The 57,671-nt window shown below is 43.6% G+C and carries 50 protein-coding genes and 3 pseudogenes (1 of these 53 running past the window's edge); 35 read left to right on the top strand and 18 right to left on the bottom strand.

Annotated elements, in window-relative coordinates; all coding sequences use genetic code 11:
* From AC0YN6_RS26355 to AC0YN6_RS26320, 8 genes are all read left to right on the top strand, one after another.
* A protein-coding gene (locus AC0YN6_RS26355) for a response regulator transcription factor (protein ID WP_475750694.1) crosses the window boundary here: on the top strand, window positions 1-132 show its end. It extends 1,464 nt beyond the left edge of the window; the window shows 132 of its 1,596 coding nt (coding positions 1,465-1,596); its start codon lies beyond the left edge, outside the window; the stop codon is at window positions 130-132.
* A gap of 186 nt (window positions 133-318) precedes the next feature.
* Window positions 319-1,251 carry a carbohydrate ABC transporter permease gene (locus AC0YN6_RS26350; protein ID WP_475750692.1) on the top strand — a complete coding sequence of 311 codons (933 nt, stop codon included), beginning with the start codon at window positions 319-321 and terminating at the stop codon, window positions 1,249-1,251.
* A gap of 69 nt (window positions 1,252-1,320) precedes the next feature.
* A complete protein-coding gene (locus AC0YN6_RS26345; RefSeq protein WP_475750718.1) occupies window positions 1,321-2,109 on the top strand; it encodes a carbohydrate ABC transporter permease in 789 nt (262 codons plus the stop codon).
* Between the two features lie 123 nt (window positions 2,110-2,232).
* Window positions 2,233-3,618, top strand: coding sequence for an ABC transporter substrate-binding protein (locus tag AC0YN6_RS26340; protein ID WP_475750691.1), 1,386 nt, complete (start codon window positions 2,233-2,235; stop codon window positions 3,616-3,618).
* A 136-nt stretch (window positions 3,619-3,754) separates the two neighbouring features.
* Window positions 3,755-4,996 carry an alpha-L-fucosidase gene (locus tag AC0YN6_RS26335; RefSeq protein ID WP_475750690.1) on the top strand — a complete coding sequence of 414 codons (1,242 nt, stop codon included), beginning with the start codon at window positions 3,755-3,757 and terminating at the stop codon, window positions 4,994-4,996.
* Between the two features lie 45 nt (window positions 4,997-5,041).
* Entirely contained in the window at window positions 5,042-6,859 is a 1,818-nt protein-coding gene (locus AC0YN6_RS26330) for a glycoside hydrolase family 35 protein (RefSeq protein ID WP_475750688.1), read from the top strand.
* Window positions 6,860-7,892: 1,033 nt separating this feature from the next.
* Complete coding sequence (locus tag AC0YN6_RS26325; protein WP_475750687.1) at window positions 7,893-9,065, top strand: sensor histidine kinase; 1,173 nt, start codon at window positions 7,893-7,895, stop codon at window positions 9,063-9,065.
* Complete coding sequence (locus AC0YN6_RS26320; protein WP_475750686.1) at window positions 9,058-9,756, top strand: response regulator transcription factor; 699 nt, start codon at window positions 9,058-9,060, stop codon at window positions 9,754-9,756. Before AC0YN6_RS26325 ends, AC0YN6_RS26320 begins: the two co-directional genes overlap by 8 nt.
* 84 nt (window positions 9,757-9,840) lie before the next feature.
* On the opposite strand, the gene AC0YN6_RS26315 is transcribed toward AC0YN6_RS26320, so the two are convergent.
* Complete coding sequence (locus tag AC0YN6_RS26315; RefSeq protein WP_475750685.1) at window positions 9,841-10,458, bottom strand: methyltransferase domain-containing protein; 618 nt, start codon at window positions 10,456-10,458, stop codon at window positions 9,841-9,843.
* Between the two features lie 293 nt (window positions 10,459-10,751).
* On the opposite strand from AC0YN6_RS26315, the gene AC0YN6_RS26310 reads away from it, so the two are divergent.
* Entirely contained in the window at window positions 10,752-11,543 is a 792-nt protein-coding gene (locus AC0YN6_RS26310; protein WP_475750684.1) for an EamA family transporter, read from the top strand.
* Window positions 11,544-11,566: 23 nt separating this feature from the next.
* Window positions 11,567-12,388, top strand: coding sequence for an alkaline phosphatase family protein (locus tag AC0YN6_RS26305; RefSeq protein WP_475750682.1), 822 nt, complete (start codon window positions 11,567-11,569; stop codon window positions 12,386-12,388).
* Window positions 12,389-12,447: 59 nt separating this feature from the next.
* On the opposite strand, the gene AC0YN6_RS26300 is transcribed toward AC0YN6_RS26305, so the two are convergent.
* Complete coding sequence (locus AC0YN6_RS26300) at window positions 12,448-13,374, bottom strand: helix-turn-helix domain-containing protein (RefSeq protein ID WP_475750680.1); 927 nt, start codon at window positions 13,372-13,374, stop codon at window positions 12,448-12,450.
* Between the two features lie 196 nt (window positions 13,375-13,570).
* Here AC0YN6_RS26300 and AC0YN6_RS26295 point away from each other — a divergent pair, with 196 nt between their 5' ends.
* The gene (locus tag AC0YN6_RS26295; RefSeq protein ID WP_475750679.1) at window positions 13,571-14,293 is read left to right on the top strand and encodes a ThuA domain-containing protein; all 723 of its coding nucleotides are present in this window, start codon (window positions 13,571-13,573) and stop codon (window positions 14,291-14,293) included.
* A 266-nt stretch (window positions 14,294-14,559) separates the two neighbouring features.
* On the opposite strand, the gene AC0YN6_RS26290 is transcribed toward AC0YN6_RS26295, so the two are convergent.
* Entirely contained in the window at window positions 14,560-15,426 is an 867-nt protein-coding gene (locus AC0YN6_RS26290) for a phytanoyl-CoA dioxygenase family protein (protein WP_475750678.1), read from the bottom strand.
* Between the two features lie 166 nt (window positions 15,427-15,592).
* Here AC0YN6_RS26290 and AC0YN6_RS26285 point away from each other — a divergent pair, with 166 nt between their 5' ends.
* The 9 genes from AC0YN6_RS26285 (at window position 15,593) to AC0YN6_RS26245 (ending at window position 25,927) form a co-directional block, all read left to right on the top strand.
* Window positions 15,593-16,450: a helix-turn-helix transcriptional regulator gene (locus AC0YN6_RS26285; RefSeq protein WP_475750677.1), complete on the top strand. Its 858-nt coding sequence runs from the start codon at window positions 15,593-15,595 to the stop codon at window positions 16,448-16,450.
* Between the two features lie 173 nt (window positions 16,451-16,623).
* Complete coding sequence (locus AC0YN6_RS26280) at window positions 16,624-16,806, top strand: hypothetical protein (RefSeq protein ID WP_475750676.1); 183 nt, start codon at window positions 16,624-16,626, stop codon at window positions 16,804-16,806.
* Window positions 16,806-19,046 carry a helix-turn-helix domain-containing protein gene (locus AC0YN6_RS26275; RefSeq protein ID WP_475750675.1) on the top strand — a complete coding sequence of 747 codons (2,241 nt, stop codon included), beginning with the start codon at window positions 16,806-16,808 and terminating at the stop codon, window positions 19,044-19,046. Before AC0YN6_RS26280 ends, AC0YN6_RS26275 begins: the two co-directional genes overlap by 1 nt.
* Window positions 19,039-19,185, top strand: coding sequence for a hypothetical protein (locus AC0YN6_RS26270; RefSeq protein ID WP_475750674.1), 147 nt, complete (start codon window positions 19,039-19,041; stop codon window positions 19,183-19,185). Before AC0YN6_RS26275 ends, AC0YN6_RS26270 begins: the two co-directional genes overlap by 8 nt.
* A gap of 180 nt (window positions 19,186-19,365) precedes the next feature.
* On the top strand, window positions 19,366-20,250 hold the full coding sequence (locus AC0YN6_RS26265) for an ABC transporter permease (protein ID WP_475750716.1): 885 nt from the start codon (window positions 19,366-19,368) through the stop codon (window positions 20,248-20,250).
* A gap of 22 nt (window positions 20,251-20,272) precedes the next feature.
* A complete protein-coding gene (locus AC0YN6_RS26260; RefSeq protein ID WP_475750673.1) occupies window positions 20,273-21,172 on the top strand; it encodes a carbohydrate ABC transporter permease in 900 nt (299 codons plus the stop codon).
* A gap of 128 nt (window positions 21,173-21,300) precedes the next feature.
* Complete coding sequence (locus tag AC0YN6_RS26255) at window positions 21,301-23,010, top strand: ABC transporter substrate-binding protein (RefSeq protein ID WP_475750671.1); 1,710 nt, start codon at window positions 21,301-21,303, stop codon at window positions 23,008-23,010.
* A 41-nt stretch (window positions 23,011-23,051) separates the two neighbouring features.
* Window positions 23,052-24,470, top strand: a complete 1,419-nt coding sequence (locus AC0YN6_RS26250; RefSeq protein WP_475750670.1) for an alpha-L-fucosidase — start codon at window positions 23,052-23,054, stop codon at window positions 24,468-24,470.
* 152 nt (window positions 24,471-24,622) lie between these two features.
* On the top strand, window positions 24,623-25,927 hold the full coding sequence (locus AC0YN6_RS26245) for a multi antimicrobial extrusion protein MatE (RefSeq protein ID WP_475750668.1): 1,305 nt from the start codon (window positions 24,623-24,625) through the stop codon (window positions 25,925-25,927).
* A gap of 99 nt (window positions 25,928-26,026) precedes the next feature.
* Here the strand turns inward: AC0YN6_RS26245 and AC0YN6_RS26240 are convergent, their stop codons facing one another.
* The gene (locus AC0YN6_RS26240) at window positions 26,027-26,995 is read right to left on the bottom strand and encodes a hypothetical protein (protein ID WP_475750667.1); all 969 of its coding nucleotides are present in this window, start codon (window positions 26,993-26,995) and stop codon (window positions 26,027-26,029) included.
* A gap of 304 nt (window positions 26,996-27,299) precedes the next feature.
* Here AC0YN6_RS26240 and AC0YN6_RS26235 point away from each other — a divergent pair, with 304 nt between their 5' ends.
* The 7 genes from AC0YN6_RS26235 to AC0YN6_RS26205 are packed head-to-tail and all read left to right on the top strand — an operon-like array spanning window position 27,300 to window position 41,138.
* Window positions 27,300-29,078, top strand: coding sequence for a vWA domain-containing protein (locus tag AC0YN6_RS26235; RefSeq protein ID WP_475750666.1), 1,779 nt, complete (start codon window positions 27,300-27,302; stop codon window positions 29,076-29,078).
* Between the two features lie 23 nt (window positions 29,079-29,101).
* Window positions 29,102-32,491, top strand: a complete 3,390-nt coding sequence (locus tag AC0YN6_RS26230) for a tubulin-like doman-containing protein (RefSeq protein ID WP_475750664.1) — start codon at window positions 29,102-29,104, stop codon at window positions 32,489-32,491.
* A gap of 2 nt (window positions 32,492-32,493) precedes the next feature.
* The gene (locus AC0YN6_RS26225; protein ID WP_475750662.1) at window positions 32,494-34,923 is read left to right on the top strand and encodes a transcription initiation factor TFIID; all 2,430 of its coding nucleotides are present in this window, start codon (window positions 32,494-32,496) and stop codon (window positions 34,921-34,923) included.
* A 54-nt stretch (window positions 34,924-34,977) separates the two neighbouring features.
* Window positions 34,978-36,267 carry a vWA domain-containing protein gene (locus AC0YN6_RS26220; protein WP_475750660.1) on the top strand — a complete coding sequence of 430 codons (1,290 nt, stop codon included), beginning with the start codon at window positions 34,978-34,980 and terminating at the stop codon, window positions 36,265-36,267.
* 22 nt (window positions 36,268-36,289) lie between these two features.
* Window positions 36,290-36,925 carry a beta-mannanase gene (locus AC0YN6_RS26215; RefSeq protein WP_475750658.1) on the top strand — a complete coding sequence of 212 codons (636 nt, stop codon included), beginning with the start codon at window positions 36,290-36,292 and terminating at the stop codon, window positions 36,923-36,925.
* Window positions 36,926-36,939: 14 nt separating this feature from the next.
* Complete coding sequence (locus tag AC0YN6_RS26210; protein ID WP_475750656.1) at window positions 36,940-38,199, top strand: TRAFAC clade GTPase domain-containing protein; 1,260 nt, start codon at window positions 36,940-36,942, stop codon at window positions 38,197-38,199.
* Complete coding sequence (locus AC0YN6_RS26205) at window positions 38,199-41,138, top strand: GAP1-N2 domain-containing protein (protein WP_475750654.1); 2,940 nt, start codon at window positions 38,199-38,201, stop codon at window positions 41,136-41,138. Before AC0YN6_RS26210 ends, AC0YN6_RS26205 begins: the two co-directional genes overlap by 1 nt.
* Before the next feature lie 147 nt (window positions 41,139-41,285).
* Here AC0YN6_RS26205 and AC0YN6_RS26200 read toward each other — a convergent pair whose 3' ends face one another.
* Together AC0YN6_RS26200 and AC0YN6_RS26195 are read right to left on the bottom strand one after the other, a co-directional pair.
* The gene (locus tag AC0YN6_RS26200; protein WP_475750652.1) at window positions 41,286-42,113 is read right to left on the bottom strand and encodes a sugar phosphate isomerase/epimerase family protein; all 828 of its coding nucleotides are present in this window, start codon (window positions 42,111-42,113) and stop codon (window positions 41,286-41,288) included.
* Window positions 42,114-42,126: 13 nt separating this feature from the next.
* Window positions 42,127-43,326, bottom strand: coding sequence for a Gfo/Idh/MocA family protein (locus AC0YN6_RS26195; RefSeq protein WP_475750650.1), 1,200 nt, complete (start codon window positions 43,324-43,326; stop codon window positions 42,127-42,129).
* A 137-nt stretch (window positions 43,327-43,463) separates the two neighbouring features.
* Here AC0YN6_RS26195 and AC0YN6_RS26190 point away from each other — a divergent pair, with 137 nt between their 5' ends.
* Together AC0YN6_RS26190 and AC0YN6_RS26185 are read left to right on the top strand one after the other, a co-directional pair.
* A complete protein-coding gene (locus tag AC0YN6_RS26190) occupies window positions 43,464-44,315 on the top strand; it encodes an AraC family transcriptional regulator (RefSeq protein WP_475750649.1) in 852 nt (283 codons plus the stop codon).
* 127 nt (window positions 44,316-44,442) lie between these two features.
* Window positions 44,443-44,721 carry a DUF2277 domain-containing protein gene (locus tag AC0YN6_RS26185; protein ID WP_475750714.1) on the top strand — a complete coding sequence of 93 codons (279 nt, stop codon included), beginning with the start codon at window positions 44,443-44,445 and terminating at the stop codon, window positions 44,719-44,721.
* Window positions 44,722-44,755: 34 nt separating this feature from the next.
* Here AC0YN6_RS26185 and AC0YN6_RS26180 read toward each other — a convergent pair whose 3' ends face one another.
* On the bottom strand, window positions 44,756-45,034 hold the full coding sequence (locus tag AC0YN6_RS26180; RefSeq protein WP_475750647.1) for a hypothetical protein: 279 nt from the start codon (window positions 45,032-45,034) through the stop codon (window positions 44,756-44,758).
* 184 nt (window positions 45,035-45,218) lie between these two features.
* Between AC0YN6_RS26180 and AC0YN6_RS26175 the strand changes: the two genes are divergently transcribed.
* The 3 genes and pseudogenes from AC0YN6_RS26175 to AC0YN6_RS26165 form a co-directional block, all read left to right on the top strand.
* Complete coding sequence (locus AC0YN6_RS26175; protein WP_475750645.1) at window positions 45,219-45,485, top strand: spore coat associated protein CotJA; 267 nt, start codon at window positions 45,219-45,221, stop codon at window positions 45,483-45,485.
* Window positions 45,463-45,729 (top strand): spore coat protein CotJB, encoded by a 267-nt coding sequence (locus AC0YN6_RS26170; protein WP_475750643.1) that lies wholly within the window; start codon window positions 45,463-45,465, stop codon window positions 45,727-45,729. Before AC0YN6_RS26175 ends, AC0YN6_RS26170 begins: the two co-directional genes overlap by 23 nt.
* Before the next feature lie 44 nt (window positions 45,730-45,773).
* A pseudogene (locus tag AC0YN6_RS26165) lies at window positions 45,774-46,004 on the top strand (manganese catalase family protein); the annotation flags it as partial.
* A 72-nt stretch (window positions 46,005-46,076) separates the two neighbouring features.
* Here the strand turns inward: AC0YN6_RS26165 and AC0YN6_RS26160 are convergent.
* The 3 genes from AC0YN6_RS26160 to AC0YN6_RS26150 form a co-directional block, all read right to left on the bottom strand.
* On the bottom strand, window positions 46,077-46,229 hold the full coding sequence (locus AC0YN6_RS26160; protein ID WP_475750641.1) for a hypothetical protein: 153 nt from the start codon (window positions 46,227-46,229) through the stop codon (window positions 46,077-46,079).
* Window positions 46,230-46,444: 215 nt separating this feature from the next.
* Window positions 46,445-46,906, bottom strand: coding sequence for a hypothetical protein (locus tag AC0YN6_RS26155; protein ID WP_475750640.1), 462 nt, complete (start codon window positions 46,904-46,906; stop codon window positions 46,445-46,447).
* Between the two features lie 2 nt (window positions 46,907-46,908).
* Window positions 46,909-47,682, bottom strand: a complete 774-nt coding sequence (locus AC0YN6_RS26150; RefSeq protein WP_475750638.1) for a sigma-70 RNA polymerase sigma factor region 4 domain-containing protein — start codon at window positions 47,680-47,682, stop codon at window positions 46,909-46,911.
* Between the two features lie 738 nt (window positions 47,683-48,420).
* Between AC0YN6_RS26150 and AC0YN6_RS26145 the strand changes: the two genes are divergently transcribed.
* Window positions 48,421-48,954 (top strand): stalk domain-containing protein, encoded by a 534-nt coding sequence (locus AC0YN6_RS26145; RefSeq protein ID WP_475750637.1) that lies wholly within the window; start codon window positions 48,421-48,423, stop codon window positions 48,952-48,954.
* 290 nt (window positions 48,955-49,244) lie between these two features.
* Here AC0YN6_RS26145 and AC0YN6_RS26140 read toward each other — a convergent pair whose 3' ends face one another.
* The 8 genes from AC0YN6_RS26140 to AC0YN6_RS26105 all read right to left on the bottom strand — a co-directional run bounded on the left by AC0YN6_RS26140 (window position 49,245) and on the right by AC0YN6_RS26105 (window position 55,747).
* Window positions 49,245-49,562 (bottom strand): hypothetical protein, encoded by a 318-nt coding sequence (locus tag AC0YN6_RS26140; protein ID WP_475750635.1) that lies wholly within the window; start codon window positions 49,560-49,562, stop codon window positions 49,245-49,247.
* Window positions 49,563-49,564: 2 nt separating this feature from the next.
* A complete protein-coding gene (locus tag AC0YN6_RS26135; protein WP_475750633.1) occupies window positions 49,565-49,999 on the bottom strand; it encodes a hypothetical protein in 435 nt (144 codons plus the stop codon).
* 467 nt (window positions 50,000-50,466) lie between these two features.
* Window positions 50,467-50,655 (bottom strand): hypothetical protein, encoded by a 189-nt coding sequence (locus AC0YN6_RS26130; RefSeq protein WP_475750631.1) that lies wholly within the window; start codon window positions 50,653-50,655, stop codon window positions 50,467-50,469.
* Window positions 50,656-50,731: 76 nt separating this feature from the next.
* Window positions 50,732-50,929 carry a YqaE/Pmp3 family membrane protein gene (locus AC0YN6_RS26125; RefSeq protein ID WP_475750630.1) on the bottom strand — a complete coding sequence of 66 codons (198 nt, stop codon included), beginning with the start codon at window positions 50,927-50,929 and terminating at the stop codon, window positions 50,732-50,734.
* A gap of 2 nt (window positions 50,930-50,931) precedes the next feature.
* Window positions 50,932-51,114: a hypothetical protein gene (locus AC0YN6_RS26120; protein WP_475750628.1), complete on the bottom strand. Its 183-nt coding sequence runs from the start codon at window positions 51,112-51,114 to the stop codon at window positions 50,932-50,934.
* A 218-nt stretch (window positions 51,115-51,332) separates the two neighbouring features.
* Complete coding sequence (locus tag AC0YN6_RS26115; protein WP_475750626.1) at window positions 51,333-52,478, bottom strand: phage major capsid protein; 1,146 nt, start codon at window positions 52,476-52,478, stop codon at window positions 51,333-51,335.
* 790 nt (window positions 52,479-53,268) lie between these two features.
* A complete protein-coding gene (locus AC0YN6_RS26110; protein WP_475750625.1) occupies window positions 53,269-53,484 on the bottom strand; it encodes a hypothetical protein in 216 nt (71 codons plus the stop codon).
* Between the two features lie 754 nt (window positions 53,485-54,238).
* Window positions 54,239-55,747 (bottom strand): recombinase family protein, encoded by a 1,509-nt coding sequence (locus AC0YN6_RS26105; RefSeq protein WP_475750623.1) that lies wholly within the window; start codon window positions 55,745-55,747, stop codon window positions 54,239-54,241.
* A gap of 53 nt (window positions 55,748-55,800) precedes the next feature.
* On the opposite strand from AC0YN6_RS26105, the pseudogene AC0YN6_RS26100 reads away from it, so the two are divergent.
* Window positions 55,801-56,151: pseudogene (locus AC0YN6_RS26100) on the top strand (manganese catalase family protein); the annotation flags it as partial.
* Between the two features lie 569 nt (window positions 56,152-56,720).
* Window positions 56,721-56,972: pseudogene (locus AC0YN6_RS26095) on the top strand (GNAT family N-acetyltransferase); the annotation flags it as partial.
* Window positions 56,973-57,671: the final 699 nt, after the last annotated feature.

Here is a 57,671-nt window from a genome sequence, read left to right as displayed (position 1 = left end):
AGCATTGAATCTTTAGCGATGGGACTTGGCTATTCGGACAGAACCTATTTTTCAAAAGTGTTCAAGAAGTATATTGGTATGACTCCTAGTGAATATAAAGCAAATTATACGATTAACACCTATGTAAGATGAATCGTTTATAGACAACATGTTAGTAACCTGTCCTCCGAAATTACGGGGGAACAGGTTATTTTTCGTTCCTGCGGTTATTATTCTAAAGTCAAAATATTGCTCCTACGAAGTCATAATCCATCGTTTATAGGCTGAGGATTTCTATTATCATTAGTATCAACTTAATCAATGTTGAGGTGAGACGAAATGGAAGCTGCTAAACCAATCACAAACCCTGAAATTTTACAGAAGCCAAGAAAGTTTTGGACTCCTAAGCGGAAAGAAGCTCTAATCGGCTGGTTGTTTCTTGCCCCAGAAATTATAGGTATGTTATTGCTGAATGTATTTGCACTTGGGTTTTCTCTTTATTTGAGCTTTACTTCGTGGGATCTGTTATCAGGTCTAGGAGGCATTAAATTTAACGGTATCGACAATTATATTAAAATGTTCAATGATCCAACCATTATTAAAGCGCTGAAAAACAATCTGCTTTATACCGTGCTGACGGTTCCAGTTCCTATTGCTATATCACTGGTACTAGCTGTTCTCATTCACAATAAGGTGTTTTGGAAGGACTACTTTAAGGTTGTGTTCTTCATTCCCTACATTTCGTCCATTATTGCGGTAGCAGCAGTATGGAGCGCTTTATTCCACCCTTCATTAGGGCCGATTAATCAGTTCTTGATGGATCTAGGAATTTCCAATCCGCCTAAGTGGTTGGTAGATCCGAAATCGTCACTTATAGCTATTGCAATCATTACTTCTTGGGCAGGGCTTGGTTATACGATTATTATTTATTTGGCTGGTCTTACAAGTATATCGAATGAACTATACGAAGCTGCGGAAATCGATGGAGCGACTTCAATGACCAAGTTTTTCAAAATTACGGTTCCTTTGCTTCGTCCGACAACGTTCTTCTTGTTTATTACGATGTTGATTGGTTCATTTAAAGTATTTGATATTATCTCTTACTTAACAGCAGGTGGACCAGATAATTCTTCTACTGTGATCGTGTTCCGGATCTATGAGGAAGGATTCGTGAATTACAATATGGGCTACGCGGCTTCGATCTCATGGTTGCTATTTGCGATTATTGCTGTCATTACTGCGGTTACCTGGAAATTCAGAAACGAAGAATGAGTATAAGGGGGAGGGATCAGCTTGCTTATCATTAGAAAAAATATTTCAAAAATAATTACGACTATCATCATGGGTGCAATATCTATTTTCTTCTTAGTTCCATTTATATGGATGCTTTCATCAGCTTTTAAATTTGAGAAAGATGTTATGCGGTTTCCCATTGAATGGATTCCTAAAAATATTAATGTGGTGTACAATTTTAAAGCGGTTTGGATGGGGAATGTAAACTTTCTTCATATTTATTTCAACTCTATCAAAATAGCTGTCATTGTAACTTGTCTCACATTACTCTTTTCCACTATGGCAGCTTTTGCTTTCACAAAGCTTCGTTTTAGCGGGAGAGGTCTTGTATTTACGGCTTTGATTTCGTTCATGATTATACCGGATCAGGCCACATTAATTCCTCGGTTTATGCTGATCCGCTGGATGGGTCTTTATGATAATCACTTAGCACTGATTTTTATGGGGATGTTTTCAATTTATTTCACATTCCTGCTTCGTCAGTTCATGGCGGGCATTAGCGATGAGTATATGGAAGCAGCGAAAATTGATGGAGCAGGTCATTTAAGAATATTCAGCTCTATTATTATTCCGCTGTGCCAACCGGTGCTCGCTACCGTTGCGATAATAAAGTTCATATGGTCATGGAATGATTATCAGAACCCGCTTATTTTCTTGCAATCAAAGGATTTATATACGATCCCGCTCGGTATGAGCCTATTCAGGGATGATTATACGACGAATGATGCCATTATGATGATGGCCTCGTTGTCAGCTATTATTCCTTTACTAATTATATTTATTATTTTGCAGAAACAAGTTATTAACGGCATTGCACTTGGCGGGGTTAAAGGCTGATATTTGCAAAAAAGTCAAAAAAGTAATCTTTTTACCTCAAAATTGTACTCTTGTGTGAATCATCCAGTCTTTATACTGATGATGAAAGAAAAATAGTCATCTATTCAATAGGGGGGCAACAAAATGAATCAAAAGGTAAAACGCAAGTTTTTAGTTTCTATCTGTCTTTTGCTAGCTGCTTTTGCAGTGCTAAGCGCATGTGGAAGCAATTCTAATTCGCCTAAAAACTCAAACGCTGCGGGGTCTGAGGGTAATGCAGACAAGCAAGTGACCATTAAGTATTACAATTTTGACAGCGCGGCTCAAGAGGTTGGTACGAAAGCGATGCTGCAACAATTTGAGAAAGAAAATCCAGATATTAAAGTTGAGCATGTCATTCTAGTTCCTGGTAATTCCTTGGAAATGTTGAAAAAGCTTGATTTTCTAATTTCATCGGGAGAAGCGGTTGACGTAGTTAACGTTCCGAGTGCGTCAGCAGTTATCGAAAGAGCAACTAGAGGTGCGCTTGCTCCGTTGGATGAATTTTATACTGCTAATAATCTCGTTGCTGAGGATGAATATTTCGTTAATCCAAAAATCGGTGACAAAACTTATGGCATGCAAATGTCAACAGGCTACCAGTTCATTCTATTAAATAGGGATGCCCTGGATGCAGCGGGCTTGCCAGTACCGACATATGGTTGGACATGGGATGACTTCCGCGATTATTCCAAGAAGTTGACCAAAGGCGAAGGCGTGGATAAACAGTACGGTTCGTACTTCCATACATGGGAATTGTATATGAATGCTCCAGCGCAAACGGTGATGAAAGATCCTTTCCGTTATGATGATGGAACAACAATCTTGGCTGATCCAACTTATAAATACTTCTTCCAGCTGCGTAAAGACATGGAAGCGGTAGATAAATCGGCTAAACCTTATGCGGATGTCCTTGCATCGAAGCTTAACTATCGTACTGAATTTTTCAGTGAAAGTGCTGCTATGATTCTTTCCGGTAGCTTCATGATTCCTGACCCAGGAAATACGGAACAATATCCGCATGATTTCAAGACGGCATTTGCTCCAGTTCCGCTTCCTCCTGCGAATGCACAGCCAAAAGATTATGGTGACGGTAAGTATTTTGTAGGTGGAGGACATCTAGTAATGGGTGCGACTTCCAAGCATAAAGAAGCTTCGTTCAAATTAATGCGATTCATGACAACGACTGACTCGGAATCAAGAAACGAGTTCTCAGGCTGGAAAAAATCAGACCAGAATGTCGTTCTTGATCGTTTGATCGGTGCAAACGCTGATAAATATGATGTTGAATCTCTTAAAAACACATTGTTTGGTCCTGAAATTAAATACTTGGATGCATCACAAGTTGTAACTACAAGTACTGCTGATTTAACGAAAGTTATAGGTGATGGCTTTAGTAAATTCATGCTTAGTAACGATTCAATTGATGATGTACAAGCGTGGATGGTAAAAGAAGCGACGAGAATCATTGATGAGAAAGAAACGAAATAAAAACAAGTGAAATGTAACAGGAATTGAGGAGCTTTGATCAGTCTAGACATGGCTGCTGCAAAGCTCCTTTTTCTCTTGACGGATTAATGGTAAATTATGTAATACGATACAAAGTGTATGGAGGGGAAGATGTAGCATGGCTAACTTATCACCATCATTATCAGTGCCAACCGAGCAGCAGCGTCGTTGGCAGGATCTTGAGCTAGGAATGTTTTGTCACTTTGGAATGAATACATTTTGTGATCAGGAATGGGGCGATGGGAATGACTCGCCTTCTTTGTTTAATCCGACTGAGCTTGATGCTCGACAATGGGTGCGTACGGCGAAGGATGCAGGATTCCGATACTTCGTGCTTACGGCAAAGCATCATGACGGCTTCTGTCTTTGGCCGACCGCTACAACAGATTATTCGGTTGCCTCTAGTCCTTGGAGAGATGGCAAAGGGGATATCGTAAGGGATTGTGCAGAAGCGTGCCTTGAAGAAGGAATTGGCTTTGGCTTATATTTGTCCCCTTGGGATAGACATGAACCGTGTTATTCTGATCCAGAGGCGTATGATCATTTCTACGCAAGTCAGCTGGAGGAATTGCTGACAGGTTATGGTCCACTCGTTGAAATCTGGTTCGATGGAGCGGGTTCAGAAGGAAGAGAGTATGATTGGAAACGAATTATGAATCTGATCAAGCAGCATCAGCCGGATGCCATGGTATTTAATATGGGTGCACCGACGATACGCTGGGTAGGTAATGAGGATGGTCTAGCCCCTTATCCTTGCTGGAATACAGCTGAATCTGCTCGGGTGAGTATGTTTAGCGAGGGGTCTCTGAAATGGCTGCCTGAAACACCTCGCTGGGTACCGGCAGAATGCGATGTGCCTATTCGTAAGGACCGATGGTTCTGGCACCCGGATGAGGAGCATTTGCTGCTTTCCTTGGAGCAATTAATGGACATCTATTATCGTTCGGTTGGTCATGGTGCAACACTGCTTCTGAACGTAACACCAGATAACCGTGGACTTATGCCAGAGGCTGATGTGAATCGCGTTATCGCTTTCGGGAACGAGGTTCGTCGCAGGTTTGATCATTCACTTGCCGAGATGTCTGGCGAGGGAGAGGTTATCGAGCTTGAGCTGCCTGAGAATCTTATCATCGACCATATTATCACAATGGAAGACATTGCTTATGGGGAACGGGTACAAGACTATAGGATTGAGGTTAAATCAGGTAATGATTGGATAGAGATTATCCGCGGCAGCGCAATTGGGCACAAAAAAATAGATCACTTCAAACCAATTTCTACGGACAGGATACGATTAAGTGTGCTTGGGTCGGTAGAACGTCCAATTATAAGACGATTTGCCGTGTTTAATAGTAAGTAAGTTTGATGTTCACAATGGAAACTGCTAAGGATGGGAGAGGGAACCATGAGTCAATTGGAGATTAGAGATGGGCAGTATTACTTGCATGGTGAGCCTTACCGTATTGTGTCGGGTGCCATACACTATTTCCGTGTCGTGCCAGAGTATTGGATGGATCGTTTACAGAAATTGAAGGCTTGCGGATTTAATACTGTGGAGACTTACGTTGCTTGGAATATGCATGAACCACAGGAAGGTCAATTTCATTTTGAAGGAATGGCTGACATCGTTCAGTTTATAGAGCTTGCGGGACAATTGGACTTACATGTTATTGTTCGTCCTAGTCCTTTCATTTGTGCAGAATGGGAATTCGGGGGATTGCCAGCATGGCTCTTGAAAGAAAACGATATCCAGCTTCGCTGCTCGGATAAGGCCTATTTAGCGAAGGTGGATCGGTATTACGATGTATTAATACCTAAGCTTGTTCCACTGCTTTCTACGAATGGTGGGCCGGTTCTGGCAGTTCAAGTAGAAAATGAATATGGAAGCTACGGCAATGATACATCCTATTTGAAATATATTCGTGACGGGCTTGTACAAAGAGGGATAGACGTGCTGCTCTTCACTTCTGACGGGCCAACTGACGAGATGCTGCTTGGCGGTACGATAGAGGATGTTCATGCAACGGTGAATTTTGGTTCGCGTGTTGCGGAATCATTCGGAAAGTACCTTGAGTATAGAGAGACAGAACCGCTAATGGTTATGGAATTTTGGAATGGTTGGTTCGATCATTGGATGGAACCTCATCATGTTCGCGATGCTGCCGATGTGGCTGATGAACTGGATAAAATATTTGATAGCGGTTCGTCAGTTAATCTTTATATGTTCCATGGCGGAACGAATTTTGGATTTTACAATGGCGCCAATCATATTAAAACGTATGAGCCCACGGTGACTAGCTATGATTACGATGCACCGCTGAGTGAGTGGGGAGATGTAACGAGCAAGTATGAGGCGGTTCGCAGCGTGTTTGCTAAGCATGGCATCGAGCCTGGCTGTGAGATGCCGCAGCCGATTCCTAAATATTCATATGGAAAGGTTACACTTTCAGAGAGCGGGACACTGCTTGGTAATCTGGACCAATTATCTGTGCCGGTAGAATCGACATTTATACAGCCTATGGAGAAATTCGATCAGGCGTATGGTTTTATTTTATATTCGACTTGGGTGAAAGGGCCTCGATCCGGGCAGAAGCTGCATATTCAGGAAGTCCGTGACCGAGCTCAAGTATTTCTAGATGGCAAGCTATTAGGTGTTGTGGAGCGCTGGGACCCTAACTCCTTAGATATTAACATTCCTGAAACTGGGGCAAGACTCGATATTCTTGTTGAGAATATGGGCCGAATCAATTATGGTCCTCGCCTTCGTGATCCTAAGGGCATTACGGAAGGAGTGCTCCTTGATAACCAGTTCCTATACAATTGGACGATTCGGACACTTCCGCTTAGTCCCGATTCTCTATTATCTGTGCGCTACGAAAGAACGAAAGATCAAGAATTGCGTGTGGAAACTCCTGCATTTTACAAAGGTTCTTTTGTGGTAGAAGAGATTGGGGATACTTTTTTAAGGTTTGATGGTTGGAAGAAGGGTGTAGCATGGGTTAATGGCTTTAATCTGGGACGCTATTGGGAGATAGGACCTCAGCGCGCGTTGTATATCCCAGGGCCGCTGCTTCGTAAGGGACGTAATGAAATTGTGCTCTTTGAGCTGCATGGTTATTTAAATGAGCCTGAGGTTTCACTTGTTGACCAGCCTGATCTCGGAAATTCCGCAGCGGTGGATGACCGAGTGTTAAATTTTGTTCAAGATGAGCAGACAACCTAAGGATAAGAGGTTTAATCTTGCGGTAGTGTTTCTTTGTAATGGGGCTGTCCCAAAAGTCATCAAAGATGGCGCGATGGGATAGCCCCTTTATGTTCAGCACCGCCAATGTGCCTCTAAAGCGGTGGATTATCAGAAATAAGTCTAGAAACTAGACTTATTTCCTGAAAACGATCAATTCAACACAAATAGATCTAGAAACTAGATCTATCATGCTGCCTATTCCGCTAATGCGCCTCTAAAGCGCCGGATTTCAGAAATAAGTCTAGAAACTAGACGTATTTCCCTGAAAACGATCAATTTCAACACAAATAGATCTAGAAACTAGATCTAATATGCTGCCTATTCCGTCAATGTGCCTCAAAAGCGCCGGATTATCAAGTTACCTCTATTTTAGGGACATCCTCTATTCTTTTTGATGCTATGGTGGATGGGGCTATTTCTTTTTATTTTTAACAATTATATTAATAGATAGGCTTATCATGAGAGCGCATAATGTTATTGTTATAAGTTGGCTTTTCCAAGAGTTTCCTCTATACAAGTTATAAATTGTTAATATAATGCATATAATCGAAATTGGAATAAGGACAAATAGTAGTTTTTTGTCTAGTTTTTTTATCATTTATACATATTGCCTCCAATTTTCTTTAGTGGTTAACGCGTGAAAGAGCAGCAATGAAAATAGTACACCAGAGTTTCACCTATTTACGTTTGCTGTCGAGCATTAAACGAATGGAGAAAGTTATACTTAAAATTAGAAGTAAGCAGCCTAATAGGTTCCATAATATCAAAAGCATATCTCCAAGTCTCCCTCGAGCTTTTTTATACTCATCTGCAGCAATGAATCATCCCACTTATTGTGCTTCATCCGACTTTTCTCATTATATGTAATCATAAAAGCATATTCTAGATGAAGAAGATCATTAGAAACTCGCTTTTTCGTCATTTTTCGACTGTTTCTTCTTAGTTCATATGACTAAAGTCATGTTTGTGGTATAATAAATGGTAAATCTATCATTTCGTGAGAGGAATTACTATGGATGTAAAATTAAATAATAGATCGAAACACATCTTGTTCATCATTGTAATAGGAGCGACGGTTTGTTTATTGTTTCATACGAGTAAGCTTACTGTTTGGCTTTCATTACTATTATGTACATATATAATGGTCGTCTTCATCCGAAATTACATCATGGAAATCAATCTGCAAGGATTGACGGGTATATTTTGGTTATCTATACAATTAGCATTAGCTTCGGTCATATCGATAGGTTCGGAGAGCTTTTTTGCACAAATCTATATCTTAGTACTCATCGGAGAATTTAGTTTTCATCAGAGTAGATATCTATCGATTATTTATACTACGGTGAGTTATAGCAGTTTTGTACTAGGCCTGTTGATATATCGCCAATTCCCACCTTTCAAAGAAATATTTTATATTTTACCTCGAATCATCGATTACTTTGCAATTTTCGGGATAAGTCTGCTTGCAAAAATTGCTTTTCAACAAAAGAATCAGTTGGCGAAAGACAATGAGCAGTTGCGAATCGCTTCAATTGAGCTAGAAAAGAAAGCTCAATTGCAAGAGCGGACTAGAATATCACGTGAAATTCATGATTCGGTTGGACATACGCTAACATCGGCGTTAAGCGGCTTGCAAACAGCAACCCATGCCCTTGAGAAAAATAACTACTCGATTGCAAAAGAGATGATCGATAGAACGAAAGATTATATACTTAGTGGTTTGGATGATGTACGAAGCTCCGTACAGTTGTTGCATGAGAATATTATTGATCAACCGTTCGTACCTGAGCTTATAAAGTTGATCGATGAAACGAAGAAGCAGACACAAGTGGAAATTACATATGAAATTGACAAATCATTACCTGATGAAATACCAATGATCGAATTAACGATTTATCGGGCATTACAAGAAGGCCTAACCAATGGAATTCGTCATGGTTCTAGTACCTCTTTCCACTTCTTGTTGACGTATCGTGAGGGGCATATACTATTTTTTTTATCCAATAACGGTAAGGCTCCATCGCAATTTGTTCATGGCTTTGGTTTGAACGCTATGAATGAAAGGGTAAAGGAAATTGGGGGAGAGCTAACGATTTTGAACAAGGGCTCTGCCGGAGGTGTAACCCTAGAAATCAATATACCTGTTCAGACGAAAACGATAGAGCGGAGTGAACTAGTTGTCTAAAAGAACCATTTTAATAGCAGACGATCAGCCCTTAATTCGCGACGGTTTGGCAGCTATTTTAAGCATGGAGGAACAGTATTCGGTAGTCGCTACAACGGGTGATGGATTGGCAACAATCGCACAAGTTCGATTGCACCGTCCTGAGCTTGTAATGATGGACATCCATATGCCCAAATTAGATGGCTTAGAAGCCACAAAACAAATCAAAACGGAATTTCCTGATACGAAAGTGTTGGTTTTGACAACTTTTGAGGATGAAGAGTACATATGGGAAGCGATACGTCATGGGGCTAGCGGTTTTTTGGTTAAGGGAGTTGAGACTAAGAAGCTTCTCTCTACGATTCTTGATTGTTTAGAGGGGAGAATAAATTATCCCAATCGTATTCAGATGCGTCTTGTTCAAGCACTCCATTCATCAGAAATGTATGAACAACAAACGTCCAAAGAAATAGTGGAGCTTGATTCGAATCAACAGCCCAATGATAAACTAAATGATTTGTCTAATCAGGAACGCAACATTATAAAGAAATTGAAACAAGGGAAGTCTAATCAAGCAATCGCTTCCGAATTGTTCTTAACTACCGGTACGGTGAAAAATTATTTAAGTACGATTTACAAAAAACTCAACGTTTCCAGTCGGGCTGAAGCCATCGCATATCTTCATGATACCATTGAAAGGGCTGAATCATAAGATCTGAAATGATCTTAATGACAGCCCTATTTATTTTTGGAAAAACGGATTTTATGTTCATTTCGTGGTATTGGTCAAAAGTATTTAGGTTATTTCTCTTTGCAATATGATAAAGCTAGCAGATGATAAATGCTTATGTTTTTGCTCAATGATTCGCTCAATTTTGTAGTTATTGTATGCTTTTAGATGCTGAATAATATCCCGGTCTCGAATCGTTGGCACGACATACGGCTCTTCGGAACCGGTAATTCGTGTATATAAAATGACATAATTAGCTTCGCATGAGAAAATGTCGCCCAAAGTTTTGTTGAAATCATGATCATCCGTAATATGATACAGGACGTCCAGACAAACGACCAGTTCGCATGTCAGAAAACAATGGTTTACAAAGTGACGGGGGTTGTAAGCGAGAAAGCTCTTGGAGCGATCTCCAGCAAATCTATTGGCACATATATCGATGGAGGAATTGGCTACATCCAAGCCCAAGTACTGTTCATAGTTCATTAGCGAAATCTGGTTACCATCCCCGCACCCGAATTCGATTACTTTTCGTATGCTGTGTTCACGGATGAATGAATTGATTACCTCAGCTTTAAAGTCCGCCAGCACACCATAAGATCCGCTGCCCGATGTGCCGCCTTGGGTATAGTTGTTATCCCAATACGTCTTATAATCAAATGGCGTCTGTTGTTTTTCGGTCATGTCGATTATTAGCCTCCTTCTATTGCACCAATTTATTTACCACCCACCATTATATGTACAGAGCTTTTCAAGTAAACCTAAGCTGTATCTTTAAAGCAGAAAACAAGAACAGATTCCGATCTAATAATTAATAATGTGTTTTTAGTTGTTATTGGTTGTTTTTGTGTTGACTTTGTAAGTGTCTGTAAGTATGATAAGGATGAAAATAATGAATTCGTCGGGGGGAGTGATAGGCGATTTCCTTTGCTATCATACTTGTTTTATGTTCTGGTTTGACACATGCGATTTGGAATTTGTTTACGAAGAAAAGTAAGAACAAAAGTGTTTTTCTGTGGTCGATTCATATTACTTCATTTGTTTTGCTTCTTCCTTATTTTATTGTTGATATCGCAAACAGCTCCATCTCATTAAGCGGTTACTTGTTCATGCTGCTATCGATGGCTTTCCAAATGGGCTATTTTTTCATGCTGCCGATCGTTTATCGTCAAGGTGAAATGTCACAAATGTACCCGATCATGCGGGGTATGGGAGCACTGCTCGTTCCTCTATTCAGTGTGTGGATATTTGACGAATCGTTATCCCTTTTCGGATGGATAGGTGTAAGCTGCATTGTGCTTGGTCTGTTTGCCATAAGTGGTTTTATGAAAAAGCAGTCCATATTCCGATTTCGGAGTCTTGTTCCAGCTCTGCTGGTAGGTTTATGTATAACGGGTTACGTCATGACAGATAAGATGGTGCTCCAATCGTTGTCGCCCTTATCGATCATCGAACTTAGCAACATTGCTTATGTTATTGTGCTAAGCCCTGCCGTTTTCCGTTCGAAGCAAATAATGGAGGAATGGAAGGAAAATAAAGCGACAATTCTGTGGGGGACAATACTGTCTCCTGGTTCATACCTGCTGTTTCTATTTGCAATGAAGCTTGCGCCATTGTCACATCTCGCTCCAATTCGTGAAATCGGTACTGTGTTCGGGACGATGCTGGGCATTTTCTTGCTGAAGGAATCGAATGGAATGAAGCGAATCCTGTTATCCGTGGTTATTACTATGGGAGTTATTATGATCGGAATTTGGGGAAGTCCATAATTCATACTTAAGAGGAGAGAAGAATGATGGGAAAAATAGCAAGGGTGTTCATTATCGGCTGGGATGGAGCGGGCAATTTTGTGAGCAACGCCAATACACCTCATTTGGATCGTTTAATCCGTATGGGTACTTTCGGTTTTGACGCGCAAACCGTTTCACCGACGATTAGTGCGCAATGCTGGGGGGCGCTTCTTCATGGAGTAGGGCCGGAAAAGCATGGTCTTACGAATGAGATTGCTAGCGAGAATACGTATCCAGAAAATTCACCTTATCCTTCCATTTTTCAAATTGTTCAGAACGCTATTCCTGATGCCAAAATGGCAGCGTTTAGCGTCTGGAATCCAATTAATTACGGCATAATTGAATCGTCAATCGGTGTGCATAAAGTATCGCTGAACGACCACGAGCTTGCGCTTGACGCAGCATCATATATTCGGGAAAATCCAGATCTGAAGCTGATGTTCATTGGGTTTGATCTTCCTGATGCGGCGGGGCATCAATATGGGTTCAATACGCCCGAGCAGCTTCAAGCCATCGAAGAAACGGACGAAAGCACGGGACATATTCTTCGAGCGATCGAAGAAACTGGGCTATTGGAAGACAGTATGATTATCGTCGTTTCTGATCATGGAGGTGGAGGTGAGAATTCTCATGGTCACGGCAGTGATCATCCGTTCGACAAAACGATTTTCTGGGGCTGTGTTGGCCCAGGAATTCATCCGAACAGCTCGCTGCAAGGAGAATTCATCATCTCAGATACGGCGGAAGTCGTCATCCACGCGCTCGGACTTGTTAATCCTAATGCATGGGAAGCGAAGCTTCCGGAAGGTCTATTCAATAATTAACGTATGAAAAAATAGATCCGATCCAGCGAAGACCATGCTTTTTATTCGCGGAATCGGATCTATTTACTTTTTTGGGACTCGCTTCGCATACGCAGTTTGAATTCTCTAGGCGAGCATTGATTATGCCGCTTAAAAAGCTTATAGAACTGTGCCATGTTAGTAATGCCAACTTCATAGCTCACATTCATAATACTAAGCTCACTCGTCAGCAATAAAAGCTCGGCTTTCTTAATTCGTTTATAGTTAACGTAGTCCACGAAAGAGATACCCATCGTTTTCTTGAAATATTTGATGAAATAATGATAGCTCAAGTTAAGCAAAGAACAAGCATCCTCGACGCAAAGTTTATCATTCAAATTATCGTTAATATAATCAAGAACCGGTCTTAACCGATTTAATTCGGTTTCCCCTGTGTCGTTCAATACGTTGCGGCTGTCGCTTCGGAGCAGCAGCAGAATCAGTCTCTTGATGATAGAGCTGACAGCAATTTCGTAGCCTCTTGCACGTGTCTGTGATTCTTGAAAGACATCCATAATAAAAGCATGGACTTCCTTTTTGGCCGACTCATTGATATCAAAAATATAGTTCAGAGCATCCAGTGGCTCAGTTAGTTCTGAGAAGCAGTATAGATAAGGCATCGTGCTTTGGTCAAAATGTTTGCTTAAATCGATCTGAAGCACAACATAATGCAACTCATCAGCGAGGGGCTTATGTGAACGGTGCGGCTGGGAGGCTCCCAGAACCATTACGTCACCTGGCCCGAGGACTACGTAATTGTGATTGCTTTGAACACCTAATTGGCCTTTTATGATAGCGAGAAATTCTACTTCTTTGTGGTAATGCCAAGGATGCTTCTCCACACCGCTCGAATAACTAGGGCCTGAAGTGATTTCCCATATTTTTAGAAACAGCAGTGGATTTTGATAAATGACCTCTTCATTGATCACTTCGGAAAGTGTATCAATTCTCGTTTCTATAAGTGACATGAGCATAGCCTCCTTAGATGAAGTATATCATTTTTGGAAATGTAGGTTCAACAAAATCACTTCTATTTCACATGTTTTTATAACTCATAGAATAGAAGAACACTTTTGAATACAAAATCGGCATGATTAAGCATTTTCTTGAAGGCTCGTTTTTTCTATACTTGGTTTAATTAAACGACGAAGGAGTGTTCTTATAATGGTAAAGGTAACGGTATGGAATGAGAATCGTCATGAGAAACAAAATCCGCTTGTCGGTGAAATATATCCGGATGGCATTCATGGTGCGATCGCTGGTTTTTTAAATGAAGCAGGATACGCAGCTGGGACAGCTACTCTGGATGAGCCAGAACACGGGCTAACCGATGATGTATTAAACAATACAGAAGTACTAGTTTGGTGGGGGCATCTTGCTCACGGGGATGTCAAAGATGAAGTGGTCCAAAAAGTACAGCAGCGCGTGCTTGACGGAATGGGCTTAATTGTACTTCACTCCGCTCATTTCTCTAAAATTTTCAAATCATTGATGGGTACAAGCTGTGATTTGAAATGGCGAGAAGCAGATGAGAAGGAACGCCTCTGGGTTGTGGCGCCAAGTCACCCGATTGCTGCAGGAATTGGTGAGTTTATCGAGCTTGAAAAAGAAGAAATGTACGGCGAGCATTTTGATATCCCTGCGCCGGACGAGCTAATTTTTACAAGCTGGTTTGAAGGCGGAGAAGTGTTCCGCAGCGGCTGTACTTTTACACGCGGAAACGGCAAAGTGTTTTATTTCAGGCCTGGGCATGAAACATATCCAACCTATCATAACAAAGACATTCAACGTGTCATTACGAACGCCGTGAAATGGGCACAGCCTGTAGATCGCAATCGTCCTGTCTATGGGAATGCAAAGCCGTTAGAAACAATTTCGGTTAAGTAAGTTCTGCTTTTAAAATCTACAAGGTTCAACCAAACGGAGCAAGTCGAATGATTCTGGAGAAGCGCCAGCGTTCGCCTTTGTTCGCGGATTCCTTCCTTGGCCAATTCATTCCAGGAATCCGCGAACAACAGCGATCGGAAGAACATTCGACTGTGTAGTGAATTTGGGAACCACATTTGTTCTGAATAGAAGGGGCTGTTCCAAAAGTCATCAAAGATGACGATGGGACAGCCCCTTGTTTATTTATCGTGCTTTTTCTTCTAATGTTATTGTTCATGCTCCGTTTTTTCATTAAGCCAATCTTCTAATGTAGCAACACGTTCGGGATGGCGTTCGCTTCTGGCAAGGAATCCTGCCCCAATAGACAACATGGGGTCTTGATCTGTTGGCTGGTATCGTAAGTCTACGCTCCACCTGACTTCATCTGATTCATTTGGCGTTGACATATGCAGACAACGGTCATTAAACAGAATCGCGCTGCCGCTAGGAACGGGAAGGACAACCGTTTTTGTGTTTCCAAGCTGGTTTTCATGTAATGCTGTGTAACCAGTACCAGTATGGGATTCATTATGCCAATTCAATAGCTTCGTGCGATGAGTTTTTGGTTTTATATGCAAACAACCATTGATTTCATTTGCATCGACCAGTGGAATCCATACAGTAATGACCGGATTGGCATTAGCATCAGGCCAATACGATTTATCTTGATGCCAAGGCACGGCACCTGCAGCAACCTTTGGAATTTTTGGTCTTGTATTATATACCGGATTAGAGAATATTTCGCCGCCGATTAATGATTCGACAGCATCTAAGATTTTGGAATTACTCATTAAATGAAAATAACCTGGAAGCCTGTCACGCCAGCTCCTGCCGTACTGCAGGAAGTGCTCAGCAGTTAAATTCGTGAATAATTGTGCCAATCTGAATTTAAATGGGCGATCCTCTAGTTTGTCGCTTATTAGTCCCGCTTGAAATAACTCGTCTGCGATCATGGATACTTTCTGATTCATAGCCGCTCTAGCAGGCGCAAGCTCTTCATCAGATAGCAGATGTGGAATCACAATGTACCCTTGCTCATTATAGAAGTTCACTTGATCTTTGGTTAAACTTCCGCCAATAGATGGATTACTCATGTAATAAAACCTCCTGTTTACTGTTGGTATTTGAGTTTATAGTAGCAAATAGAGGGATCATCTGTATTTAGATACCAGTACGATTATTTATCATTACTTCCGGAAATATTTGATATATCAATGCTCATATTTTTGATATTATAAAGTAAAGGCGGGAGGAGTTCATATGAATATGATCGTTGATATCTGTCCTAATGTTCGAGTCGCTCATCATTATACATTTCATCGTGAACGAACGAGCGGCGACTCCGGCCGCTTTGGTTATTGTTATGCTTTTCACTTGGTTGAAAGCGGAAGAGGGAAGATTATAGTACCGCCTCACAGCTATTCCGTTCAAAAAGGAGATCTTATTTATTTGCCGCCAGTATGCGAGCATTCGTTCCTTTCTGATCACGAGGATCAGCTTTCAACCTATAATGTGTACTGTGAGTTATGGTTAGACAAGCCTAATCTAACAACGGAAACCCATTTGACTTGGGATATTTCCAAATTTGACTCCAAGATGTTAACGCACGTCGTTGCCGGGACGGATTTAGAACTACTCCCTACAGTCATTCCTTTGCAGCATCATAGCGGATTGGTAGAGATCTTTGCTCATATCGTGCATCAGCATCAGAAAAAAGATTCCATTTCTAATTTTATTGCAAGCAGTTTACTAAAAGCATTTGTACTTGAGGTCTTTCAAGTGATCCATAATAAATCGTTCATCGATCCTAGAATTAAGACCATTATGGAGTCGATTCAAAGAGAGGCGCATGCAGGGAGCAACTACGAAGGCTGGTTAAAACAGAGCGGGTTGAAAAAAACACAATTTCATCAGTTGTTCAAACAAACGACTGATATGTCTCCTAAAGCGTTTTGGACGAAATCCGTCATGAAGCAAGCAGCGGTCGCTTTGAGGGAAACTAATCTTTCTATAACGGAGTTGTCAGAAAATCTCGGTTATACGTCGATCCATCATTTTACTAAACAATTCACAGCTTATTATGGCATATCCCCTACAAACTTTCGCAAGCAGCAATAATGCGATTAGCCTTCATTAACGTAAATAGGCGGCATTTGGCAGTTTTTTGGCGAAAATAATTCAGAAAGTTGAAAACGGTTTATTGATCTTACCAGCACTACCGCCTAAGATGAATAAACCAAACTTGCACGGTCTGCACAATTAGAGTGGGCATAGCTCCTTATGAGGCAGCCATGCCTCGATACGGAATCGGTATCGGGGTTTCTTCGGTTTACCATCACCCGGGAAATAAGGCAAGCTTGAGTGGACACTTACTATTGTATAGTTCGTCTTATCGCTTTAAAATTTCAGTTAAAAGACGGCTGCTGGTCAAGAAGATAACGGCGCCAATCATCCCGGAAACGAGTGAAGGCTAATGATGAGCAAATCGTGGTTTAATCGGCTGCTGCTTTCCTATATGCCGATATTTATTATCGTTGTCACCTTTACTTTTTTCGTGTTTTTTCAATTAATTAGTGAGCAAGGCCGCAAAGAGGCAATCAACGCCAATAGCATGTTGTCTTTGCAAGCGATGAGGCTAATAGATACGTCCTTAAGAGCTATCGATAATATGGTGATGAAGGAATCGATCAACAATAAATCGCTAATCGATTTTTTCAATAGCAAGGAAGACGGAGATCCTTATATTAACATTAGCGCCGTCGTGAAAATGAACGATATGATTTCTTATTATCCACTCATCGATTCTGTCTATCTGGTTCGTTATGAAGATCAGGTCGTGCTAAGTAACGCAACGGGCGGACATATAGACACGTATCCAGACAAAACTTTTATTGAGCAATATCGAAATACAATCTCACAAAAATGGACGGATAAGCGGATATTTAAGCAATTTACGTTACGGGAGGGCAAGGATGTTGTCAGCCTAATAAGAGGTGCTCCATTCATGACGGGTGAAAAAGGAATGATCGTTGTGAATGTGGCAACGGATTCTTTGGAGCGTTTAGTTAATGAGCTTTATAATTCAGAAGTCAGCTTCATTCGCATCCAAGACGGAGCGGGCAATGAATTGCTAGAAGATACGAAATTTGCAGATTCCATGCGCGTTTATGCAAATTATAAGTCGAGCTATTCGAATTGGTCTTACATTAGTGGTTTAGTTCAAGGTACGTTCATCCAAACAATATCGTTGCTTTATAATGTATGGTTTGTGATCGGACTAGTGATGATTATCGCAGGTCTTGTATGGATGATTTATATATCGAGACGAAATGCGAAGCCTGTTGAACAGATTGTCTCACGCTTTAGTGGGTATAAGCTGGCACTTACAGGAGGAGTTATGAATGCCGGACCAGGAAAAATTGATGAGTTTGTATTTATAGAATCTGCTCTCGATAATTTAACGGAGCAGGCAAGGCAATATCAGCAGCAATATAAAGAAGATCTTCATTTGCGGACACGCAACCTGTTCCATCAGCTTATTGAAGCTGGAACGGAGCTGACGCTGGGGAATTGGCGGAGTGAAGCAGAGCGGCTGCAGCTTCCTGAACCTGCGGATCGTCATTCGATTATCGTCTTGGAGCTTGATAAGTATGGAGATTTTTGCAGCAGTTATTCCCGTAACGATCAAAATTTGCTGAAGTTTGTTTTGCGAAGCATTACCTATGAGCAGTCTTCACGTTTCGGATACGAATGCTGGGCAGAATGGACAGCTTCATCACGTCTTAGCGTTATTTTATTCGCACGCGGCGGAGGAGATGAGAACCAAATCGTAGTGCAGCTTTGTGATAACATTCGAGCTTGGATAGAGCAAAACATGAAATTTACGATAAGCATTGGAATCGGGAATCCGGCCTTACAGCTCTCCGAAATTCCCCAATCATTTCAGCAAGCATTGGAAGCGCTAAATTATAAGATGGTGCTGGGTGAAAACCGCCTCATTACGCGTGAGGACGTGATGAGCCAGAGCCAAGTTGAAGTATACGCTTATCTTGGAATGATTAGAGCTGCTGTTTATGACTTCCGCAAATCGGAAAAAAGCTGGAGAACTGAGTTGGATGATTTGTTCAACCAGATGAAGCAAGGTTTGTTGACTAAGGACGAGATTATGAATGTGATTAATTATCTGCTCTATAGTCTGGGACGTGAATTGTCAGGTCTCGGGAATAATTGTCAGGTAGTTTGGGAAACTGAAACTCTGCCAGTGTTGATCGACAAATTGGACAAATGCCATTCTTTAGAAGAAATGCATGAATCGATAATTGGTAAAATGATAGAGCTTGAAGATACACTTGCAGACATGCGTTATAACGGTCAGCATGCTGGCATTATTAAAGAAATGCGGCAAGTCATTGAAATGGAATATACAAATCCGAATATGTCACTTGAATATTTAAGCGAGAAATTCGAAATGAATGCGAAATATGTGAGCAAGCTGTTCAAAGAAACAACTGGTCAGAAGTTCATTGATTTCTTAATCGATATTCGGTTGAAAGAAGCAAAACGACTTTTGATAGAGACACGGAGGACCGTTCAGGTTATTGCGGAAGAGGTTGGTTATACAAGTGCGATATCGTTTACGAGAGTGTTCAAGAAAGTGGTTGGATGCTCGCCAGGCGAATACCGTTCAGAAACGTTGAAGCAGCAAAATGGCTGATAAAATCACGGAGTTGAAAATCGTTAAGCTTATGAATTATGTTAGTCATTTTATTAAGAAATGGATGCTATTGGGACGGCAGCACCGACTGTATAAGGTGCTGCCGTTTCTTATGGAGCAGCGATGCGAAAAAGGTTAAGTGAGTTATTAATGTATCTTGTTGCATGGTGAGCTAAGCTTATAAAATGAGCACATGAAAGCGCAATCATAAATGAGACCGTTAAAAGGAGGCTAGCCCTTGTCCAAAGTTAATCATGAATGGCATTCCGTTCCACAGGCCTTTGCACACAGAGAAAGGCGGTTTGCGCCTCTGCGCAAAATGGCTCGCCACTGGCAATTGTATTTCGTTATTTTGTTGCCAATTGCTTATCTCATTATATTCAAGTATATACCCATGGCTGGCATCACGATCGCATTCAAAGATTACAACGTCATCAAGGGCATATTTGGAAGCGAGTGGGTAGGACTAAAATATTTCAATCAGTTTTTTGAATCTCCAAATTTCTGGCTGTATATGAAAAATACGCTTGGCATTAGTTTCTATGGCTTGTTAGTTGGCTTTCCTGCTCCAATTATCCTTGCGCTTGCTCTTAATGAAGTGCGTAATGGTTTCTTCAAGAAGAGTGTACAGTTGGTATCATACGCACCTTACTTTATTTCGACGGTCATTATGGTATCGATATTAATCGTCAATTTGACGCCGAATGTAGGTATTGTAAGCAAGCTATTCCTGATGCTCGGCGTGGAAAATACAAATTTCATGGGCATCCCTTCCTTATTCAAATCCATCTATGTTTGGTCGGATGTATGGCAGCATACCGGATACGGAGCCATTATCTACATCGCGGCATTAGCGGGTGTCAATCCCGAGCTGTATGAAGCAGCTAGGGTTGACGGTGCATCTAGAATTCAGAAGATTGTTAATGTCGATATTCCGAGTCTGATTCCGGTATCCGTCATTCTTCTTATTCTTAATCTAGGCAATCTAATGAAGCTGGGATTCGAGAAAATCTATTTGATGCAAAATCCGCTCAATCTTGCGACCTCAGAAGTCATTTCTACTTATGTATATAAAGTAGGCTTGCTAGGTTCAAGTTTCAGCTTCTCTGCGGCAATCGGGGTCTTTAACTCGGTCATTAATTTAACATTGCTCATCGTCGTTAACTATATCGCTAGAAAAATTTCTAATAATAGTTTGTGGTAGAGAAGAGAGGAGAGGAGAACTTATGGCAAAAAAAATATCCATTCGAGAATCAAACGGTGACCGCATATTCATGGTGTTCATTTATGCCTTTCTGACCGTAGTCCTATTAGTCGTGCTTCTGCCGCTTCTCTACATCTTTAGCTCATCCTTTAGTTCGCCGCAGGCTGTCGTTTCCGGCAAGGTATGGCTGTTCCCGGTACAATTCACACTCGATGGCTATAAGGCTGTTTTTAACAATCCACAGATCGGTACCGGGTTTATCAATTCATTGTTTTACACGGTGACCGGAACGATCATTAACGTTGTCCTGACGGTAATGCTAGCTTACCCGTTAGCAAGGAAAACTTTTTATGGTAGAAATTTTTTCATGGTTCTTCTTGTTATAACGATGATGTTTGAGGGCGGCCTGATTCCGTATTATTTGGTCGTAAAAAATTTGCAACTGCTGGATACAAGGTGGGCAATGATTTTGCCGGGCGCTCTTGCCGTGTTTCAAGTGATTATAGCGCGAACCTTCTTCCAGACAAGTATTCCTGATGAGTTGGCCGAGGCGGCTGACCTAGATGGCTGCAGCGACATTCGGTTTATTTTCAGCATCGTACTCCCGTTGTCTAAACCGATCTTGGCCGTCATGATGCTGATGTATGCGGTAGGACATTGGAATGCATATTTCGATGCACTTATATTTCTGCGATCACAGGATTTATTCCCCTTGCAGATCGTATTGCGCAACATACTTATTCTAAACTCTGTGGATGCATCGATGATTTCCAATGCGAATCAGCTGCTGGCTCAGCAGGGACTAAAGGATTTGTTGAAATATTCATTGATTGTAGTTGCCAGCGGACCAGTGCTCCTGATCTATCCATTTGTTCAGAAGTACTTTGTGAAAGGTGTCATGATTGGTTCCTTGAAGGGATGAACAGCAATAATTTCTTTTGGAGGGGGGGATGGGTTGCCTTTGGGGCCGAGGCAGTCATTCAGATATAAGGTTAACGTCATTGCACGCTGCTAGGAGTGACTAGGATAAAACAAGGAGGAGTCTGTTTTATGAGAAAAGGATGGAAAAAATCCAGTGCAATCTTAATGAGCGTCTTACTTAGCTGTGTTGTTATTCTAGCTGCTTGCAGCAAGGATTCGGGGACATCTGGCAATGGGAAAGTAGAGGAAACAGGACAGAAAGAGACAAATGCTGTCCAAGAGGATCTTTTTACAGCTGTTGGTACGTATCCCATTGTTAATAAACAGATAACGCTTAAGATGTTTGCTCCTCAGCTTCCTACAATCGAGAACATGGAGACGAATACGTACACGAAGTATTTGGAAGAGAAAACGAACATTAAGATTGCATGGGATCTTGTCCCAAATAATGCCCTTGAGGACCGTAAACAGCTGATGCTCGCGAGCGGCGATTATCCAGAAGTCATTCTGCAAGCTAATCTGACGAGAGAAGAGCAAATGAAGTATGGAAAGCAGGGAGTATTCCTTCCACTGAATGAGTTGATTGATAAGTATGCCCCTAACATTAAGAAAGCGCTGGCTGATATTCCATACATGAAATCGTCTATTACAGCTCCAGACGGAAACATCTATGCGCTGCCGCAAATAAATGAATGCTACCACTGTGATAATGCTTTAAAGCTTTGGATTAACAAGGCTTGGCTTGACAAGCTCGGACTCCAGCTGCCAACAACAACGGAGGAGTTCTACCAAGTTATGAAGGCATTTAAGGAACAAGATCCGAACGGAAACGGAAAGAAGGATGAGCTGCCTCTAACGGGATCTGATGAGATGTGGGCTGGGAACATATCCGCTTACTTGATGAATGCCTTCATTGTAGATGATTACACCGAGAAAAATGCAGGCACCTTTTTATCTGTCAAAGATAGCAAGGTCGACTTCGTAGCGAACAAGGAAGAATGGCGCCAGGGTCTTGAATACTTAAGCAAAATGTACAAGGAAGGCTTGATCGACCCGGCAGCCTTCACGCAAAATGCAGACGCTATTCAACAGCTGGCGAACCGCGAGCCGGATAACATTATGGGAGCTGTGACGACCGCGCTTATCAGCTATGGCTTTAATATGACAGAAGCGCAGCCTCGGCATAAGGATTATGTGACGCTGCCTCCGCTGAAAGGACCAAATGGTGTTCAGCAGACGCTTAACTTCGCCGGTATTAGCAAATCACAATTTGCGATTACGAACAAGGCAACAGAAGATCAGCAAATCGCTGCCATTCGACTAGCCGATTATTTGTACACTGAGGAAGCGATCGTGCTGCAAGAGAATGGCCCTGAAGGCCAAGGCTGGCGCAAGGCAGCGGACGGCGAATTAGATATTGATGGCAATCAGGCTAAGTATGCTTCTATTCAACGGGAGAGCAAACAAACGCATAACGATGGTTGGGAGCAAATTGGGCCTTCTCTTCGTACCTATGCGTACCGTTCCTCTTGGATGGCGATTCAAGACACGCTCGCAGACGGAGGGTATGGAACACGTTTGAATACGGAATCCAAGAAATATGAGTCGTTCCATTCCAAAGAAATGTATCCGAACGGTGTGTTCATCGCGCAGGAAGATGCAGAAATCGCAGCGCAGCTGAAAACAACGATTATCGATTATACGAAATCGAATATGGCTCAGTTTATTACGGGCTCCAAAGACATCAGCAAGGAATGGGATGCTTATGTAAAAGGATTTGACGGGCTGCAGCTTGGTAAGTACATTGAAATTTATCAAAATGCATTAGGTACCTCTTAAAAAACATAATGGAATCACCGATTCAAGGAGGACTTGCAACGATGAGCGATCTAACAAGTGAACAAATACTTGAAGAGAATGAAGAACAAGAGCTGCATGAAGGTGTGCATAATTTCAGCAGCGAGCGCGATTGGATACGACCCGATAATCCAGTTACACTTGAACGACTGGAATGGTTTAAGGATCAGAAGCTTGCACTCATGATGCACTGGGGACCCTATTCGCAGCTTGGCGTCGTAGAGTCATGGGCGCTAAGCGATGAAGATCAGGATTGGTCCCGTGAAGGCATTGATTGGGAGACGGACGGGGAAACATTTAAACGTCAATATTTCGATTTAAACAAAACGTTTAACCCTGTTCGCTTTCAGCCTGACGTATGGGCAGATCTAGCGGAAGAAGGAGGATTTAAATATTTAATATTTACGACGAAGCATCACGACGGCTTCTGTATGTGGGATACGAAAACAACGGATTACCGTATAACGGATGATAAGACACCGTTTCATACGCACAAATATGCTGATATTTGCCGCCACGTATTTGATGCATTCCGCGCTAAAGGGCTGCCGATCGCTGCTTATTTCTCGAAAGCGGATTGGCATACACCTTACTACTGGGCGCCGGATATGGAGCGAAGTCTTACCAATACAAGGCGTGGGCCTACTTATGATCCGCAGGAGCATCCTGAGCTGTGGAACAAGTTTGTCGCGTTCACGCATGAACAGATTAATGAGTTATTGACGCAGTATGGCCGAATAGATGTCCTATGGCTAGATGCCGGCTGGGTAAAGCCGATTCGGAGCGGTCAGGACATTCGCCTTGGCGAAATTGTGGAGAAGGCTAGGGAGCAGCAGCCATGGCTGCTCTCGGCAGACCGTACGGTAGGCGGCCCATATGAAAACTATGTGACCCCTGAGCAGACTATACCGACCGAAGCGATGGATATACCTTGGGAAAGCTGCATTACGATGGGCACGTCATTCTCATTCCGCTATGAAGATAAATATAAACCGACACGCCAACTCGTAAAGATCTTGCTTGAGGTTGTCGCTAAGGGGGGGAACCTCGCGTTAAATGTGGCTCCTCAGCCTGATGGCAGGCTGCCCGAAGGTGCGATCCAGCGCATGAAAGAACTGGGCGCTTGGCTGAAGGTAAACGGAGAAGCGATTTATGGTACTCGCATTTGCGCGCCCTACTATACAGGCAATCTAGCCTTCACGCAAAAAGGAGATTATGTTTATTGCTCCTGCCACTATCCGTCAGCAGATACCGTAGTTTCAAAGACTGTCTTTATTCCATATGAAGGTGCTCTGGAATCGATTGAGCTGCTAGGCATGGAAGGTAAGCTGAACTGGACACACGAGAACGAGGGGATATCCGTTCAACTGCCTGCGGCTGCAATCAAGGAATCGGCGCCAATTGCGCATGTGTTTCGGATGTTGAGAAAGATTAAAGAGTGAATCAAGCCGTAAAAATGACAAAAAGAAGCATGTTGCCTTCAGCAGCATGCTTCTTTTTGATCGCGGCGTGTTCGCTTGGATAAAAAATGATAATATGGATATATCGGATGTAGTCGTATACCATTTTTTTCGACATGCAAGGAGAATTAGCTATGAATCTACCCCTATCAGAGCCACAGAAACAAGCAGTGAGTATGAAGAAGCTTTGGGCTTTTTTTCTCCCGTTAGGTATTTCGGCAAGTTTAGTTACGATATCTCATGTCATTATCAATAGTACGCTGAGCAGAGCAGCTGACCCTGAAAGCATTATCGCCAGCTATGCGATTGCAATGAGTTTGCTTGCGATTACAGAACGGCCAGCCGTACTGCTGAGACAAACCTGTTCTGCACTTGTTCGGGACAAGCAATCATTTAAAGCAACACTGACAGTCGCCCAGCTTGTATTTGCTAGTATTATGGTTATGGGCTTGTTCATCAGCTATACCCCGCTAGGGACACTTATTTTCAGGGGCGTATTCGGAGTCAGTGAAGATAATGTCCATGATGTTATTCGTGTATATAAGGTGCTAATGTTCGTAAGTTTATTTTCTGGTATTCGGTGCCTTTACCAAGGTGTTATCATTTATAATTTACGTACGAAATGGTTAACCATTGGCATGGCTGTTCGGCTAGCCGGCATGTATGAACTTTCTCTTTATTTTGTTCATACAGGAGTTACAAGCGGTGTTGTCGGAGCGGTTATTTTTTTATTTGGAATGATGATTGAAGCAGCTGTCAGCTTCGCAGAGGGACGTCTGCTGGTCCGAAAAATGCCAGATAAGCTGGAAAATCATACGATTGAAAACAAACGTCATGTTTTTTCCTTTTATCGACCATTGCTGTTTTCCTCTTTTATTTCGGTTTGGATCGGTCCAGCTATTAATGCAATATTGGGGAAAACATGGGATGCACAGTTGGCCATTTCTTCCTTTGCAATTGCGGCTAGTCTTGTGATGCTCGTCAGCAGTTTTTTCAGTTATTTTCATCAGATCGTCATTAATTTCTATCGAATCGATCCGAGGGCTGTCCGAAAATTCACATTGATGCTTGGATTTATTCCCGCACTGCTCATGGGAGTAATCGCTTTTACACCTGCTGGTGTTTTTTTGCTAGAGCTTGTCATTGGCGTTCATGGTCGTTTGCAGGCTGAGAGCATACGCGTGCTGCAAGCATTTGTATTGTTTGCGCTCATCATGCCTTGGCTCGATGTTCTGAATGGACTTGTATTAGTGCGCGGGCAAACGAAGCTCATTTTTGGTTCTCAAATCGCTAATCTGTGCTTTACGTTCATAACACTAATTATCTGTATCGGACTTTCGCCTGAATGGAATGGAACGATAGGAGCTTGGGCGCAATCGATAGGTATGGCCGCAGAACTCATCTTTGTCACACTGGCTTTGCGATTTATTAAAAACTGAGACTGGTTCTATTTATTAATCTAAAAAAAAGGGGTTGCTCATCGAGTAGAATTCTCTACCGTTGAGTCAACCCCAATTTTCAAGCCTCTATCAATGCTCCTAACCTTGTTCTTTATATAAGTCAGGTTCTTTATTCGTACGCTGGAAGTCCTCGTCCCATTTATACTTTTCGTTGTAGATGTCCATGACCTCATGATATAGCGGACTTGCGCCCGAGTTGGCACTGCTCTGAATGATTCGATAAAGCCGCAAAAAACGTTCTTTCGGAAGCTTGCGCGCATAGCGCAGCAGCAAATACGGATAAAGGGTAATATAGCGCTTCATTCTGACCGCGGCACCGGCAACACCGATTAGAATGCTCTCGCCATTTTCCATTTTCAAAATCTGCGCCTCATGCAGCAATACATAACGAAACGTATTTTCTTTCAGCAGATCTCTTCTAATTTTGGCGAGCTCGCCAATATATTCAACGAGATCGGGATTAAAATGATCCATCAACAAAGGGTCAAGCATCAAATCCATGTCCTTACGCAAAACGAATGATTGCAGCAACAATATTTGTTCCAGCCGCAGCTGGTCCGTATGGACGAGTGCGCCAATTTCTCGAAGCATCTCATAAGCTAACGGTTTATCGCCGCTATGAAACACTTCAATTGCGGTTTCACGATCATTCACAAGACCTGCAAAGAGGGTATAGGCCTCTGTTTGAAATATTTTTTGCAGCTGCAGGTTTAAAAGTGCAGGGGTCGATCGTCTTTGCAACGTCCATAATAGAGCGAGTAAAATAAGTGCTCCTGCTCCGAACAAGATGGTCTGCATCGTTGACTCGCTCATCACCAGTCCGATAACCATAATCACGATAATAATTAGCCGTTCTTTCCACATCGATCGCTGCAGCATGGAGGTTGCCCGAGTCTCCACATTTTGCAAGCCGGTTTTGCCGCATACGGGGCACTGCGTATCACCTAGTACGGTGAAGTGCTTGCAGCGTCGGCAAATTTTAAGCTTATTATAAGGATAGCGTGATTTAATATATGGGTTAAGTATTACTGGCAGCTTCTTCATCATTCGCGATCACGCTGCCCGCTGCTTTTTAGAATGGATAGGACAAGCTTGCTCAGCTGTTCGGGAGAAGGGGCTCGTCTCCGGCGTGAACGGTAACTAATAGCTTTAATCATGACAAAAAGAAACAATAGTCCTAGACAGACGTAAGAAACCATATGCATTCCTTCCTTACAACAAAAGTGATTTAAGAAAATCTATCAGGTATACTTAATTTGTAGTATATCATCTTACTGGGAGCAATGACTAACAGTGACTATTGGACTAGTATGCTAGGGTCCCCTCGTCCCATTACAAAGGAGTACAACAAATGAATAGAATAAAACGTTTTTCACGACACCTAATTATGATCACCGCCATTATGCTGCTGCCATTCAGCAGCATATCTACGGTAGACGCAGCGAAAGGCGGATCGCAAATTGATGCCGTGCTGGTGCTCGATGTTAGTAATTCAATGACCACAAGTGATCCAGGGAAAATTGGCAATGAAGCGATGAAGATGTTCATCGACATGCTGCCGAGACAGGGAGATCGAGTCGGAATCGTTGCCTATACCGATGAAATACAGCGAGAGAAGGCACTGCTGGAAATCCAATCGGAAGCGGATAAAGATAAGCTTAAGAGCTTTATCGATCAATTGAATCGTGGAGCTTACACCGACATTTCCGTAGGAGTGAAGGAAGCTGTCCAGATTCTAGAAGATGGGGCTGATCCTGATCACGAGCCGATGATTATTATGCTTGCTGACGGCAATAACGATTTTAATGATGATTCCGGCAGAACGCAAGCTCAGTCCGATGCAGATATGGAGAAGGCGCTTAAAGAAGCGAATGATAAGGGCGTTCCGATCTATACGATTGGGCTGAACGCGAATGGGAAATTAAATGAGGCTGCGCTGGCGAAGTTATCAGAGGTGACCGGAGGAAAGTCGTTCGCGACCGATTCGGCAGATGATCTTCCGCAAATATTGAGCGAAATTTTTGCGAGCCATCTTGAGCTGAATGTAGTGCCGGTTGATTCGTTGACAGCAAACGGAAGTTATCAGGATGTGAAAATATCTGTTCCTAATGCGAATGTATTGGAAGCTAATATTTCTATTATGTCTACTAAGCCCGTTGAGGCGAAACTGATCGATCCATCAGGCAAAGAGGTTGCCATTCCTTCGGATGATGTCTTGCTGTCGAGCTCGAAGAGCTACTCTTTACTCAAGCTGTTAACACCGTCTGAAGGCGACTGGACACTTCAAGTTAAAGGTGTGAACCGTGATAAAATCGACATCAATCTCATCTTTAACTATGATTTGGGCTTGGTGATGGACCCTCTTGCTGCAACGACCTATTCAAAGGGAGATAAAGTTTCTTTCAACTCTTATCTGGTAAGCGGCGGAAAAAAATTGGAGGACACATCGCAGTACAGCAACATGAGCGCGGTTTTACTCGTTAAAGATTTAGATACGGGTGCGACTAAGGAAATACCGATGGAAAATGCGGGCGATCATTTTCAAGGAACCTATAAGATTGCCGAAGAGCATGATTACGAGATTCGAGTAAAGGCCACAGAGGAAAGCTTCTTCCGTGAAACGGAAGTTGTTTCCATTTCGGCTAAAACGGGAGGATCAGGGCAGACAGCGCCGACTGAGCCTACGGCCAAAGAAGAGAAGCCGTTTCCGGTCATGCCTGTCGTGATCGGTGTCATAGGACTTGCTGCCTTGCTTGCAGCGGCTTACTTCATACTTCGGGCCCTGAAGCAGGCGAATCGCGGTTTTGTCGGACAGCTCGTCATTGAAATTCGTGATGAGAATACGGGTGACAAAACGTCGCCGCAGTATAAGAAGCTGTCAGCCTTCAAGGGTAAATTGCAACTGCACCAGCTGCTGCAGCTTGCGCCGGAGCTTAAGGAAACCGACAAGGTAATCTTTAAACCGGGCAGCAACGACCGTATTGTGCTGCAAAACGGTTCAACATGTACGATTGAGAAGTCGGGACGTGCAGTCGATGCAGCACGTGAATTGGAAATGAAAAGCGGAGATCGTATTACGGTTTCTTTGAATCAAGTAGATAAAACGATATTCATCGAATATCTCGTATAAATAGAGCCCAGGAGGTCATAAAAATGAAACCGATCGTAAGAGAACATATACAGCAGCTTGACGTTTCGCTCGGCGGAGGTATTGTCAGCGAGAAGATTCGAGTTGATACCATAGATAACCCGATTCTGATTATTGGACTCGGGGGTACCGGCATCGATGCGCTTCTGCGCTTGAAATATCAGATTAACCGCCGATTTAAACTGCCGGAGGACCCGGTATCCAAGAGAAAGCGCGATAAACCGGATAATGTTGAATTTCTCGCTTTTGAAACGAATGAGCAGGATCGCAATAAAAAATATAAGGGGATCGGTCTCGATCCGATAAATGAGTTTGTTCTGCTATCCAATGCAGAGGTTGGGGGATTGCTGCAAAATCGCAGTATTTTGGAGCCGTACATTACGGATTGGCTGTCGCCTGAGCTGAGCATTACCGATGGTATGAATGGTGCGGCTGGCGTGCGTCAAGCAGGCAGACTATTGCTCTTTACGAAGATCAATCAAGTTGTGCAAAGCATCGATAAGAAAATTAAGACGCTTTCTGTCGGTACGAATAAGAAGCTGATGGTCTTCCTGCTTACCGGATTATCCGGTGGTACGGGAAGCGGCTGCTTCCTCGATATCTCGTATATCGTAAGAGGAATTATCGAGCGTGACCACGGTGCAGCGGGGATTGACCGCGTAAATACACTTGGTTATTTGTTTACGCCGGATATCAACCTCGCAAACAAAAGCTTAAGCGACCACACCCGTGAGTACATTAAGAAGAATGGCTATGCGGCATTAAAAGAATTGGACTATTGGATGAATGTTGACAGCCGCGGCGAGCGGTTCAAGCAGCAATACGGCAATATTTTATCCGTCAATTCGCCTCTTCCGCCTTTTAATCTTTGCCATCTCATTTCAGCTACCAATGCGGAAGGCAAGCTGCTAGAAAATGCCTATGATTATTGCATGAATGTAACGGCGGAGAACATTACGAACTTTATTTCAAGTGAAGAGAAACAATCAGGCGAAGAGTTCGCCATTCATGACTATATTAGCAATATTCGGACGAACATCGCTCAAATGAACAAAATGTATCCTGCTAACTATGATTACAACATTATCGGAGCTTCATCTGCCGTACTTCCTATCGAGGAAATGACGACCTATTTGGCTCACCGACTGTTTAACAAAATGGATAAGATGTTCGAGAAGGCGCCGAGTCAGGACGATGTAGAGAAATTTGCGCGCAAGCTGGGCATTGATCTCGATTCAATGTTGAAGACTTTCGATTCACGCGTACCCGAGCCGCTTCCTGGTTTCGAGAACAGCGAGCGCCTGAGTTACACTAATGTTGTGAAGATGCAAGCGGTGAACATGGATACTGAGCTGGAACAAAACTTTTTGGCTCGTGCTCGCGAGGAATACATCAAGGCAAAAAAACAGCTGCCGGGCGAAATCGTCGGCCAGTTTACGGATCAAATTCGCCGTACGTTTCTTCATCCTGAACAGGGGCCGTTTTATGTATCCCGACTTCTGTATACGGAGAAAGGCTTTTGCTTGCTGAAGATGCTGCTCTCTTATATTGAGACGCTTCGCGAGGGGTTGTCGAGACTGCCAAAAGAAATTGAAGCAGCGAGAGAACAAGCGAATGAGCGTATGGGCGATGCGAAGAGTGCATTTGTATCCAAAGATAAGAAGAAAAACAACTACATTGAAGCGAAAATAAATGAGTACTGGCTGCTTGCTGATGTGGAGCGTATGGAGCAATTGATTGAGTTTTATGAGGATCTCCATCAACTGCTGAACAACGAGAACAATCGCATCTATAATGTGTTTACCGAAATTTTAAATGTGCTTAATTCGATCTTTGCCAAAAATGGCGAAATTCTTACGAACGGCGAAGAGCAATCCGATCATAAAGGGAACAAAACTTACTATTGGAATATTGTCGGTGTGCCGGACATTTCCGACGTTATTAGCCGTATCATGGATAAAAAGGACGGCGATGATTTAATCCGTGACTTTACACAGGAGCTGCTGGATCATTCGAACCTTTGGGTGAAGGAGCAGGAAATTGATATCGTCAGCTCGATCTCTGAATTTTTGACGAATAAATTCGGTGATCTCATTACTAAATCGATGGAAGAATTTCTCGTTATGAAATACGGCAACGATGAATCCATCGAGAAATTTGTGGAGCGTCATATTGCCAGTAAGCTGGATGAGGAAGCTGTACCGGTATTCCATCTCAGCAACAGCTCAGGCAATTTGCATGTTCCGTCATGGGGCTTTGTGTCGGTGCCTGTGCAGGCGCCTAGCATCTTGCGTGGTATTCGTAATTATCAGAATAACTCGATTGGCAAATCCCATTTCACGATTAAGGAAAGTGAAGTGAAAAACCGGATTTTCTGGCTGAATACGAGAAACGGTGTGCCTTTGTTTGTATACACGCCGCTGAAGGTATATGAGGAAAGCTATGAGCGTACGATTCTTGATAAGGAAGGAATCGGGCGTCACTTGGTGCAAACTGAACGTGTCAACTGGACGTATTTGCCGTCGCCGATTCCTGAGAAATCATGGGGCGACACGTACGTCAATTCACGCGTGAAGAGCTATAATGCAAGGGTTCGCGCTGAGTTTGTCAAGGCGGAGAGCTATCACATTATTGAGGAGAAGGGCATCGATAATAACACGAGCAGCCGTTATTCCGTTCGTTTCACGAAGCCTTTCCAGATGACGGATGCGTTAAAGCCATTCAATATGCAGTTAGATGCAGCTAAGCCGAATTTGGGTGAAGTTAAACGAGCGTTGAATGAGCTGAAACGGCTTCTGTCCGAAGGATTGGAGCTTGAAGCGACAAAGGATATTTTCGGAAGCTTCTCCGAGGAGCTTGCGCAGGAAAATCTAATTCGGTCGCCGGAGCAGTTAGGACGGGTTCGCGAGGAATTAGCGAAGTATGAGTCGATTGCGGCGAAAACAAACGAGCTTGAACAGCTGCTTCTTCAACATCAAGACGATGAGAAGCTGATCGACCAGTTTATCGAAGCGCTGTACACGGAGACGATCTGCAAGAAAGGCGCGCTTTATGTATATGACCGTGAGCCAGAGGAAGATGCATGGCCGCCTTTCGCTAATCTTATGAAGAGCAGCAGATATGTCGAGTTCGAGGTTTTTGAAAGCTTCCGTCAGCTCGATGAGAAAAACCGCAGCATACTAAAGCGCAAAGCAGAGCGCAGAGTAAATGAGTTAACAGCTACGGAGGATACTTCGCAGCTGCTGGCTAAGCTTGAGGAGTTGTTCGGCACCTTCCTTGATTCGCGCGAAAGCCTTGAATACGAGAAGGTCGAGCTGGCCAATGGAGAGGACATGCACCGCTTCTACAAGGAAATGACTACAAAACTTAATGAAATTCGCAGAAAGTTGAAATAGCTATGAGAGTATTGCTAGATCGATTCGCGAACGACTATTCGGCTGCTGAGCAGAAGCTGAGCGGCCTTGAGGATGATCAGAGCAGCATTCACTATCCCACAGTATTTCTATTTATTGGAGACGAGGCCGGGCATGCTATTGAGCCTATGATTCGCTCGAATGAACTGAAATGGGATAATAATGCTGGTGTTATATATTTCCATGTCTCATCAAGCGAAGCCTTTACAAGCATTGCAATGGGGAACGAAGGACAACAAGCGTCAGCATACCGCGAGGCTAATCATAACCAAGCTGCTCCGAAGGTGATGCGTGTTGCTTTGACGGGTATCGCCCAAGGCAAAGATGATAACCGTACCAAACGAAAGGATATAGGAACTGCCTTTCACGAGGAGGGGCGTCATTTGGTTGATCTCAACCGTGCGCTTCGGCAGGTTAGCGACACGATTGCTGATTACGGTCGTTTGTACGCATCCTTTGATCGTCTTCATCTTGCTGTGATTACGAGAGTCGATGATCCGCTGAACGTGCTCGTTCCAGAAATATCGCTGCTTGCACAATCGATTTTTCTACAGCTATTCAAGTCCGTGCAAATGGATTTGTACGCATTGATTAATGAACGGGAACAATCAGAAACCTTTGGTATGGCAGGCGCGGCGGGAATCAGCTTCCTGCGTGAGCTTGATGGGATGCAGCAGCCGGATTACTCTTACTCTGCACGGCTTCAGGTGACTGGTGATGGTTTATCTATTCCGGTCACACACAAGCAATCACCGCTATTCGATCTTGTTTATGTATTGTCTGATCGCAATGAGCGGGGGATTACGACCCTGAACGGCATGCACGATAACTATGAGATCATTTGTCATATCCTCTTATTGAAAAATAGGAAGAGGAAGGACGCGCAGATCCATTCCAATGACGTTAACTACAACAATTCTTCTTTCAAGAATAGTCTGATGACGGAGTCTGGAAGGCAGGGCTTCGTCTCGGCGGGGCTGTCCAAAGTGAACCGACCGAATCATTCGATCGCTTTAACTGTGCTATACCACTTCTTTAAGCAAATAAAAACGCGGCTGCAAACCGTGAATGAGATAGGCAATAAGGAGAAGCTGGCGTTTTTCGGATTGGATGCCGCGGCAATGGAGACAAGAATGACCGATCTCGTGCCGAGCGAAGATAAACTTATCGACATGTCTGGTCTCTTAACGAGCGGTATTCGATACGAACAATTGAAGCGTATGTCACTGCGTGAGGCGGAGGAAGCGTTGTTCGGCGATGGGTGCGCGGTCTTCTTCCATAAACATTTCACCAGTTATGCGGAGGATCGCCTAAGTGCTGTGAAGTCCGCGGAAGAGCTGCGACTCATCGTTAACCGTCATATGCAGGAAAACTCACAAATCAGCTTCTTTCAGGTGTCCGAATGGACTGACGAGAAAAACGAGACAGACAGCGTGCTGGCACCCGTTCGCGCTCGTATTCGCGATTTGGTTAGAGAGATTGATGCAGCGCAGGACGAGCTTGACCGTTCTCGCGAACAAAGAGTCGAGGACTTGAAATTTCAAAAGCTCCCCTTCATGGATAAACAAAATTTGCGTTCCTTTATCCGCGTCTTTTTCGATACGGTCTATCGGCAGCAATGGCAGCTTCTACGGCTGGAAAGTGAGCTTGCCTTGTACCGCAGGTTCTCTGTTGAGCTAGAGAGATTGCACGAAAAATATCGAGTTCGCGTCGAGCAAATGAACGCACTCGAGGAGCAGCTATATGCGACAGCTCAGAATAGCATACGCTCGGCGGATGATTATATCGGGCAGAACATTTTCGAATATTACGAGCTTGTCACTGCGAATGTTATGAAGGATATGGAAGAGAAGCGCGGTGCTTCTGTATTTTTTGAGGAAAGATTTTTAGGCAGTGTGACTGAGCTTCTACAGCAGGGCGATTCCGCCTTTGTGGAGCGATTAATTGAAATTTGCCGTAAGCATATATTAACCGCACAGCCGTTCGCTCAAACTTTTGAAGAGGAGCTTCTGCTGCGAGCGAATGTATCGATTGCTTATAGCAATCGCAAAGCGTTATCGAGGGACGAGTTGTTCCATCGGTTGTACCGTACGCTGGAAGATCATGCAGTTGTTCATATCCGTCTCCTCGACTATACACACGAGCATCGTTACGAGGAGAAATATTTGTTCGGTGATCGAGAGAGCGAGTTTATTCGATATGCACTTGGCGTTGACGACACCTCACGCATCTATAAGCTCGGTTGTGTCCACGAGAAGCGCAGCAGCGGAGTGGACAAATTAAATATAATGGGCGGCTTCCATTTAGAAGATTTGATGTATTATCGAAACTGCAAAGTGTATTATGAAACCTATTTGCAAAATGGATATGAGTTTCACACGCTTGATCCTGCTCTTCTGCCTGATCTTCGCTGACCGAAATATATCGATAAACGCTGCGGTCCACTAGCAAGTTGAAAGGGTGCTGTCATGATGCAACGGAAATTAAATGGGCTTCTCCTATTGTTCAGCCTAATAGGAGGTGCGATTGGATTTGTAATTGGAGAGATGATTTTGGACGCGCTGTCAGAAAACTGGCCGCGCTTTGCTGTTGTTGGCCTCTACTTTGGTATTCTGGCTTTATGTATCGGACTGTCCTGTCTGATTGCTGAAATGATTTCACCTCGTTTAAATGGAACCTCTTGGAGGCAGCGGTATACTGCTTTGTCTTGGCAGCTGCTTGTACCGTCGACGCTTGTGCTGTTGTTCGCTGTCGGAGGTTTGCTGCAATTGATTTATGGAGCGAGCTTCGGCGGCGCGAAGCAGGTAAAGGATATCGTGCTAGTCATCGATAATTCAGGAAGCATGCTGGAGACCGATCCCGATAACGAGCGGTATACAGCTGCGAAGCAGCTCATAAACAACATGGAAAGTAATAAAAGAGTGGCGGTAGTCGTCTTTAGTAATTCAGCAGAATTGCTGCAGCCTTTCGTGAGCGTAAGCTCTCAAGCCGAAAAGGATAAAGTAAATGCTGCAATCGATGCGCTTGAGCCGACAGATGGCGGAACAAACTTCAGCCTTGCGTTAGGTGAAGCGATGAAAACGATCAAAGACAAGACAAACGCTGGCCGCGGTACTATGGTTATTTTACTATCAGACGGTTTCAGTGAATCCGATATTAACGACCAAATCGCTGCTTATCAAGAGCAACAAATTGCTATAAATACGGTTGGTTTAAGTGTAGCAAACACGGAGGGCGCGGCTTTGCTGCAGCAAATCGCTGATTCCACAAATGGAAGCTATTATGATGTATCTGAAGCTAACGGATTGGCACTTGTATTCCAAAATATATACGATACGATCGACAATCGGACGCTCTTGACGGAACGTGTAGGTCCGCTTGAGGATAGTACGCTCTATATGCTGTTTCGAATTTTATCATTAGCGATTATTGGAGCTGCATTAGGTTTGTCGCTCGGACTGTTGTTCGACAATCGGTTTTTGGCATTAAGCTTTGGAGCTGGCGGAACGGTCGGAGGATTGCTGGCTGGTATTATTTTGGATGCAGGCTTGTCAGGAGATACGTTATCTGACGGATTATCCCGCTTATGCGCGGTTCTCGTGCTGGCAGCAATTATGAGCATATTCACGCTTGTTGTTCCCGTTAAGGATAATAGTAATACGAAGTTTTATGGAGGCGGAAGAAACAGCAGCGTAAATGATCAATCCTCAAAAGGCTTAGGCACACGAACGAAGGATAGCCGCAGTCATGGATTTTAAACGATGCGGGAGGCGGATATAAATGCGGTTTATCGATGCAGAGGAAGGTTCTCCGCTCATCAGCGGCTTAACTCGTGTTATTGAGGAGGACCGCTGCACGCTGCGCTGGATTTGGCCGGGCGGTATAGAAGCGGTTTACATTGGGAAAGAGCCAGCCGAACGGGCGGAGGAACGTACCATTGATTTAAGTCAGCTCAAGCTGTACACGAAGGCGGAATATAAAGCGAATAACGGCTATCACAGCCGATTAGAAGGTATTGGCCGCTTTAACTTTACAGTATATGGCTGTCAGGAGGGGAGCGGTGGCCCGCTGCTCATCCTACAACCTGATCACGAGAATCGTATAGAGATTAGTGCCGGCAGGGCAAAGATTCATTATTCAATCTCGAACAAAAGTGGACTCTTTAGAAAGTTTAAGACGATTCAAATTCAAGTGACAACCGAGGTTCCAATCGCCAAGGACGTACTTTGCTACGTGAAGAAGCAGGGCGGTTACCCTGCTAATAAAGACGATGGGATGTTATATCCGTTTGTCGCGCCGTTTGCAGCAGGAAAAAACGTACTGCCTGCCATTGAAATTGGCAAGCAGGATTATATACGATTGTTTTTCACCGATGGCCGAACATACGGACAAATGTACGAGTTGATTTCAGTATAAAGGAGGAAGATCGCATGGGTATTTTCGATCTTTTCAAAAAAAAGCCGGAAGCTAAGCAACGGCCTTTGTTCTACGATATTGTTTGTCCCTATTGCTTTAGTAAATTTACACCTGATGAGGTCGTTTTCCGCGCTTCCCATTCAAGGGAGGACGATGAGGATTATGCGCTTGGAGAAGATGATGAGCTGAACAAATACCGTGAGCGCTTTGGCCTCGATTCGGTTCATGATATGGAAGCGGTGCTCTATCCGTATGATGTGCCTGAAGAGCATCGGATTTATTCTGACAATGTGCTCATCGGAATAAATGATCGATACGGCGAGCTGACACGGAGAAGGCTTTGTCCGAAATGTCACAACGAAATCCCGGTGACGGCGGGTAAGGTGCCAAGCAACATCATCTCTATTATTGGTGCATCTCAAGTAGGGAAGTCGGTATATATGACTGCTTTAATCCATACGCTGCAAAATACGACGGCGGACCATTTTAATGCTGCTTGTATGCCGCTCAACGCTGAGATTAGCCGTAAGTTCCGCACCTATTACGAGGAACCGTTATTCGAGCGCGGCGATCTGCTTGCATCTACCCAGAAGGAGAAGATGCAGGAGCCGTTTATTTTTCAATTCGTGTTTAAAGATGAGACTAAGCCGCCGCTTACACTCGTATTTTTTGATGTGGCAGGCGAGGGTATGGTAGAGCAAGATTATCTTGGCTTACACGGTCAGCACATTAAAAACTCGGCGGGCATTCTATTGATGGTGGACCCGCTGCAAATCCGATCGATTCGCGAGAAAATTAGAATGAACCTCGGCGATAAGCCTGGGGAATGGGTCTCCCAATACGATGAGCCGCGCGACGTCGTGCTGACGATGTTCGGTGACTTCATCGCATATCAGGAAAATAACAAAACGGATATTCCGACTGCTGTCGTCCTCACTAAGAGTGACATGCTTCATTCTCTTAAGGATGAGGATGGGGAATATATTAAATCGAACAGCAATATTTTCAACAACATGGTGCACCGTAATTATTTTAATCTGACTGAATTTGAAAACATAGATGGAGAAATCCGCCGTTTCATCGAGAAGGTCGATCGGCCGTTCAAAGGTACGATGGACGTGTATTTCAAGGATACAGCGTATTATGCGGTTTCCGCTCTGGGCAGTAATCCCGTGGACCAGAAGCTGCAAACGGTCGTAAGTCCAATTCGGGTGGACGAGCCCTTCATTTGGCTGCTTTATAAACTGAACTTCATTGAGGGGAGAAGAGAATAGTGCGCGATTCTACGCCCCGCAGAATGATACAACAGCAGATGTATGCACGGGAAAGACGCGGTATTTTCAGATCTACCGAGGGTTATGACACGATTGCCAAATCAAGTGGGTTAGACGCGTCTTTTATCAAAAAAGTGCTTCATCCGTTCTGCGTCTACGATGCGCCAACTGAGCTGGCCACACGCGGGGAGAAGGATGGCACGGCATATCCCGAAACGATGCATTTACTCCATCTGGAAAATGGCGATGTTTTGCTTGGACGCAGCGTCTATCAGGCAGCGGATTTCACTGGACTTCGCAGCGCTTTTTTTACGCACAACTACATCATTCCAAGCGGTCACAGCAGCAAGCCGGCAAGTGATTATATGAACTGGCTGCAAGCTGCATTCGTGGAAAGTTATGATATCGATAGCGGAACGGAGATAGCCGAATTACCGAATCTGCCGATTCAAGCGGCGGCTGCGGTTAAACCTTCTTATCGTTCTATACTAGCGCTGCTGAATATAGGTGAGAAGCAATTTAAGCAGCTGCTATATGCTGTGATGGCAGCTGTCGGAGGCAAGAAAAAGATATACGTTGTACTTGATGCGCCAATAAAGCAGATGCCAATTAAGGCAAAGCAGCTGCTTGGAGTGCTTTATGCGAGCTTGCCCTACGCCTTCCGTGAGCAGCTTGGTTTTATCACATTCGCAAAGGAACCGATTAGCCGTAAATCGGTACATCTTACGTTTGTAGAGCAGGGGAGCCTTCGCCAAGGTGATCGAAATATTGAGAAGGACTTTACGTTTGATTTCGTGAACGACCGGATAATGAATGTCGATTTAGATGGCACGGACCAACCGTATTTGGATTTTGCATGGGACAATTTGGATCGTCCTGACCGTTCGGACCGCTTCTACCAATTTGCTGAGCTTATGCTGACAGGGATGGGGACGGAGCGTGAAGTAGCTGCTTCAAGCTACCACGAGTTATGCGTCATGTATCAAATCGAGGAAGGCAACGAAAATTTATATGAATCACACAAAACCGCCGTATTGCGCGGCCTGTTGGAATATCTCCAGCCAGATGGTTCAATGGATTCCAAAATACGTCTAAATGATTTGCTGCTGTCTCGATTTGATTATGAATTTGATCGGGTTCGGCAAGGAGATGTACCCGATCAATTTATCGTGGATGTCTTTAAGGAATATTACAAAATCGAAGGAAAACATATAGAGAGTAAAATGGTCTCCTTCTTCATCCTGGCCCTTCATAACGCGAAGAAGCAGAACGAGCAGGAAGCTGCTGCATCCTTTTATGCCGTAGTTGAAAGCAATCTAGCGTTAAGCATAGCTTTTTTCTCAAAGTTATTATCTGATTCGAAGGCAGCAGCAAGCTTGTTCTTTCCGTTTCTTGAGCAGAAGCTTAAAGCAGCAGCGGGCGCAAAAAGTCTACTTCAGCTCATTGAGCAGTGGGTGAAAGCTCATCCTAAACTATTGGATTACGAAGCATTTCAGACACTTGCCCGTCAGCAGCTCGTTGAGAAGCTGGAACGCGAGCGCCATTCACTGTCAGCTACAAGCAAGGTGCTTGAGCAATTATGTAGTTTAGAAGGGGAAGGCAAGACAGGAATAAGAAAGCTGCAAACTTCTGATGCTGCTGTTGAGTTATACAGAGAGTTAGAGCTTGCAGCATATCGGGCTATGCTGACTGAGCTTGAAATGGATAAGCTCACAAAAGATCAGCTCATGCTAGCAGAGTTCTTCAAATCGAAGGAACAATTGAAGCGGTGGAATGGACAGCTGCCGGATCCGCGTCAGAAATCAGCCGCACTTGAGCTGCTGGCCATCTATGAATTATTTACGCTGCCAGAGCCAAACGTGGATTTGTTCAAAGCTCTGTCCGCTGCGGAGATCGACCATGTGCAGCTGGTTGGCCGCCGTCTGCTTTCAAGCAAGCTGGAGCTCGCTGAATTTCCGCGTCTTGTGCTGCTGTTTATGAGCAGTTCAGATTTGGAAACGGTAGATTATACTGGGCTTCTCAACTATTTGCAGCAAAACGCTCCCAATAAAGAGACGGTTTATCTCTTCTTTCGCTGGGCGGAGAAGCAGCCTGATTTCATGAGGTCCAGAGGATTCGTACCCGCTTATACGACTGCCGTAGTCGGTTATTTCAAAAAACATGACCGAGATGCGTTCAGGAAGCGTGCGAATTGGAAACAGCATTTCGACAAGGCGGGACCGGCACTTATAGCGGTGTATAAGCAGGCTGAACGAGAGCTTTCTTCGCCGCTGACCAAGTTTTTTCGTCGGAATCGTAAATCGACGTTAATTACATCATTATCGGCTATAGGCATAGTACTGATCGTATCCGGCATTATGTTTTCAAATGTTGGCAAGGATGATGTGAAGCCAGAAGAGACTGTTTTGCCAGTGGAGCAGACGACTCCTGATCCGAACAAGGTTCAGCCAGAAATAATCGTATACGCAGAGCAAGAAACAGCTTCTGAAGGGCAGGAGGCATCGACCTCCCTCGTTTTTGCTTTTAAGGATGCTGCAGCCTGTGTGCAGTTTATACCGAGTTCATTAACGGTGCAATCACCGGGTGTTGAAGCCGTTGAATATACGAAGCTGGGATTGTCTCCAACTTGCAATACGAATAACAGTGGCTCTGTACAAACGACTAAGCCATCAGAAACGCCAGTTTCAGAGGGCGGTATAGTGACTGATGCTGCTAGCAACTCAGAGACGAACGTCCCAAAAGATACTGGATCTGATTCGGTAAGCAAGCCAGAATCCAGCGGAGATCCGAAGCCAACCACGAGTTCAGAGCCTGTGCTAGCAGACTATACGAACCGAGTTGTTGTTAGCCTAGGCAAGCAAGTCGAAATTCCAGCTGACAGCATCATCCTCGTGGGAGCTGAGGAATATAAACTAACGTTACTGGATGCTGCCGCCTAATAAATGAACCTTTCCGCTAGAATCCGCATTCCATTGCGATTACTGAAACTTGTAATTGAGTGTGTAACAATTTTATTAAGAGAAGGACCACCCCAATGTGTCTGTCCGACATCATAAGGGTGGTCCTTTTATCAGCTTTAGTTCATATTACTGCCATTCTATTCCGTGTTTCTTGAGTAATGCCGTAAGCGCATGAATAGCCGTTAATACTCGATCTGGGTCGCTTGCATTCGGGAGAAAGTGATGGAGATGGGGCTCTACGGATAAAAAACCAGCATAGCCGCGTTTCTGCATTTCAATTAATAAAGACTCAAGTCCGCCTTCACCTGTACCAGCAGGTACGAACTGCCGAGGGTTGGAAATAGCATCCTTGATGTGAATATATTTGATTTGAGAAACAACCTTTGGGAAGGCCTGCAGCATAGGATCGATCCCTTCCATCACATAGTTCCCCGGATCAAAAGCGAACTTGATGAAGGGGGACTGGCAATGCTCCATAATTTCCATACCGCCATCATATGTGCTGCCATACATACCGCTATCATTTTCAAGTATTAAGATGACTTCACTTTGTGCTGCTATTTCCACGAGCTGCGCCATTCGCTGCAATACTTCCTCCCGGAAGTTCTCCTTTGGTTCATTCTCGGGGATAAAATAAGAGAAAATACGGATGTATGGTGTTTTCAAGATGTGAGCCGCTTGAATGGCCCGTTTAAGAGCCTCCAATTGAGGTTCGTTTGACGACGTAATCGGATATTTGCCAATTGGGGAGGCAATGGATGACACAGAAAATCCTCTGCTCTCGGTGATATGATGAAGCTGCTGAAGCTCCTCGGTGCTGAGATCAAGCACGTTTTTACCCCAAACGCTGCGGATCTCGAGATTGCTGAGCCCCACTTGCTCAAGCAGATCCAGCTGCTCCTCTAGAACAGAGGAGATTTCGTCTGCAAAACAGGTTAACTTAACAGGTGTCATCGTTTCAGCCTCCTTATGCTTTGCTTCCAAAAGATTTAGACATATCTTCGTCCTGAGGAACGGGCTTTAATTGTTTTTTTACAAATTTAGAGTTCGCAGCCAAATCCTTGAGCTTTGCCTCGAACATATCGGTGTCGAACGGTACTTTTATGGTTTGTCCGGTGAAGGAGGACAGCATAATGCCGTTTGCTAATACGAGTGAACGGGGACCTTCCCATCCTTCTGCAACTAGTTGTCCAGTTCCGGTCAGTAAACGGTTGAAAAACTTTGACGCTACATATAGGTGTGCGTTTTGATCCTGCACTGTGTCCACTGCAATTTCGATGCGTTCGGATTTCATATCACTGAAGCGCTGATCGGTTTCATTGGAATATTTCAGCATAGAAATTGGATTTTTAGTGAAGACGAGACGTCCTTCCTCCAATACGAGCTTTCCATTTTCCCCGATAATCTCCATCCGATTCGTTCCAGGAAGTTCGGCAGTCGTTACGATTAAATGCCCGATCATGCCATTGTCATGCTCAAAATAAGCGGTTACCTCATCTTCGACCTCAATATCATGGTATTTTCCAATATGAGCATGTCCAGAAATGAGATTAGGTAAGCCGAATAACCATTGGTACATATCTAGCGTATGCGGGCATTGATTCGTCAAGATGCCGCCGCCTTCACCCGCCCACGTAGCACGCCAATCTCCACTATCATAATAAGTCTGACTGCGGAACCATTCCGTATGAATCCAGGTTGCTCGTGTTAATCGGCCAAGCTCGCCACTCTCGACGATCTCTTTCACTTTGCGATAGTAGGGGAGAGTACGTTCCTGAAACATAAGACCGAACACCAATTCTGGATATTGCTGCTTAGCGCTTTCATATGCAGCCAACATGCGATTGGCGTCATTCAAATGTACAGCTATCGGTTTTTCACATAAAACATGAATGCCGCGCTTGAACGCTTCAATGGCGATGGTTGGATGATCGAAATGAGGCACGGCTATTATAATGGCATCAAGTTCAGCCTGTTCAAGGAATTCCTGAAAGTTGTAATAGGCGTTAGTCTTATATTGTTCGGCCATGCTGTCTGCTTTTTCTTTGATTAGATCGCACACGCCGGCAAGTTTGACCTGATCAATGGATTGCAAATATTTTAAATGTGTACCGCCGCCTATTGCTCCGAGACCAATGATTCCGACATTCAAAGGTTTTGTATTCATCAACTATTCCTCCGTATCCTCAAATGAAAAAATGACGTATCTTCTTTCTCATTGTAGAATGAATGAATCACAACTTCTTTGGAATTTTTGCTGAAAAAGTTGGAATTATTGCTATTTAGCAATTGGAGGGGCATAGGTTGTTAGAGCAGTATTTGGATCGAATAGACCAGTTCGTTAAATATATGCATGTCACGAAGACCGTACATAATATTGATTTTCATCTGCATGCGGGATGTGAGATTTATTTTCTTATTCAGGGTGACGTGCGTTATTTCGTAGAAAAGGCAGTGTATCCACTGCAATATGGGGATCTGATTATTACGAACGAGCATGAAATCCATAAACCTTCGTTTTCTTCTAGTGAAAGGTATGAAAGAATAACAATCGAATTCGATCCGATGATGGTCAAAGCATTTTTGACTGCGGATTATAATCCATTAGCATGCTTCTATAATCGTCCTCAAGGAAATCAGAATAAATTATCGCTCACCCCAAAAGAAACTTCACAGCTCATGGAGCTGTTTATGAAATACGAGAGTCTTGACCGGAATCGCGCAGGGAGCGCAGCCGTATTAAAGCTAACCTGCATGATGGAGCTGCTCATTACGATTAATGATCTTTATCACAAGCAGAAGCATACAAGCAACGAAATGGATCTTCACCATAAATTAACTCCGATACTTGATTATATCGAGCTGCATTTACATGAGGATTTGTCATTAAGTGAGCTGGAACGTCGTTTTTTTATCAATAAATACTATTTGCTGCGGCAATTCAAGCACTATACCGGCAGTACCGTTCATGAGTATATCGTGTCTAAGCGGGTATCGCTGGCGAAGAAATATTTATCAGAGGGAGTTGGAGTGCTGGAAGCCTGTATGCGCTGCGGCTTCAACGATTATTCAAGCTTCCTTCGTATGTTTAAGAAAAAAACAGGCGTGCAGCCGAAAGAGTACCAAAAAGGTGTTCGAACGGGAAGGATTGATTGATCAAAAAGATGAACAGAAAGGGATTAGAACTTTTTTTTGTTGAAAAGCGCCATAAGAGAGGCTATCATCGAGGATAACTGGTTTACACTATCATTATTGAAAAAACAGTTTAGGAAGGAAGAGCATGATGTGCCGAAATATTAAAACATTATTTAACTTTGATCCTCCAGCTACCGAAGAGGAGATAGAAGCTGCATCACTTCAATTTGTTAGAAAGCTTTCGGGTTATCATACGCCATCCAAAGCGAACGAGGAAACATTTCATCTTGCAGTGAAGGAAGTTGCTGCAGTAGCCCAGAAGTTGTTGGACTCCTTAGTTACTCAAGCAGAGCCGCGGGATCGTGAGGTTGAGCTGGAGCGTGCCCGTGCCAGATCTGCAAAAAGGTTCGGTACAGCGGAATCCTAAATGGATGAGCTTGCTCATGCTTTATCATACTTGATTACGATAGAGCCGATTTGGCTATTTTCCAATCTTCATGAGCAAGCTGTACTCTTTTCCATAGCTCATCTTGTTCTATGCTAGTATAGTTAATCAGTTGTTCATTAAATACCTCGCCCAAAACTTCCAGCCAGTGTGATTTATTGTTAATTTCAGACTGTCGTATCCCGTTAATGTCCCTTTCACTCCAAATGCAGCCTCTCAGTTCCTGTCGCATGTCTATTCCTAATAAGAAACATATCAATCCAAGGTGATTCCAAGGATCGGCTGTAATGCTCATGCTTCGGCATAAACTCTTCCAAATCAGTCAGTACATCAGGGTCGAAATCAACTCCGATATAGGAAGCGGAAGGGTCATGCTCAATAATACTGAAAGGCAAGATCTGTGCTGGTACAGATTTTTTTCATGAATGAATGTAGAGACATGATGGTCAAGTTCCGCCACATATACATATTGGAAGAGCATGTCGAGAGGAGGCATCATTGTGGACAATCAAGTCCGTTTTTATAAACCATTTATTGGTCCGTTTGATCCCTGTCCGCCCATAAGAGTAAAGAGCTACAGTACCCCGCCACAATTGTTCATCAACTTTCAACCGCCCAATTTACCTCAATTCTCCGCTTTTGAAGCATTGAAATATGGCACCCTTTGGCCAATGCTGTATAGCTCCTATAATTCAAATAATGTCAGACAAGAAGAAGGTGTTGATGTTGAGCGTGATCCTGGATGAGGAGTATTACAAGCTGCTGCATGATTTGCAGGCGGTTGATTTCGTATTGGTAGAGCTGAATTTATATTTGGATACCCATCCAACAGATGTGAACGCGATACAGCAATATAATCACTTTGCACAGTTAAGACAACCCATCGTGCAGCTTTATGAGTCGAAATATGGACCTTTGAAAAACTTCGGTCAAAGCTTTTCCGGAACTCCTTGGTCTTGGAATGATACGCCTTGGCCTTGGCAGGTATAAATAATGGATTTGGCTGATATGTACTATTAAAGGAGGCACTGTACATGTGGGTTTATGAGAAAAAACTGCAATATCCTGTTCGCGTAAGTAAATGCGATCCAATGATGGCTAAATTTCTAATGGAGCAATATGGCGGTGCGGACGGTGAGCTTGCGGCAGCGCTTCGTTATTTAAACCAACGGTTCACGATTCCTGATAAAGTCATCGGATTACTAACTGATATAGGCACGGAAGAATTCGCTCATCTTGAGATGATTTCAACGATGATCTACAAATGAATCAATACCAATATGCAACCATGTAAATGGGCAAAGAAAAAGGACAACAGCCATTTAAGCCTTTGCCCCTTATTTCCAAAATGACGGCAAACCCATTGCCACCTCGATGAACTTCTTCATATCCAATTCCCCCACGTTTGTAGCCTTTCCAATGCCCTCCACGGTTACGGTCTTGTTCTCATCATCTATGACTTGTGGTTCGATTACTTGCTGTTCTTCCATGATGTATAACCCCTCTCACGATGTTGGATAATACAGGGTATGAGTGACTCAGATTGTCCGATTCTCACCCCTGATTACATAAGGAACAACAGGAGGGGAAACTCACAATTGGGTTGATCAAAATTCCCTTATAACCTCTAAAGGAAGATCAATCGGTTAATCCACAACGTACACACAAAAGACCCCCAACCAATGAATGGAAGGGGGCATCCTGTTTACCAAAGGTTGCACTGACCGCAACGGCATTGGAAGTGAATGCTATTGACCAACGCATAAGGGCTTAACCAGTGCTCTTGACCGCTCGGGCAAGTGAAGAGGTACTTCTCTTTCAAACCCTTGAGAACGCCCTTGGAGAAGTTCAGCGGCTCTTCTTGTGTCATGCGTTTCTTCTTGATGATGGCTTCAAACTGCTTGATCATCTTCTCGTGACCGTGAAGGGTCATAAGCTGACAATGCTTGCAACCAGTTTTCTTGTTTACAAAGTTGTTGGGGACGATCTCAATGTCATGCCCATTGTTGCAACGTCCTTTGATCTTCTCAGAAGTCGAATGGAATGCACCGACCAAAGTATATTCTGTTTCTTCCAAGCGATTGACCAGTTTGTCAACCGCTCCTACAACTCTGACGTTATCCATGTTCACCGAATTGATCACTTTGATTCCACGATAGTTTTGCATTTTTATTTTCCCCCTTGGTTTTGTTCTTGCTCTTTGATTAGTTGCCATCTTGGAACTGGTAGGTTCTTCTCAGTTGGATGCTGTCCCTTGAGTGGTTCTGCGATTGAATACCGCTTGTACGGTGTGTAGTACATATGGTGCTGTTTGTCGTTCTCGTATTCCCATTCTCTCGGCTGTGGCACTGGTTCTTCATCTCCTGACCAAATAATAAGACCGTCAACGATTTGACCGTGACGGACTGGTTGAACTGCTGTATATGATTTATGGAATGCTATACGCTCTCTCAGATCGTCTGTCATGCAATTACCATGTAACGGCTTGTAATCACCTAACGCCCAACGGATTGAATCGTATTCAGAAGGACTGAGATACTTCTGCAAGCGTGTCACAGCCTGTCTAAGGCTTGTCCCCACGTTCTGACGCTGTAACCCTTCCTCATTCGCAATCTCTTGCCGTGTTAATCCTGCGGCGTAATAGAGACCAAGTAGCTTGTACTGATGTGGGAACTTGGCGAATATCTTTTCGAACTTCTCTTGCAACTCAAGGGGAATGCTTTGAACCCCTGATCGCTGCCCCTGACGCTTGGACTGAACAAAGTCTGTCAGCGTGTTGGTAACGCCACCTGACCCGATCTTGACCATATCGGGACGCTCATATTTCCAATGGAAGATGATGTCTCCATTTTTAGATTTTCGAACCGATGGGTTCAAGGCTTCTCTGCGGGCTGTTTCGATTTCGGAATGAAGTTGTGCAATGGATTTGTTTACGTTCGTCATGTTATATCTCTCCCTTGGTGTGTATAAATTCTCGATTTATTAAATGAACAAAATGAAAACCCCCGATCAGGTCAGGGGTGGGTGTTAGTTGCTTTTCGACTCTGTGTAAATCCTAGCGATCAAAACGTCTAGGTAATGGCTCATTGCACGTTTGTCAGCTTTAGCCAACTCTCGTAATTTCTCGTGAGACTCTTTACTGATGCGTACCAACTTGATGTCCTCCATGTGCTCACCGCCTTTTAGTAGATTTGAAATTAATGTTCATCTTTAACCGTGTAAGTCAACCGTTTTTGACCCTTTTCTTCCAAATTAGGAAAAAAGTTAATACTAAATTTATCCACAACATCTAAAGGAATGCTCCGAGCGATTTTCACAGTTATATAAGGCAAATTCCTCAGGAAACTCACAAAGCGGTCTGTCAGATGCCCTCAGATCGATCAAAGGATTGGAAGCAAGGCAATGGTACGGCTCGATTTGTTAGAGAGCATGAAAAAAAACCCAAAGGGCTTCTTCTAGCTTTTCTTAAGCATTTAATCATATAATCAAGTAGGTTAAAGAATTAAGTGCTAGGGGGAAATGCGTTAGAGCGATTTGAAAATTAAACTGATACAGGTGAAAGAAATGATTATACTGGTGATGAACAAGGATGATCGATCGGTATGTCCTGACCCTGAATCGATAGATGATTAACCCATCCACCAACTAACCCCAAACTAACAACAAGAGGAGAAATGTCAAATGAAAAAGCAAATGATCGCAATGACAGCAACAGCACTGGTAGTAGGAATGTTCGCAGGTTCGGCAGTTGAAGCAGGTTCGGTATTGAAGCTGTTCGTCAATGGCACACAGTCGTATGCACCAACCAAGGTAATCAACGGCACTACATACGTTCCCGTTCGTGAGGTATCGAAGACGCTTGGTCAGAACGTGGAGTATGTAAAGGGTACGAACACTGTGTATATCGGGTCTAAGCATATTAGTAATCAGAAAGCCTATGAGATTGCGGTTAAGGCGTTTTCCAAGAAGAAGGAATGGGTTGATATTCTTGCCCACAAAGGTAACCCTGACTTCCATCAGGGGGGAGGAACAGTTACGTGGGTGGACGATACCACCTTCAAGGTATTAATAACCAACAGCTATGGTTCAACCGATGCTAATGGTAACACAGGACTGATGGAGACGCTGACTCAAGCCACGTTCACTAACAAGAACGGCACATGGAATATGGGCGGGACATTCTACTTCCAAAGTGGAATCAATGAGCCACACTGATCCCCCCACCCCTTTCAAATGAATTAAGGCACTGGGGGGTCATTTCAAAAATCAAATTGAGAAATTATCCCCAATCATTCACCGACCATTCGCCAAGTGCGGGTGGTCTTTTTTTTGTGTGCAAAAATGCCACAACGCTTTCCTGAATGTGTTGTCAGATGGATTGTAAGCGATTTGTTTGGAACACCGTGGGCAATGGTACACCTCGATTTGTTAGAGGGCATAAGAAAAAGCCCATCCACTAGGGAAAGGGCTTATGACAGGGAATGTGCTCTTATTGACCAATCTTGTTACTGAGCCTTCCAAGCGATGATATAGCGGTCTGCCGCTTCGTCAGTCGCCTTGTATTGCTCCTTGAACCAAGCCCTCACAAGGGTTTCCTTATCCTCGTCAGAGAGCCGCTTATGGGCTTCTAAACGCTCTTGCCATTCCTTGGTTTCTCGTTGACTACGTTCCTTACTTAGCCGTTCACGTTCTGCTCTCTGTGTTGGCGTTTCCTTGGCTCTTGCTTCGTCCCGCTTACGAAAGTCCGCTATGATCGCTTTTAGAACATCCTGTTCAGCCTTGAACCCCTGCTTGTGCAATGCCATTGCCTGTTGCTTGTTCATAATCAGACCGCCTTTAGATTGGATTTTGTATGTTGTTGTCCTGCAAATAGAACGGCTTCAAACTCGTCAACCGCTGTGTCAATAGCGTTGGTAATGTTCAACACTTTGCGAACGATCTTTATCGACTTCTCCAACTCGGAAACATCCTTGCGATAGACTGGGTCAGCGTGAAGGGATAGATCGTCTTTCACCTTGTCCAACTGCTGTCTATATTGATCTTGAAGATTGCTATACTCGATCAGGACAGGAAAGAATGACTCGTCCCATCGTGTATAGAACTTGTACTTGAAGATCAGATATTGTACCAACTCGTTGTCCGTCTCGGAAGAAAGCTGTTCAGCGTACTGGATACATTCTTGTTCATACTCTTGCTTGTGTCTGCGTACAGTGTTGGGAATATCACCTGTACAGAGTAGTAACGGCTTGTAAATAGCCATGTAAATAACCTCCATTTATCAATTTTACGGCTCGTGAAAATTTTCATTTATAAGTTCTTTTTCGCCTTGCTAAGTAGTAGCGGTGTCCGCTCAAGGGGTGGAAATCGATGGAAAAACAGGGGGGCGGTTGAAAAATGGAAGGAAGAGGAAAGGTATTGCATTACATATGGATTGGCAACGATTGACAATGATATGCCCCCAGTCCTGACCAAAGAAGGGACAACGACTGTCCCTGTGTGTGCCACCCTATCCCCCTGTGCCTTTGTTGGACACACATGGTACATGAGTAAGCACACACAATGAACACATACAATAGTACACATACAAATGACCTGACCCTTACCCTATACCCCTAACCCTGATACGTTCAACGGCTCGGTCTATTGCTTGCTTGTGTAACTCGGTATTGTATTCAAGAGCAATACTTGTGACCAACGAACTGATCAAACAACAACCCAGTATGAGCACTACCATCCCGATACACCCCAATCCGTTTCATAATCGTCAACGCAATCCTCGTCATACTCTTCCCAACCAAAATCTGTGTCAGGCTCTTGCTCAGGCTCGTGTCCTGTGTTGTCCTGCTCTTGCCCACGATCTTGCTCGAATAGTTCACGCTCATTCACGATCTGTCTAATGTTGATTAACTGTATCATTCAAAAGACCTCCTAATGATTGATTTGAGAACCCCACCTATTTGTTCATACCCTCGATTGGTCTAGCTGTTTCCATTTATTTTGCCCCCTTGATTGCGTCGATTAGTTTGTTGTTGCGTTGATCTGCCTTGTACTGATTGACAACAATAATGGCGTGAATTATGGAAGGAACATAGAAGAAAGGCAAGAGCAAAAGATTCAAAAAGAACTGACCCCATTTACCGATGAATAGAAGTGCCAACGGTGGGCAAAGTATGGCAATAAGTGTCAACATTATTAAACCTCCCGATTCTGTTGTCGGACGTATTTTTGTTTCACAATGGCATTAACGTGTGGACGAGTGACCCCGAACTCTCTTGCAAGGGATGCTTGCTTTTCTCCTGCTTGCCCACGTTTGAATATTTCTCGTACCTGTTCGTCTGTGAGTTTGCAATTACCGTGAATTTTTTTCTGTTCCATTTTCAAATTCTCCCTTTTGTAAATTAGTTTTCTATTGGGTAAAAATAAAAGAAGCCACCCGAAGGTGACCCCTTATGTTTATTCTTCTACTAACTCGATCTCGTTGGGATTGAGCAGGAGAAGGTGTTCAACCTGTTCTGCTGTCAGGTTGTGAACCGTGTCAACATCGAACATACCGAAGTGTGTCATTATGGTGCGTAGGAATCTGACCATCCTGATTACTTACCGATAAGAACAGCAAACTTGGACGGATCGCCAACAACGCTGTCAAGTTCTTGGAAGCAAGTAATACCTGTTTGGTACTCTGCCGCGTAACGCTCAAGCAATACTTTAATCTGTACGCCTGTCGTCATCTTAATATCAACACCGCTGAAATCGCCGTAGTAGATACCACGAGCATTCAGAGCAAGCGTTGCAGGCATTGCGTCAGAGAGCATCACAGGCTTGCCAAACAGCGTCAGACCGCCATCAGCACTAATACCAGTGTCATCACCGTTGATCAACAGTTCACCAGTGGATGCCGTCAGGGAACGAAGAGAAGCCCATACAGAAGGACTCATCAACCATGCACAATTGGCTTGGTGAACCTGTGGAACGCTCAGTTGCAACTTGATCAAGTCTGTGACGTTCTTAGCGTCAATAACTGCCGTAGCTGCGTTAGTGGATGTTGCCGAGTTAGTAACACCCGATTTCAAGCCTTTCAGCTTTGCACCAGTCTCGTTCATGATTTCACCCTCAAGGAACAATGCAAGGGACAAACCGATTTGACGAATGATGATAGGTACAACGTCAATGTCAGCACGATTGATCAAAGAGTTCGAAATCTTTGTCAGGCTACCCACAATGAAATTGGACAATTTTGGTCCTGCGAATGCACCGTTGCTGTCAGCGACTGCCGTGCCTTCTGTCACGTATTGGAACACGTTTGCCGTGTAGTCATACGATGGAAGTTGAAGGTCACCCGATACGTTCCAAATAGTAGCCTTGGCAACCAGTGGGGATACGTTCTTTGCAACCTCTACAATGCGGTTTGCAATGGATAGGGGGATCACTACGCCATTGCTTCCAGCAGTCATACCACCAGTTGCACGGGCTTCTTTCACCAGTGTCAGGAATGCGGATTCGTCTGCCTTGCGTTGTTCAACAGTCTGTTCTTGTTTCGATGGAATCATTGGTTGATTGCTCCTTTGTTCTTCATAGTTTTGTAGTTGCTCGTCAATACTCTTGATCTCGTCACGAATAGCGTGGATGCGTTTGGACTCGGTTGCAGAGATGTTGCGTTTCTCATACTGTGCCGAGTTTACAAAGCGTTCCATCTCGTCAATGAGATCGTTGCGTTGTTCCTTTAGTGCCTTTTCGTTCACTTGCTCGTCCTCCTTGGGGATATGGATTTATGGTTTCTTGCTATGCGATTGTCGGATGCTATTTTTTGTTTGAAGTTGTAATAGAACGGAAAATAACCCTGACAACGCCCTACACGTTGACAAGGTTTTGACCCACTCTTTTGACAGCCCAACACGCTCAGGGGAAAGCTGATTTGTTGGAGTGTCAAAAGAAAGGGTGACGGATATTTTGTCGTTGTGGAATCCGTCAAGACCACGTACACGATTTTTACTATTGTGGCTCGTGCTTCTACCACGTACCAGTTTTTCAAAGGAGTGGGAACTGACTAACCACCTGAGTTTTTTCTGAATGTGGCGAACTCTACCACATCTAGCTATCGTGCTAGCAACGCTAATTGAAAAACGCTTTTGACCTCTCGGCATCGAGGAAATGGAAGTAACCTGAGTTAGAGAAGAAATCAAAGTTTGATGCAACACCTCAACCGAGGGGGAAGAGGTTTTTGGAAAATGGAAGTAGTCAAAGTAGAGTGCAACCTCACCGAGTTGCCATTGACTGACCTTCTGATCAACTTGCTGAAGGCTGACCAGTAACGCATTCACAACGAACGATACAGCACATTCGTCCAATGAATGTACAACCAACCGAATGGTAAAAGTGAACAACAACCACCTGAGGAGGGAGGTTTTGTCACCTACCTTTTGATTGGATTTGTTGCAATTGCTTGCAACCTGTGAGCCACGAATTGACAACGGCAACGAAGTGCCTTGGAACTCATGACCCAAGTGGTTGAAAGCAATTTACCATTCGATCTCAGGAGCACCGTGCTTGCGTTGGTTCTCGGTTGATCGTGGCAACAATTCGTTTCTCATCTTTGATCAATTGTTCATTGATTGCGACAAGAACGGCACGGCGAAGAAACTCACTTGTATCAAGGTGGGGACGTTGTGCAAAGAACTTGCCAATAAATTCCCGATCACGATGATCAAGGATTCTCGCTGTGGTATAACGGTTGTGTCGTGGTCTCATTTGTGTTTACCTCCTGTTTTGATTTTTATATGAGTCGTTCTGAATGTGAAAAAGGATGGGGAAGGTGCGAATCACTCAACCCCGATGTAAGAAACACACACTTAGAGGATGTAAGAGAGCATGACGTTCTCTCCTACGAACTTAACCAAATAACGAATGGAGTTTTGGACAAGATTGGGCAAAAGATTTGAAAAAGATTTGAACAGGGATGTGCCCACGACTTGCCCCGACTTGGACAATGGGGAAGGGGGATGGGTTACATTATTGGGAGGAATTGGTTACATTGCGTTTTTCATTTTGTAACCCTTTTTGAAACCGCTGAAACACTTGGGGCTGTAAGGGAAAAGGAAGATATAGTAAGGGAGTTACATAAAGTAACCATATTATTTAAGAAAAAATGTATTATAGAGAGACTTGAAAAGAGAGACACCGTAGGGACAGTTTCACAAGGATTTAAGGTTACTTTGTGTATTTGGTAACTCGATCTCTTGAAGTCCATGGGAGAGTAGGGGTTCAGCGGTTGCAAAAAGTGTAACCGAGAAAAAACTCATTTGTAATTTTGGTGGAATTGTGTAGAAATGAGCGGAAGGAGAGTATAAAAAAAGGATAGTAAGAGTGGATGCTCCTACTACCCTTTGTAATGTATCTTGAACATGGAAATTAGGATTTGGGCTTCTTCTTTAGAATCTTGATACTGGCGGCTATGAGTGCAATGTTCGGCTTATTTGCTGTGACGATAACCACGTTGTTTCACCTACCCTTTGTAATGTATTTTAATCTCCATCGCTGCTTTGTGATCTCCAACCCTCTTGTATTCAACATGGTCAATGAGAGAGGTGAGAAGGTGGTTGACCTCTTTGGTTTCCAGTTCTGCCGTACCTGTCAACAGTCTTTTTAACCTGTCCAAGACAGCCTGTAACGTGTCCACCTGATCGTCCTGCTCCTTGGTGTCCAATCTTTCCAGTTGTGTCTCTGTATGTTGTCTGTGAGCCTTTAATTGTTTGATCTCTTTTTGAGCTTCATCCTCATTGTATATCTCCGCAATAAAGCCCTGTTGTACCTTTTTAATCTGTTGATCAATCCTCTTGATCGTAGCTGTCAGGATGGCTTTCTCATCGGCAGGATTGGACTCGTCTGCTTTCATGTTGTTCTTTACGTCCTTAAGGTATTGTTCCAACCTGTCAACATACTGGGAAAAGATTTTGAAAAACACTGTCTCAAAATGGTCTAGCTTAACACCCTTGTTCACACAGACGGTATAAGTTCCGTCCTCTGCGTAAATCCTAGTTTGACAAGATGTGACCCTGAGTTCTTTGCCCTTTCTTCTTTGAAAGCTGTGGGTCGTACCGCAGAGAGAACACCTGATCAAACCAGTAAAGTTAACCTTTCCTATCCTAGCTGATGGGGGCTTGGTCAATCTTCCTTCTCTAATGACCTTCGCTGTGTCCCAATCCTCTACAGATACAATCGGCTCATGAGCGTTTTCCATAACGATCTGTTCAGCCGCGTCGGTCTTAAACTGTCTAGCCGCACCTGATGGCTTTTTACTCGTTTTGGACAGCTTCGTCTTTCCGTAGATGACAGTACCTTTATAAACTGGGTTAGCTAGTACCACGGATATTCTCGCCTTGTTCCATTGTGAGCCGCTAGGGGTTAGAATGCCCTCTAGTTCAAATATTCTTTCAATGTCAGTAGATGTTTTCCCCGATAGATAAAGAGCGAATATCCTTTTAATAATAGGAGCATGTTCATCAAGATGCAATTTCTTGGATTTGTGGTCATAGCTGTACCCCACAGGAGTCTTGCCGCCAACCCAGTTTCCTTCTTTGGCTGACTGCCGCTTACCTCGCACCAACCTTTTCTTGATGTTGAGATACTCCTGCTTTGCTACAACGGACATCATATCATCTTCTTGAGTGCTGTAATCGTACACCTTAGAGGTCGTTACAACCTGTACGCCATAGTTGGTAAGGATTTCTTTAATCTGACCAAAGCCGCCCGTATTCCTGCTTAACCTATCTTGGTCAGTAATGACAATAGCATCATACTCGTAGGTCTGTACCTTGGCAAGCATTTTATTGAGTTCGGGTCTGTTGATGTCCTGAGATGAACCCACCTCGGAGAACACTTCAAATTCCCAATCGTTGTTTACGCACATTTCTACAAGGATGCTAAGTTGTCTTTGTAATATTTCATCAGTTTCGTCAGGTCTGCTCTTTCGGCTGTAGACCGCCACTTTCTTGATCTTGCTCAAGTGTTTCACCCTTCCGTAAAATGACTCTGTAAGGGCAGTATAACATAGATAGCATTTTGGTGTCGATCTATAAGCTAACTAAGGATGCAACACCGGATCAATTAAAAGCAGCTGGGCTCGGCGCACATTATGTGGCTCATGACAGCGCCTTGTTCTACGAGAACGCGGGGGGCGTTCCGTTTACGGCTGCCTACATTCAAGCGAAAGGCGATCCCATTGCGGATCTCTATGAGGATATTGCGGCGGAAGAGAAGGCGAGGGCGACGTATCAATGGCTCATTGACATGACGGACGACGTCGATCTCCAGGACAGCTTGAAATTTCTGCGGGAGCGGGAGATTGTGCATTCGCTGCGGTTTAGGGAAGCGGTGGAGATACTTAAGGAAAAGCGGGATGAGAAGATATTTTATTAGAGGGAACCTCTCTGCAGCGATGACTGGCTGTGGGGAGGTTTTTTATTTGCTCTTGATATTAAGCAAATGGGCAGGTTGCATCAACGGCAATTGTTCAGATTAATTCGGGTATAATGAGAAATAAACCAAAATGTTAAGTTGAATATCAATGCCAAGGTTAGGAGGGGATTGTTATACAGTTTACTTATCTTCGGAGTATCGGTTCAATAACGATTGTTCTCGGACTGCTGTATTTTCCGCCGATATTACAATATTTTTTCAGTTTAGAATCAACACCACTTGGAGGTATATGGTTTCTCGTACAATCTTTCATGGGGGCGGCGTTATGTTCGAAAGAATGGCTCGTCAACAGAAAGATAGTTAAGTACCTTTTGCTTGGAAACCTTGTCTATCAGGTGATATGGAGTTTGCTTCTTTTTGACTATGTAGTACATGTTCATGACAGGTTATTACGAATTATCCCTTATTCGTTGCATTTATTTTTAGTTATCCTTATTGGTGTGTATTTAATAATGTATCATAAGAAACCAGACAGCAGCGTGTTCAACTAACGGAAAGGATAGTTCGGTGACGGAACAAAGATAGAGATGCTATTCGTAGACCCCAAATATCATGGAAGGGGTATAGGCAGTCGACTGATAAAACATGCCGAAAAAGTCAAAGGCAGCAATCTCCAAGTTGATGTGAATGAGCAAAATGAAGGAGCATACACATTCTATAAACGGTTTGGTTTTGTACAGACAGGACGATCGGAACTAGACAGTTCTGGACGACCTTTTCCTCTACTGCATCTAATATTAAAAAGTTACGCTAACGGATAACGATAGTTCAATAAACCAGCGGCAATCTAGGACCCAATCCAAGTCTGCCGCTGGTTTATTACTTAGGTAGTCTAATACTTATTTAAGAGGACTGGGTGCTTTTCTAAAGGCTCTGATCCTGCCCGTGATAGAACCATACGACGGCCAGCGTTCCGGATAGTAGAAAGAGACGGCTGAAGCGGATGAGGCAATTGATGACTTTCGGGCGTTTCTTAGCGAACTGCCTTAAAGCGTCGGATTGGAAAGTTCACCACTTTCGATCTCTCCGATAATGGTAAAGCCTCTCTGATGCGGAATATTCAACTTTAGACATGAAAATGCTCCCCTCATCGCAGTAGGTTTTTTATTATTTCACATGTCTACTATTTGGGGAGCAAATCAAATAGGATAGACTTTTTGCCTTGTTTAATTCATACTCTAATGTAAATCTAATAGTCAAATCGTACTTTGTGCTTAGATATAGTACGGTGAACCGTATCACAAGTGATGGTAGAGCAAAAGATAGAATTAAAAGTAGATGCCTGTGTGGCGATGTTTTCGGACAAGGGTTCAAATCCCCTCGCTTCCACCAAGTAAATCCACAACCGCAAGTGAACTGCACCCCAATTGTTAGACACCATCTAACATTGGAGGTGCATTTTTTTTATGACTAAGTTTAATACAGATGAAAAATTACATGCAGTTATACGTTACCAAAGT

Source organism: Paenibacillus sp. J22P15, from assembly GCF_056269345.1.
The sequence above is the reverse complement of the archived record's forward strand: the minus strand, read 5'-3'. Positions and strand labels throughout refer to the sequence as shown.

What these genes read in the sequence shown, in the direction of transcription:
- AC0YN6_RS26290 (WP_475750678.1), bottom strand. Translation starts at nt 15,426, where the DNA reads ATGAGTAATCCATCTATTGGCGGAAGTTTAACCAAAGATCAAGTGAAC.
- AC0YN6_RS26270 (WP_475750674.1), top strand. Translation starts at nt 19,039, where the DNA reads ATGGCTGATAAAATCACGGAGTTGAAAATCGTTAAGCTTATGAATTAT.
- AC0YN6_RS26350 (WP_475750692.1), top strand. Translation starts at nt 319, where the DNA reads ATGGAAGCTGCTAAACCAATCACAAACCCTGAAATTTTACAGAAGCCA.
- AC0YN6_RS26170 (WP_475750643.1), top strand. Translation starts at nt 45,463, where the DNA reads ATGTTGAGCGTGATCCTGGATGAGGAGTATTACAAGCTGCTGCATGAT.
- AC0YN6_RS26120 (WP_475750628.1), bottom strand. Translation starts at nt 51,114, where the DNA reads ATGGAACAGAAAAAAATTCACGGTAATTGCAAACTCACAGACGAACAG.
- AC0YN6_RS26295 (WP_475750679.1), top strand. Translation starts at nt 13,571, where the DNA reads ATGGTAAAGGTAACGGTATGGAATGAGAATCGTCATGAGAAACAAAAT.
- AC0YN6_RS26135 (WP_475750633.1), bottom strand. Translation starts at nt 49,999, where the DNA reads ATGGCTATTTACAAGCCGTTACTACTCTGTACAGGTGATATTCCCAAC.
- AC0YN6_RS26260 (WP_475750673.1), top strand. Translation starts at nt 20,273, where the DNA reads ATGGCAAAAAAAATATCCATTCGAGAATCAAACGGTGACCGCATATTC.
- AC0YN6_RS26230 (WP_475750664.1), top strand. Translation starts at nt 29,102, where the DNA reads ATGAAACCGATCGTAAGAGAACATATACAGCAGCTTGACGTTTCGCTC.
- AC0YN6_RS26250 (WP_475750670.1), top strand. Translation starts at nt 23,052, where the DNA reads ATGAGCGATCTAACAAGTGAACAAATACTTGAAGAGAATGAAGAACAA.
- AC0YN6_RS26215 (WP_475750658.1), top strand. Translation starts at nt 36,290, where the DNA reads ATGCGGTTTATCGATGCAGAGGAAGGTTCTCCGCTCATCAGCGGCTTA.
- AC0YN6_RS26315 (WP_475750685.1), bottom strand. Translation starts at nt 10,458, where the DNA reads ATGACCGAAAAACAACAGACGCCATTTGATTATAAGACGTATTGGGAT.
- AC0YN6_RS26225 (WP_475750662.1), top strand. Translation starts at nt 32,494, where the DNA reads ATGAGAGTATTGCTAGATCGATTCGCGAACGACTATTCGGCTGCTGAG.
- AC0YN6_RS26240 (WP_475750667.1), bottom strand. Translation starts at nt 26,995, where the DNA reads ATGATGAAGAAGCTGCCAGTAATACTTAACCCATATATTAAATCACGC.
- AC0YN6_RS26145 (WP_475750637.1), top strand. Translation starts at nt 48,421, where the DNA reads ATGAAAAAGCAAATGATCGCAATGACAGCAACAGCACTGGTAGTAGGA.
- AC0YN6_RS26330 (WP_475750688.1), top strand. Translation starts at nt 5,042, where the DNA reads ATGAGTCAATTGGAGATTAGAGATGGGCAGTATTACTTGCATGGTGAG.
- AC0YN6_RS26305 (WP_475750682.1), top strand. Translation starts at nt 11,567, where the DNA reads ATGATGGGAAAAATAGCAAGGGTGTTCATTATCGGCTGGGATGGAGCG.
- AC0YN6_RS26335 (WP_475750690.1), top strand. Translation starts at nt 3,755, where the DNA reads ATGGCTAACTTATCACCATCATTATCAGTGCCAACCGAGCAGCAGCGT.
- AC0YN6_RS26220 (WP_475750660.1), top strand. Translation starts at nt 34,978, where the DNA reads ATGATGCAACGGAAATTAAATGGGCTTCTCCTATTGTTCAGCCTAATA.
- AC0YN6_RS26210 (WP_475750656.1), top strand. Translation starts at nt 36,940, where the DNA reads ATGGGTATTTTCGATCTTTTCAAAAAAAAGCCGGAAGCTAAGCAACGG.
- AC0YN6_RS26140 (WP_475750635.1), bottom strand. Translation starts at nt 49,562, where the DNA reads ATGAACAAGCAACAGGCAATGGCATTGCACAAGCAGGGGTTCAAGGCT.
- AC0YN6_RS26180 (WP_475750647.1), bottom strand. Translation starts at nt 45,034, where the DNA reads ATGAGCATTACAGCCGATCCTTGGAATCACCTTGGATTGATATGTTTC.
- AC0YN6_RS26280 (WP_475750676.1), top strand. Translation starts at nt 16,624, where the DNA reads ATGCCTCGATACGGAATCGGTATCGGGGTTTCTTCGGTTTACCATCAC.
- AC0YN6_RS26255 (WP_475750671.1), top strand. Translation starts at nt 21,301, where the DNA reads ATGAGAAAAGGATGGAAAAAATCCAGTGCAATCTTAATGAGCGTCTTA.
- AC0YN6_RS26110 (WP_475750625.1), bottom strand. Translation starts at nt 53,484, where the DNA reads ATGAGACCACGACACAACCGTTATACCACAGCGAGAATCCTTGATCAT.
- AC0YN6_RS26340 (WP_475750691.1), top strand. Translation starts at nt 2,233, where the DNA reads ATGAATCAAAAGGTAAAACGCAAGTTTTTAGTTTCTATCTGTCTTTTG.
- AC0YN6_RS26160 (WP_475750641.1), bottom strand. Translation starts at nt 46,229, where the DNA reads ATGGAAGAACAGCAAGTAATCGAACCACAAGTCATAGATGATGAGAAC.
- AC0YN6_RS26155 (WP_475750640.1), bottom strand. Translation starts at nt 46,906, where the DNA reads ATGCAAAACTATCGTGGAATCAAAGTGATCAATTCGGTGAACATGGAT.
- AC0YN6_RS26185 (WP_475750714.1), top strand. Translation starts at nt 44,443, where the DNA reads ATGTGCCGAAATATTAAAACATTATTTAACTTTGATCCTCCAGCTACC.
- AC0YN6_RS26150 (WP_475750638.1), bottom strand. Translation starts at nt 47,682, where the DNA reads ATGACGAACGTAAACAAATCCATTGCACAACTTCATTCCGAAATCGAA.
- AC0YN6_RS26125 (WP_475750630.1), bottom strand. Translation starts at nt 50,929, where the DNA reads ATGTTGACACTTATTGCCATACTTTGCCCACCGTTGGCACTTCTATTC.
- AC0YN6_RS26245 (WP_475750668.1), top strand. Translation starts at nt 24,623, where the DNA reads ATGAATCTACCCCTATCAGAGCCACAGAAACAAGCAGTGAGTATGAAG.
- AC0YN6_RS26275 (WP_475750675.1), top strand. Translation starts at nt 16,806, where the DNA reads ATGATGAGCAAATCGTGGTTTAATCGGCTGCTGCTTTCCTATATGCCG.
- AC0YN6_RS26235 (WP_475750666.1), top strand. Translation starts at nt 27,300, where the DNA reads ATGAATAGAATAAAACGTTTTTCACGACACCTAATTATGATCACCGCC.
- AC0YN6_RS26175 (WP_475750645.1), top strand. Translation starts at nt 45,219, where the DNA reads ATGTCGAGAGGAGGCATCATTGTGGACAATCAAGTCCGTTTTTATAAA.
- AC0YN6_RS26300 (WP_475750680.1), bottom strand. Translation starts at nt 13,374, where the DNA reads ATGTCACTTATAGAAACGAGAATTGATACACTTTCCGAAGTGATCAAT.
- AC0YN6_RS26195 (WP_475750650.1), bottom strand. Translation starts at nt 43,326, where the DNA reads ATGAATACAAAACCTTTGAATGTCGGAATCATTGGTCTCGGAGCAATA.
- AC0YN6_RS26345 (WP_475750718.1), top strand. Translation starts at nt 1,321, where the DNA reads ATGGGTGCAATATCTATTTTCTTCTTAGTTCCATTTATATGGATGCTT.
- AC0YN6_RS26325 (WP_475750687.1), top strand. Translation starts at nt 7,893, where the DNA reads ATGGATGTAAAATTAAATAATAGATCGAAACACATCTTGTTCATCATT.
- AC0YN6_RS26265 (WP_475750716.1), top strand. Translation starts at nt 19,366, where the DNA reads ATGGCTCGCCACTGGCAATTGTATTTCGTTATTTTGTTGCCAATTGCT.
- AC0YN6_RS26130 (WP_475750631.1), bottom strand. Translation starts at nt 50,655, where the DNA reads ATGATACAGTTAATCAACATTAGACAGATCGTGAATGAGCGTGAACTA.
- AC0YN6_RS26285 (WP_475750677.1), top strand. Translation starts at nt 15,593, where the DNA reads ATGAATATGATCGTTGATATCTGTCCTAATGTTCGAGTCGCTCATCAT.
- AC0YN6_RS26200 (WP_475750652.1), bottom strand. Translation starts at nt 42,113, where the DNA reads ATGACACCTGTTAAGTTAACCTGTTTTGCAGACGAAATCTCCTCTGTT.